Origin of the sequence: Longicatena sp. 210702-DFI.1.196 (genome assembly GCF_020563125.1) — a bacterium.
Classification (GTDB): Bacteria; Bacillota_I; Bacilli_A; order Erysipelotrichales; family Erysipelotrichaceae; genus Longicatena; species Longicatena caecimuris.
This window is the reverse complement of record NZ_JAJCPX010000016.1, coordinates 1-57,671: the sequence shown is the minus strand read 5'-3', so window position 1 is coordinate 57,671 and position 57,671 is coordinate 1. Positions and strand designations below refer to the sequence as shown.

Genomic DNA, 57,671 nt, shown 5'->3' with positions numbered 1-57,671 from the left:
CATGCGCATTGGCCATGGTTTCTACACTATCCGCAATCAATTCACGAGATGCTAAGGAGTACTTCATTCCAATATGCCCCATGGCAATACCATCACATACACCAATGCTAGGTACCATGATTGGCGTACCACCTGCCATGCGAATACCGGCTTTCACGGCCTCGCTAATCTTATCCAAATGCAAATGCCCCGGAACAATTTCACTATACGCACTGACAACACCGATCAAGGGACGATTTAATTCTTCTTCGGTTAATCCCAAAGCATAGAAGAGGGAGCGCTGCGGCGCGCAGGCATCTCCCTTTAAAACTCGATCACTTGCTCTACTCATCCTTCTTCACCTGCTCTTCTTATTTTTTTAACCAGCTCATCATCTTACGCAGCTGTGCACCAACCTTTTCTGATGGATGCTGGGCATGGACACGGCGCATTGCCAAGAAATGGGCACGGCCTGCGGATTTATTTTCGGTAATCCAATTACCAGCAAAGGTTCCATCCTGAATCTCAGCTAATACTTTCTTCATTTCTTTTCTTGTATCTTCGGTAATCAAACGTTTACCAGTTACATAATCACCATATTCCGCAGTATCAGAAATTGAATAACGCATCATTGCAAAACCTCCGCTATTAATCAAATCAACAATCAGTTTCATTTCATGGATACATTCAAAATATGCCATTTCCGGTTCATAACCGGCTTCAACCAACGTATCAAAACCAGCCTGCATCAATTCACAGACACCACCACATAAGACAGCTTGTTCACCGAATAAATCAGTTTCTGTTTCTTCTTTAAAGGTAGTTTCTATGATGCCGGCACGACCAGCACCGATTCCACTTGCATAAGCCAATGCATATTCACGTGCTTTACCGGTTGCATCCTGATGGATGGCAATCAAAGAAGGTACCCCTCTTCCTTCTAAATACTGACTGCGAACGGTATGTCCCGGACCTTTTGGGGCACACATGGTAACATCGACTCCTTCCGGTGCGACGATCTGATTAAAATGAATTGCAAAACCATGGGCAAACATCAACATATTGCCTTCTTCCAAGTTTGGTTTAATATCCTTTTCATAAATATCCGGCTGATTCTGATCCGGAGCCAAGATCATTACAACATCGCCTGCTTTTGCGGCATCTGCGGTATCCATAACCGTTAAGCCAGCTTCTTCTGCTTTGGCACGACTCTTAGAGCCTGGTCGCAAACCTACAACGACCTTGACACCACTATCCTTCAAGTTTTGCGCATGCGCATGTCCCTGACTGCCATATCCGATAATAGCAACCGTTTTTCCTTTCAATAAATCCAAATTACAATCTGCATCATAATACACCTTTACCATATCTTTTTCCTCCTGTTCTGGTAATTCCTATCTTATAGCATCAAAAGATGCTTGAAAAGACTAATCGTTTCTGGATAATTCCATCGCCACACCACCGGTGCGGCTGATTTCCACAATCTTATAATCCTGTAATTCTTCAATGAAATAATCAATGCTTGCCGGTGTATCTGTCAATTCCACGACACAACATCCCTTTTCGATCAACTGACAGCGTCCTCCAAAATCTTTTACTGCTTTTAAGAAGTTATCCTTTTGATCTTTATTTACCTCAACCTTGATCAATACAACTTCACGGATAAACAGTAGATCCTCTGGTATCTCTTCAACTTTTTTAACATCCTCTAATTTGGCCAGTTGCAATTTGATTTGATTGATGATTCCCTCATCTCCGCGTGTTGTAATCGTAATACGCGAAAACTTAGGATTTTCCGTTTCACCAACCGATAAAGTATCAATATTAAAGCCTCGTTGTCCAAATAGATTGGTCACTCTGGTCAGCACACCGAAGTGATTTTCCACAAGTAATGAGATTACTCTTCTCTCCATTCTGTCCACCTCCTAGTTTCCATATAAGATGATATCCTTACCACTTTTTCCCGGTGGAATGATCGGATATACACAATCATCTTTATCGATCCAACAATCGACGATGCATGGCACTTTACTGCTCAATGCTTCTTTCATAACCGGTTCAATATCCTGATGTGTTTTAATACGTAACCCTTTCCCGCCAAATGCTTCTGCAAGCTTGACATAATCTGTCTTACGTTCAATGCTTGTATTTGAATAGCGATGGTCATAAAATAAGGTTTGCCATTGTCGTACCATACCAAGTACGGTGTTATTAAAAATCAGAATAACAATTGGCAACTGTTCACTGACAGCTGTTGCCATCTCATTCATATTCATATGGAAACTGCCATCTCCACTTACCAATATAACCGGACGATGTGGATTTGCGACCTTTGCGCCAATAGCTGCGCCCATACCATAGCCCATGGTTCCTAAACCACAAGAGCTAATAAAACTACGCGGACGTGAAAATTGATAATATTGCGCCATGATCATTTGATGTTGACCAACATCTGTCGCTATGATGGCATCTTCTCCGACAATATTGTGTAAGGTCAAAGCTAAATCGCGTGGATCTACTTTATCATCACCTCTAGGTTTTGGTAAGTCTTTCTTATCTTTAAAAGCTTTTAAAGTATCTGTCCACTCTTTATGCTTTGTTTCCGGCATACGGGCAATCATTTTTTTCAATATATAGCGAGCATCGCCAACGATCGAAATATCGGTTGCGACATTCTTAGAAATTTCTGAAGCATCGATATCAAAATGAATAATTTTGGCATCCTTACCGAATTCTTTACGATTGCCTGCTACACGATCAGAAAAACGCGCACCGATGGCAATGATCAAATCGGTATTCAAAGTTGCATAATTAGAAACAGGGGTTCCATGCATACCAATCATGCCTAAGTATAAATCATAATCATAAGGTACGGAGGATAATCCCATCATGGAACAGCATACTGGTATATCCATGTGTTTAGAAAATTTCAATAGCTCTCTTGTTGCATTTGAGCTGATCACACCACCGCCGGCATAGATCATTGGCCGCTTAGCCTGCCGAATCGCTTCCAATGCTTCTTCAAATTTTGCATCATCAACCTTTGGCAGCTTACGAATCCGATATCTTGGCAGTTTTACATATTCAGTAAGCGCCGCTGTGACATCTTTTGGAATATCAATCAAGACCGGTCCTTTTCTTCCTGAATTGGCAATTACAAATGCTTTTCTTACGACATATGCCAGATCTTCAACATTTTGTACGATAAAATTATGCTTTGTGATTGGCATCGTGATTCCAGCAATATTCACTTCTTGAAAGGAATCTCTCCCTAATAAATCATTCGGCACATTACCTGTAATGGCAACAACAGGAATACTATCCATATAAGCTGTCGCAATTCCCGTAACTAAATTCGTAGCACCCGGGCCACTGGTTGCCAAGCACACACCGGTTTTCCCGGTACTTCTGGCATAACCATCGGCGGCATGCGCAGCACCTTGTTCATGTGATGTAACAATATGATGTATATCATCACTTCGCTCATATAAAGCATCATAAATATTTAAAACGGAACCTCCTGGATATCCAAATATGGTATCCACTCCTTGATCAATTAAGGCTTGTATCAGTATTTGCGAACCATTCATCTTCATGTGTGTAAACCTCCTCACAACTTTCCCTTACCATCTTTATCCTTAATAACACCTTAAAAACGGGTTATCATCAATTATTATTCCATTGTAATTTCATAACCTTTCTGTTTTAATGCTTTGATTAACGCATCCCCATGTTCTTTACTGGAAACCTCAACGGCCACATGGATAATTGTTTCATTCAAATTCAAATCCGCTTGAATGCGATCATATTGAACCTCAATGATATTGGCATTTGCCTCTTTGACGATGTGAGCAAAATGTTCCAGACTTCCCGGTACATCTAACATTAATGTTTTAAACTTTATATTACGACCTCGTGTTACAAGGCCTTTTTCTACGACCTTATGAATAAAGGAAACATCAATATTACCTCCGGACAACACACAAACGACACGTTTTGCGGTAACATCCATCTTATGATTCAGCACCGCTGCTAAAGAACTCGCTCCGGCCGGTTCTACTACCAACTTTTCGCGTTCTAACAAAAGCAGTATCGTTGCGGCAATCTCATCATCACTGACACTCACCATTTCATCGACATTTTCCTGTATGAGCTTCACTGTTTTTTCACCGGGGTTCATAACAGCAATTCCATCCGCAATCGTATTGACACGTTTTGTTGAGCAATGCTTCTTTTGCTGAAACGATTGAACGATTGCATCAGCGCCTTCCGCCTGTACCCCGACAATTTTGATGCGCGGATTGATTTGTTTTGCATAATAGCTAATACCGGCAAGTAATCCGCCTCCTCCCGCCGGAACAACGATCATATCGACATTAGGTAAATCATGACAGATTTCATAAGCAATTGTACCTTGTCCAGCGATCACATCCTCATCATCGAAAGGATGAATAAAGGTTGCCTTTTTTTCTTTTTGTAAACGCAAGGCCTCTTCATAACATTCATCATAATTATCACCAGCGAGCACGACATCAGCACCATACCCTTTGGTTGCCAACACCTTCGCAATCGGTGTGCTTTTGGGCATAACGATCGTTGCATGCATACCTAGCTTACTGGACGCATAACTGACCCCCTGTGCATGGTTTCCAGCTGAGCTCGCTATGACCTCGTTGGTTTTTCCCTCTTCTTTCAATTTCGCCAATTTATTAAATGCTCCGCGAACCTTAAAGGAGCCTGTCTTCTGACGATTTTCACATTTTAGAAATAAATCACAGCCGCTCATCGCCGAAAAAGTTTTCGAGCTTGTGACCTTAACGTTATGGATATTCCCCTGCAACCTCGCGGCTGCCATCTCGACTTCCTTGCTATTCATAAGACTTCCTCCTATTTAATCAAAAAAGCAGCACATTTTCTCATGGCTGCTTTTCTTTCGTTCTCTTACGCCCTTGTACATACGACAAAAGTGATCTGTTGGTGAGTGACTCATCATATGAGTCTTGAAAGAAAAACAGACTTACTTAGGACTATGAGAATAATAATAATGACGCTAATCGTTATAGTCACCATGAGTCCACTTCCTTTCTATTGCCTCACTCAAGTTACTGATTGCATATAGTTTAAATCTTTTTTGAAACGTTGTCAATGATTTTTGATAATATTTTCAATAAAACTGTAAATTATTTACAGTAATTCATGAAAATTATATTTTATTTATTCATTTTCTTTTCAAAACACTTTCTCTTCGGTATAATAAAGACAATTCAGGAAGTGAGGCGTGCCTATGTATAAAGAAAGTGCTAAGCTAGTTTTATATCGCAATTTTGGAAAAGACAGTATCTTTCAACAGTTATGTGAAATTTGTCGTGATTTTGATGAAGGACAGTATAAGGAAAGTGTCTTAATTGAACGTATCTATGTACAAATCAAAGCTCTTTTGGATCTTTCAACGAGTTATGGCTTTGATGATAATTTATGGCATAATTATCTGACATACCTATTACTGATGAATGAAAATTCTTTTTCTTTAGTCAGTGAAAAACGAGGTGCTCAACAAGGGAGTGTGAATCATTTCGCGAAAAATGATTTTAAAATCTTTAAAAACTTGTTTGATTATGATTTTTCAAAAATGGAAGAAACCCTGCAAATCGATTGTTTCACCATCATCACCCAGTATCATGCCATTGAAAAAAAAGAACGCATGTATAATAAAAATGTCTCTGAAATGGTCCGCAAGATCAGTAAACAAATTGAACAAGCCAAAGATGAAGAAGATATCTTTCACATCATTACCGACTTTTACGCCCAATACGGCGTCGGTATGTTTGGTCTGAATAAAGCCTTTCGTATACAACCCAATATTGATGGCAGTGTAAAGTTCTTACCAATCAATAATATGGAAAATGTATATCTAGATGATCTCATCGGCTATGAGCTTCAGAAACAGTTGCTTGTGGATAATACAAAAGCTTTTGTGGAAGGACGTAATGCGAATAATGTATTATTATATGGTGACAGCGGTACCGGTAAATCCACATCCATTAAGGCAATCGTCAATGAATTTTACAAAGATGGATTACGCATGATTGAGATTTATAAGCATCAGTTCCAAAATCTATCGGCCATTATCTCACAGATTAAGAATCATAATTACCGTTTTATCATTTATATGGATGATTTGTCTTTTGAAGAGTTCGAAATTGAATATAAGTTTTTAAAAGCCGTGATTGAAGGCGGTGTCGAAACTAAGCCAGATAATGTACTCATTTATGCCACTAGCAACCGACGTCATCTCATTCGGGAAACATGGGGCGATCGCAGTGATATGAGTCAAGATGAGCTGCATCACAGTGATACCATGCAGGAAAAACTATCCTTGGTTGCTCGCTTTGGTTTAAGTATCTGTTATGAGCGCCCAAATCAGAAAAATTATTTCCACATTGTAAAAGAATTGGCAAAACATTATCCCGAAATTACTTTGACAGAAGAAGAATTGCTTGCCGAAGCACGTAAATGGGAATTGAGTCATGGCGGTATGAGTGGTCGAGCGGCACAACAATTGATGAATGATCTGTGTGCAAGAAGCACGGTTGAAAAAACCTAAGCATTCTTTAAAATAAAATTGACTTTTGTTCAGCATATCGTTTCCAGTATAGCAAAATGTAAAAGGAAGTTACAAACGCATCCATGTACGTTTAAAACTTCCTTTTTTAACATCGTAGTTTCTATGTTGGCGATGAGCTTACAACTTAAAATCGCTGAATCAGCATGAAAAGGGATCCATCCATGGCAATGGCTTGTCCTATTGCTGTTTTCATACGCTTTAATGTTTCTTTAATATCACTTTCATACCCTGTTGTATAGCGATATCCAGGTTTTTTAACCAATTTCTGATAAAATGCACTTTTCCTCAACTTAGACAGACGTTCATACACGGATAAAAGCAACTCCTTATCCTCCACCACCATCCAATATCGTTCATTCTCATCCTGACGCAGGATAAAACGCACACTTTTCTCAATACTCTTTGTAGTTAACATTTCCCATATACGAAAGAAATCTTCAAAACGACATATGAGTATTTGTTTACTGATTGCTTTTCGATCAATTTCAAAGTGCCATATATCATAATACGAATCGTTTTGTTCAGCCTCAATACGCTCTAGGGCATGTACGACATCTTGTTCTACCACATATAGTTCTTTCATAAGGTTCTCCATTTTCTTAGCTTGTATAGACAGGATGATATCTTGCAATAAGCACTCTTTAGATTCATTTGCCATACAGCTATTTGATTATTCATAGGTGTAATAGTAATCATAGGATGATAAATTTTGTGTTTTTGTTAAAACAATTCCTAATATCTTTGACCGGCTGCGTTCTAATTGCCGTATCGAAGATAGTGCTATGTCTTTTTTTGTATCTTTCATGGATATGACAAAAATAGTTCCATCACTGACATTACTTACATAAAAAGTATCACTGATCATACTGATAGGAGGACAGTCCAAAATGATGAAATCATATTGTTTGGATAAAGCCTGCAGCAGCTTCTTGAATTTGGATGATCCTAACAATTCTTGAGGATTTGGCACTTTACTTCCAGATGTCAAAACGGAAATAGCATTCTCACAATCCGTTACTGTAACTTCTTGAATATAAGTGCTTAAATCCGGCTGTTTATCGATAAACACCAGCAAATCAGATAAGCCTACTTGATTACTGATTTGAAAATAACGATGCATTTTCGGTCTGCGTAAATCGCAATCGATGACCAATACCTTTTTATACTTTGCCGCATACACTTGCGCAAGATGAAAAGCCACTGTTGATTTTCCTTCATTCGCACAGGAAGAAGTAATATTAACAACTTTGATCGGTTTTTCTACTGCGGAAAACTCGATATTCGTTTTCAATTTACGGAATGCTTCCATGTTATCAAATTTATAGGTATTTTTATTTTTTGACATATGCTTTGACCCTCCTTTTGATGCTTTTTCTTGGATGATTCTCTTGGTTTAATTCATCGACAAAAGGAATACTTCCCAACACCGGATAACCAAAATATTCTTCCGCCTGATCACTGGATTTAATGCGATTATCAAGCAAAAATACCAAGATGAAATAAATATAGGATAAAGCAAAGCCAAAAATACCGCCTGCAATACTATTCAATTTAATGTTTGGCGAAATATAATGCGTTTGTAAGGTAGCTTTATCAATTACTGTGATGTTATCTATTTCACTGATTTTCATCATTTCTTGTGTAAAAACAGCAATGGTCTCTTTCACAATGTTTTGGGATAAATACGGGTCCTCACTATTTGCCCTTATGGTGATGATATTGGAATTATCTTCGACATTTGTTTGGATAGCTTTGCTACATGTACCATCCACCAAATGCAGCTTTTTATCTACCTGTGACAAGACGGTTGTCCCCTGCAAGATTTTTTCATAATCTTTTACCAAATTACGATTCGTAATGACGGTTTGATTATCAATAATTCCTTCCGAGGTTGTCTTTGGTTTTAAATATATATTGGAATCACTCGCATACTTCTTTGGCAATATACACAAAGAAACGACCATTAAAAACACCATACACAGCAAAGTACAAAAGAGAATGACTTTGTAATGCTTTTTAAATATCCCGATTAAATCATTTAAGCGAAGCTTTATTTCTTTTTCATCCATTTATTACACCTCTATATCTTTCTGATACGCGATTTGCGTTAAAACAACAAAACCAGTCAAATCTTCAACTTCATCCTTTGATTGAAATGTATTGTGCTGGCGCTTTCGTATGTAGAAAACAAGCAAGATGAGGAAAGAGGAACTTAGGACACATAAGAGATAACGAACTATGCTCTCTTGGGTGGTCTCTTGATGCTTTGCTACTTCTTCATTAATTTTATACAATCTTTTATTATGCTTTTTAAAATCCTGCAAGATGCGTTTTTCAATACACTTGTCTATTTTTAAGACATCCTGTTGCTTTCCAGCTTGAATCGATATATGTAAAACACTTCCGCTACTTTTTGCATGATATTTGACCGTTTTCACATGCATCTTTTCCGCTATCTCCATATGAGCGTCATCACTATTGATCATATAGCTATAATCTGTTAATAACCCCTGATTGACAAGAATCGTATTTGCATTCACTGAAGCATTGGGGCTGATTTCATTTTGCAAATAATATGCCACATCACCATAATAATCATCACTTATTTTATATTGACTTACAAAGATCATCACCGCTATAAGCATAATGGTTTGCAAATAGTATTGACGTTGCTGCAGGATATCTTTTATGTCTGCTAAAAATTTTTTAGGAAGCTTAATACGATGGTGCCCTGTTTCTATTTCTAAAGGCAATAATACGAAGATAATCAACCCATTTGCCACGCTTAATATTGGGTTCATTAATGAGAAAAAGCCAATGGCAAGCATGCATATGATACAGGCTCCCTTCTGCATGCTACGATATCGTATCTGCTTTAAAAAGCAACGGATGCTCAATATATAAAAGGTCACACCGATACCGCCATAGTATGCAAAATCGTCTAATATTTGACTATGTAAGCTAATGAGCCCTTGAACATTGCTGTGATGTCTTCCTATGCCAAAGAAGGGATGGGTAAGGAAAGTATGCAAGCTGTCTTGATACAGTGTAAGACGACCAGACATCGTGATTTCTGATTGAAATTGATTATCCAACATATGTAGGATTTCTAAACCACGTTTCTTGATCATCTCATCCGGTATTGAAGAAATTAAAGCATTGCAGCCATTCATGATCGCATCGGAATTTATCACAAAATAGAGAAGCAGTATGCCAAAGATAGCCAATATACATAGAAAAAGTTGTTCATTTCGCTGTCTCAAATAATATAACAGCATGCCTATCAAACTACATGTACATATGATGATTGATATCATGGAGGAAGACAGAATAATGGTAAAATAGGTACATAGAGCAAGAAGCAAATGTAAATAACGAATGCGTGTTTTGATCGTTAAGTAACGATGTAAGAATAACAGACATAAGACGATTTCCCCTAATAGCTCCGTAGTGGTAAAAATATTTAATTGTGTGACGTTACCTGCAAATTGACCACCTGTTACATATTTTGATAGATATGGATCTTGGATGAGTTGAATGAAATTACTGAACATATTGATAATCAGAATACCATAGAGCACTCTTTTGCATGTATTTTTTTCTGCCATTTGCATATGATTGCGATAATAATCATAAAAAATTATACATAGCCAAAAGGTCAGACAAGTATACAAATTTCCGATATTATTATCTGAGATGTGTAAGACTTGTAATAACATTAAATAAAAGATCCAAAAAAGCAGAAGCAGATGCATGAGACGAAAAGTCAAAAAATAAGTTGCATCGTGCAAGAAGGCTGTCACAAACCATAACAGCAGCAGACCAATCATGAACATATACGATGTGTTATGCAATAGAATAGGCGTAAAACTGATGCATGCAATACTAAGAAAGAGCAGTTTGTTTATAAAATGCATCAATTTCTGGAAACTGTTATTCATACACGTGCAAAGCCTTTGTTATTGCTTGCTTTGTATACATTCCCATAAGCAGCTTATCACGTAAACGTAAAAGATTATCTACATATAGCTGATAGGTTGATGAATGCATCGTTAGGATTCGACCTTCTATTTCCGTTAAACTATCTACGACAAAACCAATGTTGTGCTGTATTACAAATGGTGCGATTGCCGCTTTTGACCATGTTATAATTGGCAATAATGAAACGATATATAAGGATAATTTATGTGGATTATTATAACGCATATATTCTCCATTTAACCCACGGCAGCTATTTAAATCATCACCATCCCAAATGAGTCCAAAGCTTCCCTTTAAAGCAGCCGGTAATGTATTCGCCGGATATGCTCCTTCATATAAAATATGTCTGCTCTGATTTGCCTTTATATATCTTCCATATAAACGAAAAATAAGATTGTCCAAATGATGCAATTGCGATATAAAATGACTTTTTTCTAAATTGCCCGCATAGACAATTTCCTTTGTCAGCTTTCTTTGTTGCCAAGGTATGGGATTGCTTAGATAATCAAATACCATAAGTTCTATGATGTTCCCTTGAAATCCAGTTTGTCTGATCAGTTTTGCCATCACGCTATTATGAACAATCAGTGTATCCATTGACGTAAAGTTTTGCAGATCTTCTTGCAGCAAACGCCCACAACGTATGGATTGCAAATCATGGATCAAATAAATAATTCCTTGTCCTTTGCTGCGTCTTAAGATTTTCTGATTCCATCTGCTGATGGGATATTGGACAATCAAACGCTTGTCCTTTTTCTTAATAAAAGTCAGTTTAATGCTTTCTAATAATCGTTTCAACCGACTTTTTTCATAATGATGCAAAAGGGCTTCGATGCCTTGTTCATGCAGAATCTGACATACATCAATACGCGCTTTACTGCCCGCATCAACACCTTGCACATCATAATCCTCTAACTGATATATGTTCATTTTATCATCTCCTTCAGCCTACGTTCATAAGATACAGCCGCTGTCTCAATTGACAATTCACGAAACACCATTTTATCGTTGTTATGTCTGCACATACGAGGCAAGTTCATAATTTTTTCAGCCCATTCTTCCTTGCTTTGAATGGATGCTCGCAGGCAAGTATGTGTGATATCGGTTTCCTGAGGAATCGTATCTGATAAAATAACTTGCAATCCATTGATTTGTGCTTCAATTGCCGATATACAAAAACCCTCATAGAAGGAAGGCACCAATAGGATGTCAGACATATCGAGTAAGGCACAAACATCATTTCGTTGCCCAAGGAATGTAATTTGCTCTTGTAAACCTAATGACATAGTCAAAGATGTCAACGCTGCTTTTTGTTCCCCCTCACCGACAATGACCAAATGATATTGGTCATCTAACAACTTCATTAGACGAATAGTGAAGGCGATGTTTTTCTCTTTGGATAAACGTGAAATTACAAGCAATACCATTTTGTGCTGTAACTGATAATGACGGCGATATTGGATACGTGTGGCTTCATCAAATTGAAAATCAGAAAGAGACATGGCATTGTACATAAGAAACCCATGTTCTTTCCAACGTTTTTTGCCATACAACAACTCTCCACACGTTGGCCCTGTCGCATAATAATCATTTGCCATATGCACATTCAGAAATTTCATCAGGCGAATCATGAGATTTGGTCGTTGTGTTGTCAAAGCGTAGGTGGAGTGCGCATGGGTAATACGCAAAGGAACGTTATGGAAACGTGCAATCAGTAAAGGGAAACATGACAGATAGCCTTGATGAACATGAATGACATCATACGCACCGTGGGCAATAATGTTATTCATGGCAGCCAGATTTTTTCTTAACGAAGTATGTTTGGAGGGAATGCGATATATACGAATACCTAATTGTAAAAATCGTTGATAAAGCATACCTTGCTCATTCTCATCATGCGTCATAATTTCAAAAGTGATATCCCTGTCCTTCATATAGTGAAGATAGCGATAAAGCATGGTTTCAATGCCACCGCTTTGCAATACAGATACGACATGTAATACCCTCATATACGCATCACCTCAATCACTTGATCCTTTTGCGCAATTGCTTGGGCAAATGTTTGTAACTCTTCCTCAGATACACCTTCATATGCAGGTTGCGTCATTCCCAATACTTGATATTTCTTTGTCGCTAACTTATGTATTGAAAATAGTTCAATCTTTTCAAATTGGTAATTGGGTAAAAACCGTTTGATAGCTTCCAAATTGGCATTTGTGAACGTGTAAGGTTTTACTAACGGAATCCGTAGGATGATATGTTTTTGCTGAGCAGTTAAGTAATTTAGATTTGTTATATACTCATTTAAATTCCCTTTTAGCTTACTGATGCAGGCAGGTTCTAAACTCTTTAAATCCACATACCATGTATCCACATAGGGAAGCAGCAATTGCAACTGTTTTAGCGAAGCATATAATGAGGTTTCCACACAAATCGTTATTTGTTCTTTTTTTAAGGCTTGCATGACACCTACCAAAACATCTGCTTGTAACAATGGCTCACCACCACTAAAGGTGACACCTCCATCAGCTTGATAATACTTTCGATCTTGCAAGCAGGCCGCAAGACATTCTTGCACATCGATCCTTTTTCCAATTGAACGCATAGCTAGACAAACAGCATTTGACTTACGACTGGGGCAAATTGGATAGAAACAGTTATCCATATCGATGGCCATTTGTTCTTGCAGCGATTGTGTTTCCGGATTACAGCACCAAGGACATCGCAATTGACATCCCTTTAAAAATATCGTCGTACGTATACCAGGACCATCATGAAGGCAAAAGCGTTGTATGTCAGTGATACACAGTTTCATATTCTTCACACCTCCTTATGACAATATCCTGATAGCTTTTTGGTAAATCAATGAAATACGCACTGAATCCCCATACGCGAACAATCAAATCTGCATGCTTATTAGGATGTTGCTGTGCATCCAGTAAAACATCTTTTTGTAATACATTCATTTGCAATTGAAAGATTCCCTGATCCAAGGCACAAAACAACAGTGTCCGACATTTATCTTCGAAATTATTCAATAATTGAGGATTCATCATGATATCTACCACATTACCATTGCACCTGCCATGATCATAATGTAGTTTTGCCGCAAAATTTAATAATGACGTATAAGCTCTGCCTGCGATTCCGGAAATATGTGTCATGAAAGGCTCTCCATATGCGCGCCCATCCGCCGTTGCAGGAAAGGTAGCAGCACTACTTACATAGCCTGGAGAACTAAGACCAAAAACAAAATGACCGCCCCATTGATTTTTTTCTTCGGCAAATACTTGTGCTGCATAGGCCGTTATTTTATTGATGCGTGAAATCATCGTTTTCTGTTCATCATCACCAAAAACACCTTTTTGTTGCAGAAAATAGCGAAATTGTTCTCCATATTCTGCATCTTCTAAATACATTTGCAATTGAGCAAGCGTGAAAAGTTTTTTCTTATACACGAATTCTTCAATATTGAAAAGAGCATTTATCGCATTGCCCATAGCCACCGTGGTAATACCGGTGTTATGGTAACAGGCACCACCTTCTGCAACATCCTTTACAGACTGCCAACAACCATCAATACATAAAGATAAAAATGCATCTTTTTCATATACCAATGCTTTTGAAGCCTGACAAATTCTTAAAATATCTTCCTTTAAGTAACTAAAATATCGTTGATAGACTTCTTCTATCGTCAAAAGATCATCGTTCATAAGTTTTACGATAGGAACAAGGAAATTCAAGATCGATGTATTATTTTGCGAACTATCTTTTCCGATAAGCAAAGGTTCCCAACAAGCGGATGTTCCATAATGCAAAGCATCAACTTGTGCAATACCTGCTTGTTGCAAACAAGTTAGAATCACATCGTCATTACTTAGCAAAGGCGAACCATTCCCCTTTTTTAGAACCCTAAAAATTTGTTCCTTTATGACATTAGGGCAGGTTTGGGTATATCGATACAACAGCTTTGGCTCTGGTTTATCATATTTTTCAAAAACTTGTAAGATAAGCTTCGTAAAGGCCGTATTCGCTTGGAGATCTTTTCCACCAAGAATCAAAATTTGCCCCGTATCCCCTAATAACTCACTGCTTTTAAACCAATAATCTTGATGTAAAATATGACAAAACTCCAAAAGCATAGACTTTGCTTTTTCTTCTGTGATATACCCAGTCTGTAAATCCTGCTCATATAATTGAAACAACAATGCATCAAAGCGTCCCAATCCAACCAATTCATGACCGCTTTGCCAAAGCATCTGATTCAAAAACAATATTCTTTGCATCCCATCTTGTAGATGTCTAGCTTCACCCTGCACCATTTCGGCAAACAGCTGCTGTAAATCAAAACGTTGCATAGCATGAAGCTTTGTGCTGATTGTTTCAATTTGTGTCATGATAGCTAATAACACGCAGTTTTGCTGTTTTTTAAATGATGTATTGGGTAAGTTCTCGCCTTCTGCTAACAAGGCTTGAAAACTATTTTGAATGAATTTTTCATATGCAATCGTGATATTACTAAACACATGATGTCGCTGGCTTAAGGATAGATAGGGATTTATATAATAATAAAAATATTGATAACACCCTTGTTTGTGAAAGGATGCTTTTTGGCATAAATTTTGGAAGTCTTTTGCTGCATCATCACTTCTCATCACGATTCTTGTTTTTAAGAAAGCCTTGCATAAAAACAGCAAATCGTTTTCTCTTTCAAATAAACGCTGATGTTTCTGATACAACTTTTTGATATGCTTTAAATATTGGATAAACCGAAAATTACGCCAATTCATATCCATCAGACCTCCTTTTTACACCTACCCAGCTTTTGCGACAAGAAGTGTAACATATTGCCAAATAAGGTGTCCTTGCTTATATATAAAGCTATTCCATAAGAAACACTCGCCATAACCCCCACCAATACCATATAAAGGATGATGGGAATATCCAAAACGTTGATCCAAATGATGCAAAGAAACATAATACCGGCACATAAACCATAATGAACGCATTCTCTGAAAACTTTGCGAAATGCTATCTTCTTGCGAACGATATAAAATTGCACTGCGGTAATCAAAAACTCTGCACAGACACTTGAAAGAATTGCCCCTTTGGCAGCAAATTGCGGTATCAGTAAGGCATTCATGATAAAATTTAAAACAGCTCCTAACACTACCGTGCATGTAAATGCATTTTGTCTTCTTGTAGATATCAAGTATTGCATGCCGGTAACATTATTTAAGCCAATCAGCAACAGCAAAGGTGTACTCCATTTTAATAAGCTGATTGCCGCATCATAAGATGGTCCTAAAAACCATGGGATAAAACGATTGGCAATACACAGCAATAGAAAAATCGCAGGCATTGCTAATAACAATGCAAATTTATAGGATATATAAAGATAATGAAGAATCTTGTCGTCCTTATCTTCTGCCTGAATACTTGCAATGCGTGGCATCATGACCGTGCCAAGGGATGTGATAAAGATGAGAATCAGACGAATGATTTTCTGTGTCTGATCATAATATCCGGTTTGCGCATAGGTAGATAAATACCCTAACATGGTCCTATCGAATAAGGTGTAGATCTGCATGGCAATCTGAGGTAAAAATACCATGAAAATAGGAAAAAGATGACGTTTTAAATGAAGCTTTGTAATATTTGATAACTGCATCGTTTTATGTAAGGCTAACCATAAAGATAGATTAGCGATGAGTCCAACCATCCCCAAACATACGATATACAGCCACATATCAGCTTTCCTTCTGATAAATGTAAAGATACAAATTGCTCCGATGAGCTTTACGGCTATATTACGAAATGTGATATAGCGAAAATCTTCCATTCCTTGATAATACCAAGAAATATCAAACACATTCGCGATAATTTCAATCATCTGCAGTAAAAACAAAAACTGTAATTCCTGTACCTGTCGCAAATACAATACGTATACTATGATACTTACCATCAGCATCAGACAGCGAATAATCAGTATTTCTAAAAAGACTTGCGAACGCGCTTCTTGTTTATTTTGATAATAAGCGATTTCTCTTTGTCCATACAACCCGGTTCCTAATGTTCCAAATAAAATAAAATATGAGCTAATCGATTGTACATAGCTTAAACTTCCTATTCCTTCAGCACCAAAAACTCTTGCCAGATAAGGGGTCGTCAACAAAGGAAGGAAAATAATCAGAATTTGATAAAGGGTGTTATAAATATAATTGCTAATTAATCTTTTATGCATCGCTTTTCTCACACAGCTGAGCAAAACATTTGCATGCCTCAGCTACGATCTGATCTATGTTATAGTATTTAAAATTTGCTAATCGTCCTAAAAAAATAACATCCTTTTCCTGTTCTGCCAATCTCTGGTATTGTGCTAATATCGCATTTATTTTAGGTTGTAAGATCGGATAACATTGGATTCCCTCTTGCACGGGAAACTCTTTCAGTATGACCGTGTGCTTATGTTCTTGGCCCGTCAGCTTTTTAAATTCGGTGATACGTGTGTAATCATAATCATTGGGATAATTGATTACCGCTGCTTGTTGATACGATGGGGTATCATGTGTTTCAAAAGCAAAACGTAAACAACGATAAGGAAGGTGCCCATAACAATAATCATAATAGGCATCCAATGGTCCTGTATAGATTAGTTTTTCATAGGATATTTCATCTTTAATCTGTTGATAATCTGTATTCAGAAGAATATGCATTTTCGCATTTAACATTCGCTTCATCATGGCTGTAAAGCCGGCTTTGGGAATTCCCTGGTAACGATCAGAAAAATAACGTTGATCATTATTCAGACGAATCGGTATTCTTGAAAAGATGGAAGCATCCAATTCTTTGCATGGCATACCCCATTGCTTTTCCGTATAGTGTTTATAAAACATCTCATATAAATCAGCTCCCACACTGGCTATTGCTATATCCTCAAAAGTTTTGCAAGATTGAGGATCCTGTTGTACCTTTTGAAAATATTGTTGTGCTTTTTCTTTCGTAAACGGCTCATGAAATATTTGGCTAAGTGTACATAGATTTACAGGAAATGGAACATATTCGCCATTTACATAAGAAAGCACTTTATGTTGATATTCATGCCAAGTGGTAAATGTACTTAAGTAAGAAAATACAGATGCATCATTTGTATGAAAGATATGCGGTCCATAGGCTTGTATGAGAAGCCCATTCTCATCATAGCAATCATATAGATTGCCACCTATATGTGATCTTTTTTCAATAATCAAAACCTCTTTATGCAAAACATTTGTAATACGTTCTGCCATACACAAACCGGCAATCCCTGCACCTACGATTACATAATCAAATTTCATCTCTTTTTCCTTTCTGTGGCATATAAAATCCATTTTATTCTATTTCTTATGCATTGTTCAGCGAACATGAGTGTGACATGTCCCTGATAAAATCCTTTGCGATATTTTCGGGGAATACTGAATAGTTCCTCAAGATGAAATAAAGAAAGTTCCTCTTGTATATGATAGTCTTTAAAAACCTGCTTTAGATAGGCTCTACGTTTCCAAAAGGAGGCCTTTGCATCGACTTTACTTTGATTCACGATTTCCTCATAGTAATTCATGAGCCTGCGATAAGCAAAACTCTTTTTTAATTGCTTTGCCAAAGCAGGCTGATGCAACGTGATCTTCTCTAGCAATAGCTCATGACTATGCACCATATCTGTAAAATAATGAGGCATATAGCTTTGCGTCGTCGTCCGTCTGGTTTTTTGATAATGATAAAACGGCTGATTCATAAAAACGACAGTTCGGCATTGTAAAATGTAATCCACCAAAAATTGTAAATCTTCTGTAAACCGCACAGCGGTATCAAACGTGAGCTGTTTTTTCTGAATGAGCTCCTTACGAAATAAACACCGACACACACTTCCTATGATAATCTTCTGTCGTGTATTCGTTATTGAATATTCCGATACCATAGCAGGAACAATTTCCTGCATAACCTTTTCATGTGTGTATTCCTGCTGTTCTTGTGGAAACGGAAACAACATCGGTTGTTTAATATTACGAAAAGATAACTCATAGGAACACATGACTAAATCTACGTCCTTGTGAAATTGTTTCGACATTTCTTCATACATGTGTTTATCAATCGTATCATCTGAATCAATGAAAGAAATAAGCTTACCTTTTGCATGCTGCAGGCCGATGTTACGAGCAGCTGAAGGGCCTTGGTGTGGACAAGACAAATACTGTATGCATGGGTATAATGTCGCTAAGTGTTGACATAGTTGTGCCGTATTATCCGTAGAACCATCATCACAAAGTAAAATTTCCGCAACACCTTGTTGTTGTAAGATTGATTCTACACAAGCTTTTATCGTGCTTTCAGAATTGTACATTGGTACAATGACTGATATCTCCATTTTTTCATCCTCCTTCCCTATTAACGCAAAGTTTCACGCAAGTATTTATTTTTATATAAAACCTTACATACCACTACAAGCACAACAAATACGAAATTACTGAAAAGAAAATACCATATCGTGCTGAAAGGCCATTGCAATATGAACTGAAATAATGGAGATGTCATCGTTAATAATGGCAATTGCAGGATATAGATTCCTATAAAATAAGTTGCGATATGCAATGACCTATGCAATTGTAAAGCAGCTTGCTGCCGATACGTAAAGCAAAGGCAAAGACTGCATATGACCAGTATCGAACCATAAAACATTTCAGGCATACAAGTGTCTATTCGCTCACTTGCTATCAATAGCAGAAAAAGCGTAATAAACACACTTAGCAAGACCTTACTTTTCGTTACGATCATGCACCTTTCCATCCTTTGACAAACATCCGATAAGCAGCCACCAAGCATAAAATAAAATAGCCATATCCACATTCGCAATATTTGTGGTATTCGCATTATGCAAGCATATCCTTGTATTTCACATCCCAAATTAATACTATCAACTAAGATACACAGTACCCCCAACCACATAACTACTTGAAGATAACGTTTTTTGTGCGTGGTATATAAGCGATATAGTAATGGGGTGATACTGTATAAAAACATCAAGAGATATAAAAACCAAAATTGATAATAATAACTCCCCTGCCATACATCTTTTATCATCTGTAGCAATGTCATTTGTAAGATAGTAAGAATCCCTTGTTGCCAATAGACAACTATGGCATATAAGAAATTCCAAAACGCAATCAAAGCGATAAAATGCATGATTTTCTTAGATATTTCGCGATAGCTATACGCTCTTCGCAACATCAACTTTCCCGATATGATAATAAAAATCGGTATTGCATAGACAATCGCATTGAAAAGGGTATGTAAGAAAACAGAGTTCATCACAAAATCCAGATGTAGGATACAGACATGTGCAAAAAAGACCAGATAACAACCGATTCCTCTTATGAAATCAAAGTACTGATTTCGTTGCTCATATGCTTGCTGCATAAAACTCCTCTTCTAATCGATCTATCAAGGTATCACTGATTCCACTAACTGCTTTGCGAAAGAATAATGCCTCACTTGCTTTAAGATATGCGTAATCGTCATTACTATATGGCGAGACTTCACCATATGCATTGATTTTCATCACATGCAAAGCTGTCCACCGATGGATATCATCAACATAAGCCGCTTCAACACCTTTTTTAAACGTATGATCACGAAAAGGTGAATTAAAGAGGATCGTTTGAAACAACATTTCATCCGGTGCATATGAAGTCTGAAAATATGTTAATAACTTTGGCTGGGTATCAATCAAATCCATCATATAGCTTGCAAACGCATGCGTTAACGCATGCCATTGTCCTCCACCATACACCGTATAAGTTTGTCCTTGTAGAATTAAGTCCGTTTTTTTATAAAACAGACGATTCTTTGTAATACCATAACGTAACAGGTGATGAAGAAATCTATCCGCTTTTTTGTTATGGAAAAAAGGCTTCATAAAATGTCGTTGCTGAATCTTAAAATAATCTTGGTTCTTATCCGTGATTGCAAATCCTCTGATAAACTCTACATCGGCATGCTTTGCAAAAAAAGTCTGCAAATCTTTTTGTGCATACAATGGATAATCTTGTCCGGATAATAAAACATAGCGATCATATTTTTTCTGTAATGCGGCACGATACAGTAATAAGGTAGCTTCTACTAAGCTGATATCTCCCCAATAGCACCTTGTGCGTTGTGTAAGGATATATAAGGATGAATAGTCATTTATTTCATCGATGGAGAAATCAGCCTTTTGATCCACATGCAAATACACATCCTGCATTTCACATAACTGTTTTAACAATCGATTCAATTGTTTGACATCTGTATGTGCCAATATTAAATATGCAATTCTCATATGGTATCCTTCCCATCTTCATGTAACCGTCCTTCGTATAAGGTAATATACGCAAGAAACGCTCTATTCTTATCCAAATGAGCCTTTTCTTCTGGAAGCAATTGTATACGCTGCAATGGCTTTTCCTTTAAAAGCTTCAAGAATTCGTTTACGTTATGTACAACATAGCTTCCTTTACACAAGGTTTCTTTACATCCGCCCACATCATAACTAACAATTGGGCAGCCACATGCCTGCGCTTCAAGATTAACACTTGGGTAAGTATCCTCATATGTTGGATTGAAAAAGACATAGCTTTGCTGATACCAGGAAACAAGCTCTTTCACATCGTGTGTTTCTTTATATCCTTTGATATTGGATGGCAATTGATGCAGCTGTTGTTTCGTTAACCCAATCATAACGATTTGATATGCATCTGGAATGTGCTTTGCCAAAGCGATAAAATCATCAAACCCTTTTGCAGCAGTCCATTTCCCAGCAACCCCAAGAATCGTTTTCGTTTTTTTATCCATCGCGGTCTTCCTTGGAGAAAATACTTGTAAGTCAATTCCATTATGAATGGTATAGATTGGATATGCTTGTAGAAAGGAAGCTTGCACTTGCTGCAAAAGCCAATCGGAAGGAGTAATCAAGATGAGATTTTCTATGCCGGTAAAACATGCTTTCTTTTTCTGAAAGCTGCGTGTCATATCGCTCCTTATTGTCTTAGGATAGCCATCATGATGCTGACATTGACGACATTGTGATTGCCATTGCATACAGCCATGACCATTGTAGTGTGCACAATTCCCTGTAAAGCTCCAACAATCATGTAATGTCCAAATTTTTTTTATTTCCGGATGACGTTTTAAATATGCACAAAATAGTGGTAAATTCAGATAATAGCCATGCAGATTATGCAAATGAAGAATATCCGGCTGTAGCCGTTCGAGCTTTTTAATAAAGCGTTTGGTCGCAAAATAGCTGCCAAAACCATTTTTTCCTAAAAAGCGTGCCTTTCCCACATGCCATAAAACATCAAAGATCGTTCCTATTTTTATTGTTTTATAAGTTGCCTCTGCCTTGCCTCTGCCATAAGCCATGTAACAGCTATACCCTTTTTGCTGTGCCATTGTATACAATGTCTTGCATATCCTTCCTGTACTGCCATAGCATACGGTATTCACGAAAACTATTTTTTCCATACGGTTTTATTTATGATGGAAGTATAGGATTGAAGGATTCTTACGACTTTTCCACTGATTGGCTCAATATAATCATAAACAGGCAAGCTTTTTTCATGATGCTTTTCTAATTGTATTGCTAAGGCAACCGCCTGTAATACCTCTTCCTTTTGGATACCGGCAAGAATGAAATTTCCTTTTTCCATCGCCTCAGGGCGCTCGGTACTAGTACGTATGCAAACAGCCGGAAATCCTAAATCGATGGATGAGAAAAAGGCAGCTTCTTCAGGAAGTGTTCCAGAATCACTTACAACAGCCAATGCCTGTATCTGTAATTGATTGTAATCATGAAAACCTAATGGCTTATGAATACGGACACGTTCATCAAAAGAAAAATTCCTTTCCCTAATAAACTTTTCTGCTCTTGGATGACAAGAATATATAATAGGCACATTGTACATATCTGCTAAGGCATTGATTGCCGTAAATACATCATAAAAAGCTTCTTCATGATCGATATTCTCTTCCCGATGCGCGGATAACAAAATATATTGTTGCTTTACTAAACCAAGTTCTTTAAGAATCTTTGAATCACGGATTTGCGTTAGATTCTTCGTAAGAACTTCAGCCATTGGAGATCCTGTTACAAACACTCTGTCTTTTGCTACTCCTTCCGCCAAGAGATATCTTCTGGCATGTTCGCTATAACACAAATTTACATCTGCAATATGATCTACGATACGACGATTCGTTTCCTCTGGCAATCGTTCATCAAAACAGCGGTTTCCAGCTTCTAGATGAAAAATCGGGATATGCAAGCGTTTCGCCGCGATCACACTTAAGCAACTATTGGTATCTCCCAGCACCAGCACTGCATCAGGACGAACATTTGCCATTAGATGATAGCTTTTTGCAATAATGCTGCCGATTGTCTCACCAACTTCATCTTTTGCGGCATTTAAGTAAAAATCCGGTGCCCGCAGCTGCAAATCCTTGAAAAAAATCTGATTCAGTTGATAGTCATAATTCTGCCCGGTGTGTACAAGGATTTGTTCAAAGTATAAATCACATGTTTTGATGATTTCTGATAATCGTATGATTTCCGGTCTGGTACCAACGATTGTCATCAATTTTAATTTTTTCATAAGGGTGTTCACACCTCCTTATAATAGGTATCCGGATAAGTTTCATCAAATACTTCATTTGCCCAAATAATTACTACCATATCCTGCGTTCCCGTATTTTCAATACAATGTAAATACCCCGGTGGTATATCCACTACTTCCATTTTGTTCGCCGAAAGATGATAGGTAAGAAGCTTATGATCATCGTTATAAAGATTGCGCAATTTAACATTTCCTTCGCCGGCGACAACAACATATTTTTCATTTTTGCTCATATGCCAATGATTTCCTTTTACAATACCCGGATGCAAAACATTTACACTCACTTGTCCATAAGTATCCATATGAAACATCTCGGTAAAGCTGCCTCGCGCATCCTGATGCATTGTTAAAGAATACGATAAGTTTTCTTGCGGCAGATAAGACAAATAGGTGGCATATAGCTTTTTAACAAATGCCGTTTGATTAGGCAATGTAAGATTCTGCTGCTCATTTTTAAAGGAACATAAGATATTTCTTAATTCCGATAAACGACACCTCGTTGTTGGTTCTACCTTATAGAAATCAGATTCATCTGCAACCGTTGCCTTTCCTTGCAGACAATTCAGTATTTCCGTAATGACATCATCAATATAACAAAGCGTGATTTCCTTTTGTTCATCGTGAATCTGAATATCCTGATTTCTAGCAAGGTGGTAACACCAAGTTGCTACGACACTGTTGTAATCAGGGCGGCACCATTTCCCATATACATTCGGCAGACGATATAGATAAATTTTATTACCGTTTTTTTGCCATAGCGATCTTAAGCAATTTTCAGCTGCACGTTTGCTTCTTCCATAATCATTATCTAGCACTGCCTGAATCGATGAGGTCATTAAAATGGGACATGTATTCCTATGCTGGATTAATTCATCACAAATAAACTGTGTGAATCCTTTATTACCTTCTTCATATTCTTGTGCTTTCTGTGGTCGATTGACACCGGCTAAATGAATGATGAAATCACAATCCGTCAAGTATTCTTTTAAGTCTTCTATCGCATCACGGCGATCATAGGTATACAACTTCAGTGGTTGTAAAAACGACAGTTCTTTACTTTGTAATACATGTATTAAATTTCGGGCAATAAAACCATACGCTCCGGTTATTAAAATGTTCATGCGTATTGATGCTCCCAAGTACGCAACTCTTGTTGTACATAAGCCACTTCCAATAGCTTGGCTTTTACTTCCTCAGTATCCATAAGAACTGTCGTATCGGAATTAAAATGGGATATGCGAACATGTTCATTACTGCCCGTATAAAACTTGTCATAATTCAAATCCCGCTTATCTACCGGAACACGATAGAAATTACCCAAATCAATCGCACTTGTACATTCCTCATCCATTAATAGTGTTTCATACATCTTTTCCCCATGACGGATGCCAATGATTTTGATAGCATTATCGGCATGGAATAATTCTTTTAATGCCTCTGTTAATACTTTTATGGTACACGCAGGTGCCTTTTGCACAAAAATATCGCCACTTTCACCATGATTGAAAGCAAAAAGCACCAAATCAACCGCTTCTTCTAAAGTCATTAAAAACCTTGTCATATTGGGATTGGTTAACGTCAATGGCCGACCTTCTTTGATCTGCTTGATAAATAATGGTACTACCGATCCTCGAGAAGCTAATACATTCCCATATCGTGTACACATGATACTTGTTTTACGTGGATCCACGATGCGACTTTTCGCCGTAATCACTTTTTCCATCATCGCTTTACTTGTGCCCATGGCATTCACGGGATAGGCTGCTTTATCTGTGCTTAAGCAGACCACTCGTTTCACTTGATACTCAATTGCTGCACTTAACACATTATCTGTACCTATGATATTTGTTTTCACAGCCTCTAACGGAAAGAATTCACAGGAAGGCACTTGCTTAAGCGCTGCCGCATGAAAGACGAAATCAACACCATGCATGGCATTGCGAATAGAATCAATGTCACGAACATCACCGATATAAAACCGCAATTTATGAAAAAGCACAGGATACTTTGCTTGATATTCATGACGCATATCATCTTGTTTTAATTCATCTCTGCTAAATACACGTATTTCTTTGATATCCGTTTCAATAAATCTTTTTAAGACCGCATTGCCAAAGGAGCCTGTACCTCCCGTTATTAACAACACCTTATCTTTAAATATGCTCATCTTTTAACACCCTCATTTCTTTTATTAATTGCTCAATCAAGACTTGTTTATCAAAATGCGCCTTTCCATATGCTAGTGCATTCTTGCATAAACGATCATAACGTTCCTTGGGACATGTTAAGAATTGTTTGCATACACTTGCTAAACCAGCAGCACTGATTTCATCTGTCACGATTCCTGCTTCTGCTTCTAAAAGAATACGTTTACTTTCTCCTTTAACACAACCCACGATGGGGACTCCACATGCCATATACGTCTGCAATTTCGCCGGTAACGCCATCTTAAATACATCATCATCCTTTAAAATTAATAAAGCAGCATCTGCACTCGCTAAATATTGAGGTACTTGTGTTTCTGGTATCCAACCATGGAAAATTACACACTTTTCTAATTTCCGCTGCTTCACCATCGCTACTAATTTCGTCATATATCTTCCGGTACCGATGAAATGCCATTGCACATGGAAATCTTTGAGCATATCAGCTGTTTCTATAGCGATATCCAATCCTTGCGCTTCACCGATATTTCCGGTAAAAACAATATGAAACGCCATCTCATCAAACAATACCTTGCTTTTTGCAACCTTTTCCACCGTAGCGTATTGCGGCCAAAACATGATCTTATCACTGTTTGTCCCCAAATATCTTTGAATACTTTGCTCATAGCTTTTTGAGGAAATCAAGATCTTATCACAAGAACGATAAATATAACGCATTAGTTTATCTAATATGCAGACACAAAGCGGATTTTTTAAACCGGTAATAGCTGTTACATATTCCGGCCATAAATCTTGTACATTTAAGATAATCGGGATCTTCCATTTTTTCTTCAAATAAATAGCGGGCAATGCTGAGGTAAGTGGTGATACGCCAAATACATACAACAGATCAAAGTTTTGTTCTTCAAGTATTTTACTTTTCTTTATCGCTTGGTAAGCATAGCTTAGATAATTGCGCACAAGTTGTAGGCTGCCTTGTCCTCTTGGTCGCATATTGCAACGATATATGGAAATATTCTGCCACTTTTCATCATTGTTCTTTGTTTTACTATACCCTTGATAATAATGTCCTTTGGGATAATTAGGCAGTCCGGTTAAAACACTGACCTCATTGCCTAACTGTTGTAAAGTTATTGCCAGATCGTTAATGCGAAAATGCTCCGGCCAGAAATACTGACTTACAATTAAGATTTTCATGATTTCCTACCTTTGACAATATCCTCAATACTACCAGGTAAAGGGCATAAGGTATCTGCTTTCTGATTGCTGTAAATTGTCGAAGAAAATAACTTTTCAAAATTTCTAATGGATAGAAAGACATCCTTTTTTTTCATTACTTTATAAAAAACACCAAGAAACAAGATCATTGCTTCACATAACAAATAAGGCATTCGAATATGATATTTACACCAGCCTTGCGCTTTATAAAAGGTAATTAATTCTTTCGCACTCACTGCCTTTTTATCACTAAGATTATAAATTGTATTTCCATAGGTATCTTTTTCAATTAAAAACGTCACAAACGTTATAATGTTATTTACTGAACAAAAATGAAATTGATATTCCCCATTTTTAAAATAATAAGCCAATGGTATTGGTTTTAATAATATTCGTTTATCAATGTTCAAGGTAAACGCTTCGCCATAAACAGGAGCAAATCGTAAAATGGCATAAGTCAACTGATCGCTATGCGTACGTAAATATTCCTCTGCTTTATATTTTGCGATAGCATAATAACTCTTAGGAGAACACACTGTACTTTCCTTCACCAATGTCTGCTGACGATTTCCATAGACTTCAATCGTTGAGGAAAAAATTAATTTACAGTTTCTCTGTATGCATTCATCAAAAATATTACATGCACATTCATAATTGATAAAATCATAGTTCGCTTGTGAGGTATCCGCATGGTTTTTATGAACAAGTGCAGCTAAATGAATAACAATATCCGGTTGGATTCTATCAAATATCGTATGTATAGAAGTAAAATCACTAAGCTCACAAATAAAACCATGCTGTTCATCCAACTGCACACTTTGCGTTCTATTAATACCGAAAATTTCATATTCCTTAGCAAGTGCTGCGCATAGCTGTCGACCGATAAAACCATTACTTCCGGTGATTAAAATTTTTTTCATAAGGATTTCACATCTCCTGAGTATGTATCTTTTTGCTCAATTGTTACATGATCCTGCTGGATACAACCTTCGACAACACCTGTTCTTCTAAAAACACATGTTATTGTTTTAAGCAATATTTTAATATCAAAGAGAAGGGAACAATGATCAACGTAATATTTATCAAAAGCTACTTTCTCTATAATTGGTAGCTCGTCTCTTCCATTGACCTGTGCCCATCCACTTAACCCCGGACGATACTTATGAACTCCATATTTTTCTCTTTCCGCAATAAGATCATCTTGATTGTACAAAGCAGGACGAGGACCGATAAAAGACATATGACCCAGCAGTATATTGATCAATTGAGGCAATTCATCCAAACTTGTCTTTCGTAAAAAACGTCCTGACCTTGTGATATATTTTTGCGGATCCTTTAATAAATGTGTTGGGCAATCGCTTGGTGTTGTTTCTAACATGGAACGAAATTTATAGATGTCGAATAGATTTCTAGCTCTTCCAACCCTTTTTTGTTTAAAAAATACCGGTCCAGGACTATCACATTTGATCCATATACAGATCATAAGGGCTATGGGGCTTAGTAAAACGAGTGCAAGGAAAGATAAACAAAAATCGAAAAACCGTTTCATAAACTTCTCATACATTTTATTCACTCCCTTATCAAAATATTTTTATTATCGTCTTTACAATTAAAAACACCTTAATAACTCCTATAAATGAAAAAAGCGACTTTTTTTATGACCGAAATGATCGGTTTCCAATTCTTCATGATGTACAACATGCAAAGGATTTCGATAACATAAACAATCACATACATCCTCACCACAAATCTTCAAAGCTTCTTTATAAGCTGCCTGAAACATCATCTGTCTTCTTCCTGCATCGTGATGAGCATCTGATGCGATAAAGTGACAAAGATTTCTATGTAACAACTTCTTAGCATGTTTCTGACACGTCTTACCAAAACAGCCACAAATACTTGATGCGTTGATTTGCAAATAGCACCCTAATTCCACCCATCTTTGGATCCTTTCTATATCTAGCTTTTGGGGAAAATAACGTTCAATATGTGCGATGATCGGAACATATCCTGCAAGTATCAGTTCATATAGTCGTTCTTCCACCATAAACTCATCACCAAGTTCATTCCTGCATGAAAATTCACATAAGACATAATCTGAACCTGCTAATGTAAGCATTTGCTTTTTTGGCAAACTTTTCGCAAAATCAGTATTTAATAAAAATTCACATCCACAGTATCCTTGTATGCCATATTGTTTTGCTAGATCAATACACTCTTGAAGACGATGTTTCATGAATGTCATGGACATTACCGTGTCTTCTCTTTCACAATAATGTGGTGTAAAAATAACGCGTTCTATATGCTCTTTCACACAACTCTGAAGACACTTATTGGTTTCTTCCAGTGATTGCGAACCATCATCTAACCCCCAACACATATGATTATGTATATCAATAAATCTCATAGGGTGCTCCTTTAATATCTTTAAAATATCGTGGCGATATCTATTATGTTATACTTTTTTGAATGTATCGTTTTTATTGTGTATTCTATAGATTTATGCAAATAAAGTACAAAAAAAAGGCGATTTCCTAAGAAATCACCACTATGCAACAAGGTATAACTAATTGTATACAATCATTGATATAATACTCCTAAAACCTCATCTTGTAAATATTATTTTCAATTTTTGGAAATTATTGTTTATCTTTTACAAAAAAACCAGCATGCTTAGGATATGATGTCATATCCTATCAAACTGGTTTTGTTAATTTATTATGCGTGTTTTAAAACTACACTTTCTACTAAATGTCCAATTTTCTCACAAGAATCACAAGCTAATTCCATGCGATCATAAATAGATTTCCAACGAATCACTTCTACTGGATCAAGGACATCGCTAAACAATTCTCTAGTCGCTTTGGCGAACAAAGTATCGCCTTGCCCTTCTAGATGATTTACCCGCTTGATACAATCCATAATATTGTTGTTGTACTGAATTTTTTCAAATTCCTTCATCATTTCACGAACCGCATCACAGCACATCACAATAACCTTCCCATATGCCATTGCTGCTTCTTGCACTTCTTTTACATTATAGATATAAAGGCCGATAGAAACATCTTCCACCATATCCACCATATCATCCAACGCATTACTTAATGCCACAATATCTTCGCGATCCATAGGAGGGCGCGAATCTTTTGCTAATACGGTCATAATTTCATGACGACGTAAATCAGCCTCATGCTCAATGCGATGCATTTTCTGCAAATGTACATCAATGGCATTCGGTTGGTAGTCTTTCATCATCTTCATCAATTCAAAAGCCGCCTGATAAGCACATTCTGTCATCAGTTGATATGCCTGAAAATAGTTGTACTTTTTCTTTTTGATCATTCTCATATACCTCTTTATCTATCCCCATTTCCTAATGAAAGGAAATCTTAGAATATTCTATCATAAACGCATATACTATACAATCTGATTCCCTCAAAATTTGTACTATTTCAAAAGTTCTTTCACATATTTCAATACATCTTTTCCCTGAACCCAAATATCCGGAGCAATCCCCTGATATTCACTGGCATACGTTTCAGGAAAATCCCCATATAAATTTCCAAACATGATTTGCAAACCACTTTTATCTAAATAAAAGCTTGACATTGCACTGCCACTAATTGCCCCTGCACTCGGCATTCCAATAAAGATTACATTTTCCATTGTATGCAATTCATCCATCAGCATTTCACTGGCCGATGCGCTGGTTTCATCTTGCAAAACCAATAATATACTTTTATTCTTGATCAGCTTTTTTCCCATATAAGGCTTTTCAATATATAATAAATTATCATGTTTCTGATAATTGCCATCTTCTAATAAAGATGCTAAGGATTGATCGGTTTTCTCATCCATCAGCTGTTTGAACTTTTGTTCATGCAATGGCAGCCGCAGCATTCGTGCTCCATAACCACTTAAGCGCTGTTTGGCATAACTATGCGACCACGCATAACTCAACATTGCATTACCACCAGGATTGCCCCGTAAATCTAAAATGGCAAGCGGTTTTTGGGAGAATTGCGCTGCCCTTGCTAAAAAAGTTTCGGCATATTGTGCATACGTATCACTGGCTCTGGGATATATCATTTTTGTAATATGCAGATAAGGAATACCTTGCACGATTTTTTCTGTAAGAATATCCTCACTACGCTTCATCTGTTCCACTTTTTCCATAGCTACCTTACGCTCACTTCCATCTGCATAGCGCATGGATAAGTGCGTAATGTTTTTTCTGCTTCGATAAAACAGTTGATAAGAAATGCTGCCATCCTTATGCAAGACAGGCTTTAAATACGTCGCAAGATCTGCATCCTTATGGATTTGCACAATACGTTTTTGATTGGATTGATCATAATAACCATCCTTCTTTTTCACATAAGCCTTTTTTTGATAGTGTACCCCTTGTTCGCTATACGTGGTATAGCTTTCATGCAAAGGTTCAAAATCAATTTGAAAATGGACATCTTCAATAAAAGAAAGTTGTTTTCTTAATACTTCACCTAACTTCGTTTTCTTAATTTTTGCATATGTCTTTATCTGTTTATCTACCATTTGCTTTGCTTCTTGGAAGCGCGCATCTCCATATATAGGATATTTCCCATACAATGCCTTCAAAGTAAAGAAAACATCTTCTACATCCTGTAGGGCTTCTTGCTGTGTCACACTTTCTTCACCATTCGTTTTTGCCCCATGTGCAATGACATAATCCATTGCTCGATAATACGCTTCACTGCTATTGGCATATGGTGAAAAAGCATCGGTTTGTATCGGATTTGGGATAATTTGTGCATGCGCTGCATTGACATATTTCTTATACTCCTGCAACACCTGGGGTACTTTTTCATCTTTTACTTTCGCTGTGCAGGCACTCAAGCATAACACACAACATAAACAGACCCATAATTTTCTCATCGTTTTCCTACTCCTTTTTATTCCATATCTATAGCCTTTTTATACCTTGATCAACAAATTGTTCTTCCCTATGTTTGAACGTATGGTTTTATTTCTTTTAACACAGACGCAATATCCTTTTCAATTACGAGTGATTGTTTTGCCAACTGCATGGGACAATATGCTTCCAATTGGTTGATGATAACATAATATGCCTGTGGATTTTCATGAACGAATTGCCAAAAAGGATATTTAATGATGCCCGGAGTATTATTCCCTACTCCTAATTCTAAATATACAATGTGATCATCTTTATGCTGCTTGAGAAATTGCTGATATCGTTTTTGTGCGGCATGCCAACCTGCATCCTCACAAAAATTAGCATCATAGCGTAGATTTACTGTCATAGGAGCATGGCAATAGGGACAATAAGGAATCAATTCTTTGGGAATGCAACGCTTTTTTTGCTGCATAACCATCTGCCGTATCACTTTCTCATTATCATACGTCTTGGCATGACAATTGTGTGAACATTGCAACAAGCCATAATCGCCTTGGGTATAAAATAAACGTTCTTTCGCAAATCCATGCAATTGAAACTGATGATCCACATTCGTCGTAATGACAAAATAATTCTTATCTTTGACAAGGGATAACAGATCTGCATAGACCGTATTTACCTGAGCAGCATAGCGATTATGATAAATATGTCGGCTCCAATATCCCCAATATTCTTCCAATGTCGCGAAAGGATAAAACCCTGCTTCATACATATTAGTAAAATGATAAGCATCTATAAAGTCTTGAAAATAACGATAAAACCGTTCACCATCATAACGCAAACCGGCTGCGGTAGATAAGCCAGCTCCGGCACCTATTAAGATTGCATCTGCCTCTTGTAACAGCGCATGCAGCTTTTCAATGTTGGAGATAGGTTTGATAAATGCGTTCGTCTTCGTCTTTGAATACATTAAAGATCACCTTCATTTCATAATTGGTTTCTTGTAAATAGGTTTTCACCGTATGAATAGCAATAGCGGCAGCTTCTTCATTAGGAAAATGGAAAACCCCGGTAGATATGCAACAAAAGGCAACCGAAGTCAGATGATATTGTTGTGCTAAGCTAAGACAAGAGCGATAACAATCTGCCAGTTGTTGCTTCTGCGTATCTGTGACTTGCCCATATACGATAGGACCTACCGTATGCAATACATAGGTTGCCGGAAGATGATATCCTTTAGTTATCTTAGCTTTTCCTACTGGCTCTTCATGCCCTTGTTTTCGCATGATAACAGCACACTCCTGACGTAATTCTATACCTGCAAAAGTATGAATAGCATTATCAATACAACCATGACAAGGTTGAAAACATCCTAACAATTGTGCATTTGCAGCATTCACGATCGCATCTGCTTGTATTCTTGTGATATCACCTTTCCATAAGTGAAGATTCTTATCAAAAGCCTGCATTTGTGCTATGGTAACGATACCTTTTTGGTGTTTTATTGCTTCTAATACTGCCTTTTCATGGCATAAATAAGCATTAGACACCGGTTTCGGTTCTCTTACATTCACTAACGAGCGATATAGTTGGAAACATTCTTCTTCCTGTTGCGGTATGGAAATGTCCCTGTAAGCTTCATTTTCCTCTAATAAATATGTGATAAGCCATTGTAGATGTTCTTGCATATGACCACCTTGCCTTTCTTTATGTAATCATAACGCGTTTCATAGAATTTGCAAAGCAAGCAGTTTATAAGTTCGCCGTTCTAAACAAATCAATATAAGAATCAACATATATGTACAATACGTTTAATAATACAATCAATAGTACCTCTTTACGATCATCTATATGGTTCTTTTCTTGATTTGGGCAAAAACACATAATCTATCTTTTCTAGATTCATTTTACGCTTTATCACATAGCGATTTCTTGTATAAAGACAACATAATGTAACCACGCAAGATAAACTATTTCGCACTTCGCACCATTCGACGTTATTCTTGTATTGTAAAAAGGTATTTCTTTATCATGTCCATATTCTAATGCAACCTTCTTCGCATTACCATCCAAAGTTGCCTGTACGATTTCTTTGAATTGTCTTACGATTTCAGAAATTTCTTTCATGCTAACTCTTTTCAATTTAAAAGTAAAATACTTTCAATCTTCTTTTGTTTTAACTGCATGATGATGTACATTCCCTGCTATTCTTAATTTATCTTCATCACACATTTTCTCCTTTACCCTACTTAATACGGTAGTATCAAAGCTATGTTGTTGAACATAAGAGATTAGCGAATCCCTGTCTTTTAAGTATGCATATTTCAATATCCATCCGATTGCCATACGTATATACCTGTTTTCTTTATGTTCCACCTCATCAATTACTGCGTATACAAAAGCCAGTGGCAAATGAATCGCAAATTCATCTCCGGAGTAAAGCAAACATACAATAGCGGCACGATTTACCAAGACATTCGCATCATGACACCATGCGAAAACATGCTCTTTTACTTGCGTGTAATGCTGTTCCAACATGGGATTTAAAACGCGATAACAAAATTGATCACACCATGCCCAGCCATCCACATACGTCTTGAGCCATTGCTCATAAACAACAAAATAAGAAAAATCATATAGCTTGCGTCTTTTGATCCAAAGCGATATGTATTTTATATAAGTTGGTGTGACCTCTAATAATTTTTCACACAAGGCAAGAAATGCTTTATCATCCTTAGGAAGTTTCTGATAGGAAACGTTTGCTGCTTTTTGTATTTCTTTTGCGGAAACACTAGGATCTAATGCTAAAAAAACTGATTCTATGAAATCCTTCTTGCTCATCTTTCACCCTCCTATCGTTATCTTTTCTTTATTGTAAACATATCTTTTGCATAAGACAACTATCAGATAAAAAAAGAAGCATAGCTATTCACTACACTTCCTATGTTCCCTTATTTACATTTACCATCTGCATCAACATGCATCGGCTAATTCATTCATTGAAATCGTGGTAAAATTCATCGATTCTAACACCTTCAACATCGCATTGGCAGTATCGAAGCTAGTAAAACAGCTCACACTGTTTTCGGCTGCTACACGGCGTATCAAGAAGCCATCCATAGTCACTTCTTTCTTTTGTGACATGGTATTGATGACATAATTGACATGACCTTTACGAATGACATCTAACACATTCTCCATGGCTTCCTCATGCGCATCAATTTTCTGCACGGTTTTCACATATAAACCATGTGCTTGTAAGTAATCAGCTGTTCCTTTGGTTGCCAGTATGCCATATCCGATAGCAGAGAAGCGTTTGGCTATCAAAAGTCCTTCTTCTTTGTCCTCATCGGCGATGGTCAATAAGAGATTGCCATGTGTAGGAATCTTCACGCCGCTTGCCAACAATGCTTTATATAAGGCTTTTTCCAGTGTTACATCTCCTCCCAAGGCTTCACCGGTGGATTTCATTTCCGGACCTAATACGGTATCAACACTGCGCAGCTTAGCAAAAGAGAAGACCGGTGCTTTGACAAAGACGCGTTGACTTTGTGGTCGTATGCCTTCTGCATAGCCCTGTTCTTTTAAAGAATGACCAAGTGCACAGCGTGTTGCCACATGACTCATTGGAACCCCGGTAATCTTAGATAAGAATGGTACGGTACGAGAAGAGCGTGGATTCACTTCGAGGACATATACCTGTTCCGCTTTATCAATGATGAATTGAATATTATATAAACCAATAAAATGGAAACCTTTACCGATACGAATCGCATAATCCACGATCGTATCTTTCACCTTTTGCGAAACGGTTTGCGCTGGATATACCGAAATGGAATCCCCGGAGTGGATGCCGGCACGTTCGATATGCTCCATGATACCGGGAATATACACCTGCTCACCATCACAGATAGCATCAATTTCCATTTCTTTTCCCACAATATATTTATCTACCAAGATAGGCGCATCGTGGCTGATTTCTTTTACCGCCGTTGCCATATATATCTTTAAATCAGCATCGTTATGCACGATTTCCATAGCACGGCCGCCAAGCACATAACTTGGACGTACCAACACCGGATAACCGATCTTATTCGCAATGACTAAGGCTTCTTCAACCGTCACGGCGGTTTCCCCGGTTGGCTGTGGAATATTCAGCTTATGCAGCATTTTTTCAAATGCATGTCGATCTTCGGCACGATCGATGTTTTCTAAGGACGTACCTAAAATCTTTACCCCGCGTTTTACGAGCTGATCGGCTAAGTTGATAGCCGTCTGCCCACCAAATTGGACAATAACCCCTAAAGGCTGTTCTAAATCAACTACATGCATGACATCCTCAATGGTTAATGGTTCAAAATACAATTTATCAGAGATAGAGAAATCGGTGGATACTGTTTCCGGATTGTTGTTGATAACGATGGCTTCATAACCACATTCACGCAAGGTCATGACACAATGAACCGTCGCATAATCAAATTCAACACCCTGTCCGATACGAATCGGTCCACTGCCTAACACGATGATTTTTTGACGATCACTGCGTATAGATTCATTTTCTTCTTCATACGTGGAATAAAAATATGGTGTAGCACTCGCAAATTCCGCAGCGCATGTATCTACCATCTTATACACCGGACAAATGCCATGTTGTTTACGTAAGTTATAAACAGCTTTTTCTTCCATTCCCCAACTACGAGCTATAAAACTATCCGCAAAGCCACAGCGTTTAATTTCCCATAAGATTTGAGTGTCCTTTGGATGTTGTTTCATGCGTTCTTCTAAGGCGATGATGTGGGCAAATTTTTCTAAGAAGAAGGTATCGATCTTGGTAATATCATGAATGCGTGACAAGCTTTCTTTTCTTCGCAACAATTCGGCAATACCAAACATGCGCTGATCATCTTTTATCGCAATGCTATTCCACAACTCTTCCTTTGCTTTTTCTTTGCTTTCTTTATTTTCGATATGATCACATTTCATTTCCAGTGAGCGTATCGCCTTTAAGAAGCTTTCTTCAAAACATCTTCCAATTGCCATAACTTCCCCGGTTGCCTTCATCTGGGTACCTAAACGACGATCGGCATGAGGGAATTTATCAAAAGGAAAACGTGGCAGTTTCGTGACAACATAATCTAACGCCGGTTCAAAACAAGCATAGCTGGTATTGGTAATTGGATTGATGATTTCATCTAAGGTAAGACCTACCGCAATTTTCGCTGCGATTTTGGCAATCGGATAACCGGTTGCTTTTGAAGCCAGCGCACTGGAACGTGATACACGAGGATTTACTTCAATGATGTAATATTTAAAAGATGCAGGATCCAAAGCTAACTGCACATTACAGCCACCGCAGATCTTTAAAGCGCGAATAATCTTTAAACTGGCATTACGCAGCATCTGATGCTCACGATCACTCAATGTCTGTACCGGTGCTACGACCATTGAATCTCCTGTATGTATCCCCACCGGATCGATATTTTCCATATTGCAGACGACGATGGCATTATCATGCGCATCCCGCATGACCTCATATTCGATTTCCTTAAAGCCGGCAATACTACGTTCAATTAAGCATTGCTGTACCGGAGAAAGTTTTAAACCATTTTCGGTGATGATACGTAGTTCTTCTTCTGTATCCACAAAGCCACCACCGGTTCCTCCTAAGGTATAGGCAGGACGTACAACAAGCGGATAGCCAATCGTTTGGGCAAAGGCAAGTGCTTCTTCTACGGTATGAACAATGGCACTTTCCGGTACCGGTTCTTTGATTTCATACATCAATTCACGGAATAATTCACGATCTTCCGCCTGGTTGATAGCTGTTAAATCAGTACCTAAGATTTCTACACCATATGCATCCAGAATTCCTGAATTGGCTAGCTCTACCACCAGATTCAAACCAGTCTGTCCACCCAAGCTTCCTAAGATAGCATCAGGACGTTCCTTATAAATGATGCGGCTGGCAAATTCTACGGTCAAAGGTTCCATGTATACACGATCGGCAATCGCGGTATCTGTCATGATCGTTGCCGGATTAGAATTGATCAAAATGACTTCATAACCTTCTTCTTTTAAAGATTGGCATGCCTGAGAACCGGCATAATCAAATTCCGCCGCCTGGCCAATGACGATTGGACCAGAACCAATCACCATGATTTTTTTAATATCTGTACGCTTTGGCATATTACACACGCTCCTTTTCCATCAGTTCCATAAATTGGTCGAATAAATAATTGCTGTCTTCCGGTCCGGGAGCAGCTTCCGGATGATATTGTACACTGAAGATCGGATAGCGCTGATGACGCACACCTTCCACACTTTTATCATTTAAGGCTTGATGACTCATCACCAGTTCGCTATTTTCCAAACTTTCCGCTTCTACTGCATAGCCATGATTCTGTGATGTCATTTCAACTTTGCCGGTTGCTAAATTCATGACCGGATGATTACAACCACGATGTCCGAATTTCAACTTCACGGTATTGGCTCCACAGGCTAAGGCAATCAGCTGATGTCCTAAACAAATTCCAAAGATGACGACCTTTCCCATCAATTCTCGTATGGTCTGTATCGCAACTTGCATATCCTTAGGATCACCAGGACCATTGCTGAGCATTACCCCATCCGGATGCAAGGCTAAGATGGCTTCTGCACTTGTATCGTATGGCATAACGATCAAATCACAATGACGTTTTGATAATTCACGAATGATGCCATGCTTAGCACCAAAATCCAACAATACGACCTTTTTCCCTCGTGATGGAATCGGAAAAGGTTTTTGCGTGGATACACGCGCCACTTGATCATGCAGATACGGTGTTGCTTTTAACATCTTTACCGTTTCCTCAACATTCGCATCTGAATCTGCCAAAATGGCCCGCATCGTTCCACTGTTGCGCAGTTTGCGAGTGATTGCTCTGGTATCCACACCGGCAATGCCTGGAATATGTTTTTGTTTTAAAAAGGTATCTAAGCTCATATCCCCGCGAAAATTGCTAGGTGTTTCACAGTATTCTCTGACCACAAAGCCAAAGACAGCGGGATCCAAACTTTCAAAATCATCTCGATTGATGCCATAATTTCCAATGAGCGGATAGGTCATCAAAACGATTTGTCCGCAATAGGATAAGTCACTCAATACCTCCTGATAACCGCTCATTCCGGTATTAAACACAAGTTCACCGACCTGATAAGTATCATCACCAAAGGCGATCCCTTCATAGACACTGCCATCTTCTAAAATTAATTTTCGTTTTTGCATAACCGTATCCTCCTGTTTGCTTGCCTTACATGTAAGGACTTACATTTCTTTTTTCCACCAAAAAGGCATAGACGCTATCAAATAGTGCTATGCCCCTTTGCTTTACTTCTTCATCCAAGATTCATCTTTTGGATCTTTTTTCCATGCTTTTAATTTTTCAAGATCATTTTCCTTGATGTACGCATTTTCTAAAGCTACATCAATCAAGACATCGTAGTTACTTAATGTCTTAAAGCTGCATGCGATAGAATCAAACAATTCACTGCTTGCTGGTAACAGATAGGTAAAGATAGCCACAACGCCCAATACCTCAGCACCTGCTTCACGCAAAGATAAGATGACATCCTTTACGGAACCACCGGTAGAAATTAAATCTTCCACAACAACGACTTTCGCACCTTTTTCGATCTTTCCTTCGATCTTATTTCCTTTGCCATGTGTCTTATTGGAACTACGTACGTAGCCAAATGGTTTTTCCATCTTATCCGCAACCATTGCACCCCAAGGAATACCGGCAGTAGCTGTACCAACGATGACTTCTGCTTCACTGTATTCTTTCTGAATCAACTCGACAAAGCCCTGCACAACGACACTGCGTTTTTCAGGAAAGGATAATACCAAACGGTTGTCACAGTAGATGGGACTTTTAATACCGCTTGCCCAAGTGAATGGATCATTTGGCTGTAAGGATACTGCCTTAATATCTAACAGGTTTTTCGCAACTGTTTTTTCTATGCTCATCTTATTTTCCCTCCATGATTGCTTCTATTTCGTTATATGTCTTATATGGATCTTCACTCTTGGTGATACTGCGGCCTACGACGATATAGTCACAGCCTTCTTCTTTGGCAAACTGTGGAGTAGCCACACGTTTTTGATCATCCTTAGAATCAGAGCTTAAACGAATGCCTGGGGTTACCGTTAAAAAGTCAGCCCCGCATGCTTCATGAATGGCTCGTGCTTCATGCACGGAACAAACCACACCGTCTAAGCCGCTTTCCTTTGCCAATTTAGCATAGGAAATAACGACATCCTTCACATCTCCGGGAATCAACAATTCTTCATTCATAGCTTCCTGTGAAGTGCTGGTTAACTGTGTGACTGCGATACACAAAGGACGTTTGCCATTGACAGCTCCTTCGTTTAAGCCTTCCATGGCTGCCTTCATCATCGCACTGCCACCGGCCGCATGCAAGTTTACCACATCCACATCCAGCTTTGCCAGATTCTTCATTCCGTTTTTTACCGTGTTTGGAATATCGTGCAATTTCAAATCAAGAAAGATTTTATGCCCTCTTGCCTTGATTTCACGAATCATTTCAAAACCAAACGCATAGGTCAATTCCATTCCAACCTTTACATATATAGGTTTATCAAACTTATCAAGAAAATTCATCACATCTTCTTTTTTTGAAAAATCCAATGCTACCATCGTTCTGCTCATTACTTAAAACTCCTTCCTACAGCTTCTTGTAAACTGTTTACCCCATAGGTTTCAAGAACCTTTGGCAACTCTTCAATTATTTTAACACAACAGTAAGGATCAATAAAGTTCTGCATGCCAACTTCAACAGCACTTGCTCCTGCATATAAGAATTCTAAGACATCTTCTGCTCTGGTAATACCCCCAACTCCGATGATCGGGATGTTAACAGCCTGGGCTACCTGATACACCATACGAATGGCTACCGGTTTGATAGCAGGTCCACTTAAGCCTCCGGTAACATTCGCCAAGATTGGTTTTCCGGTATGCAAATCTAAGCGCATGCCCATCATCGTATTGATCATGACCAAGCCATCGGCTCCCGCTTCTTCTACCGCTTTCGCAATCTCGACAATGTTGGTAACATTCGGAGATAATTTCACGTAGACCGGCTTATTCGCTGCTGCTTTGGCCATTTTGGTTACTTTGGCAGCCAGTTCAGGTGTTGTGCCTAAACCGATACCGCCATGTTTAACATTCGGGCAACTGATATTTAATTCATAAGCTTTAACAACCTGTGAAGCATTCAGTTTCTCAATGACCTCAACGTATTCTTCTTCACTGGCACCTGCTACATTGGCAATGATTTCCGTATCAAACTGTGCTAACCATGGCAGTTCTTTTTCCATGATAACATCGACACCGGGATTTTGTAAACCAATGGCATTTAACATGCCACTTGGTGTTTCCGCAACACGTGGTGTCGGATTGCCAAAACGTTTCTGTGGGGTAGCACTCTTTATCGCAATGCCTCCCAGTATGCTTAAATCATATAATTCCGCAAATTCACGGCCAAAGCCAAAGCAGCCGCTCGCTGGAATAATCGGATTCTTCAGGTTTAATCCTGGCAGTTTTACATGTAGATCCATTAGAATTCCACCTTTCCGATTGGGAATACCGGTCCTTCCTTACAAATGCGATGATAAAGATCAGCTTCTTGTTTATCCTTTGCCACACAAGCCATGCATGCCCCAATACCACATGCCATACGACTTTCAAAAGACATATATCCTTTTTGATAAGCAGCTTCTATCGCCTTTAACATCGGACGCGGACCGCAGCTATAAGTAAAATCACAAGTAATGGCATGGGCCTGAATGGCATCCATGACCGTTCCTTTTACACCATAAGAGCCATCCATCGTAGCTACGACGACATGACAGCCTAAGGCTTTAAATTCCTGTTCATAGAAGACGCTGTCCTTATCATTAAATCCTAAGACAACATGTACTTCCTTGCGTAACACACGATATTGTTTCGCTAATTCATACAGCGGCGGCACACCAACGCCACCTCCAATCAATAAGACTTCATTGCGATTTTCATGAATCGGATAGCTGCTGCCTAAAGGTCCGAAGACATCAATGATATGATGCGCATGTTTCTTAGCTAAGGCTAAAGTGCCATCGCCAACGACCTTATAAACGATGACAAAGCCATCCGCCTCAATGCTAGAGATACTGATGGGACGACGCAGCATATAGCCATCAATCTTGATATTCACAAATTGTCCGGGTTTCATATCCTTTGCCATACCTGCCGCAATTTTCATGCGGTAGGTATCTTTGGCAATTTTTTCATTACTTTGGATAATTCCTTTTTCTTCCTGCATCTTAATCCTCCAATTCATTCATAGAAATGGTTGTAAAGGTCTGTGCCTCCAGTACACGCAGAATAGCATTTGCCGTATCCAGTGACGTGAAACAGCTGATGTTGTTTTCAGCAGCGGCACGACGAATTTCAAAGCCATCCTGATTAGCGGTCTTGGAAATGCTCATTGTGTTGATGACATAATTGATACGTCCTTTACGAATGACATCTACCACATTCTCGCCTTCTGCTTCATTTACTTTATTTACGGTACGTACATAAATACCGTTTTCTTTTAATAGATTTGCTGTACCCTTGGTCGCATAGATACCATAGCCGATGTTTGAGAAACGCTTCGCTATCTTTAAGCCTTCCTGCTTATCCGCATCCGCAACCGTCAATAAGACATTGCCATGCAAAGGAATCTTCACTCCACTTGCCAAAAGCGCTTTATATAAAGCTTTTTCTAATGTATCATCACCGCCTAAGGCTTCTCCGGTTGATTTCATTTCTGGACCTAAGGTTGTATCAACACTACGCAGTTTTGCGAAAGAGAAGACTGGTGCTTTGACAAAGACACGTTCACCTTCTGGATGTACGCCTTCTTCATAGCCCTGTTCTTTTAAGGAATGGCCAAGTACACAGCGGGTTGCCACATAACTCATTGGTACACCGGTAATCTTAGATAAGAATGGTACGGTACGAGAAGAACGTGGATTTACTTCCAGCACATACACTTTCTCATCTCTATCGACAATGAACTGAATATTGTATAAGCCGATGAAGTGGAAACCTTTTCCGATACGGATGGCATACTCAATGATCGTATCCTTCACCTGCTGAGAAGCTGTTGGTGCTGGATAAACGGAGATTGAGTCACCGGAATGGACACCGGCACGCTCGATATGTTCCATGATACCTGGAATATACACATGCTCACCATCACAGATAGCATCAATTTCCATCTCTTTACCAACGATATATTTATCTACTAAGATTGGGGCATCATGACTGATTTCTTTTACCGCAGTTGCCATGTATACCTTTAAGTCATCATCGTTATGCACGATTTCCATGGCACGGCCTCCTAGTACATAGCTTGGACGCACTAATACCGGATATCCGATTTTATTTGCGATCACCAAGGCTTCTTCTACCGTTACCGCCGTTTCTCCCATTGGTTGTGGAATTTCTAGCTTATGCAGCATTTCTTCAAATTCATGGCGATCTTCGGCACGGTCGATATTTTCTAAAGAAGTACCTAAGATCTTCACCCCGCGTTCTACCAGCTTATCGGCTAAGTTGATAGCGGTCTGTCCACCGAACTGCACAATGACACCTAATGGCTGTTCCAGATCGATGATGTGCATAACATCTTCAATCGTCAATGGTTCAAAATATAATTTATCGGAAATGGAGTAATCTGTCGATACTGTTTCCGGATTGTTGTTAATAACGATGGCTTCATAGCCACATTCACGCAAGGTCTTTACACAATGTACGGTCGCATAGTCAAATTCGACACCCTGTCCGATGCGGATAGGACCACTTCCTAGCACGATGATCTTCTTATTATTGCTGGAGATACTTTCGTTTTCATGCTCATACGTAGAATATAAGTATGGGGTATGGGATATATACTCTCCGGCACAGGTATCCACATTCTTATATACCGGAATGATCTGATGCTGTTTGCGCAGTTCATATACTTCACGCTCGCTCATCTCCCATTTTCTGGCGATATAGCTATCCGCAAAGCCCATTTTCTTCGCATGTCGTAAGACTTCTAAATCCCCTTTATGGGCAGCGATGACTTCTTCATAGGCAACGATATTTTTGAAACGATTTAAGAAATAGCGATCCATCTTCGTTACGTTAAAGATATCCTCTACACTGGCACCTCTTCTTAATAAAGCGGTAATCACATAGATACGTTCATCATCACTGCGTTCTAACTTCTTCCACAACTCTTCTTCACTTAAGGCATTGACATCCTTTTGTTCCAGATGATCGGTCTTCATTTCAAGAGAGCGAATGGCTTTTAAGATAGCTTCATCAAAGGTACGTCCAATGGACATGACCTCTCCGGTTGCCTTCATCTGCGTACCTAAGCTACGATCCCCTTTCGGGAATTTGTCAAAGGCAAAGCGTGGGAATTTCGCAACAACATAGTCGATGCATGGTTCTACACAGGCATAGCTTGTCTGCGTAACCGGATTGATGATTTCATCCAGCGTCAGACCAACCGCAACCTTCGCAGCTAGTTTGGCAATTGGATAACCGGTTGCCTTACTTGCTAAGGCACTGGAACGTGAAACACGCGGATTGACCTCGATCACATAGTATTTAAAGGAATTTGGATCTAAAGCCAACTGGACGTTACAACCACCGCAAATCTTTAAGGCACGAATGATCTTTAAAGCAGATGCACGCATGATGCCACATTCACGATCGGTTAAGGTCTGCGTCGGTGCTACAACGATAGAATCTCCGGTATGAATACCAACCGGATCCACATTTTCCATGTTGCAGACAACAATCGCATTATCTGCATTATCACGCATAACTTCGTATTCGATTTCTTTATAGCCCGCAATGCTTTGTTCAATCAGACACTGATGTACCGGAGAAATCTTTAAACCATTGTCACAAATCGTACGTAGTTCGGCTTCACTATGCGCAAAACCACCACCGGTACCACCTAAGGTAAAGGCTGGACGTACAACAACCGGATAACCGTTTATATTTGCGAAGTCAACGGCTTCTTCAATCGTATGCACAATGACACTTTCCGGTACCGGTTCACCGATTTCATACATCAGTTCACGGAATTTATCACGGTCTTCGGCTTTTTCAATAGCATCCAATGCCGTACCTAAAACTTCCACATGGTATTCATCTAAGATGCCGCTTTCTGCCAATTCAACGACCAGATTCAAGCCGGTCTGTCCACCTAAGCTGCCCAAAATAGCATCCGGACGTTCTTTATAGATGATACGGCTGGCAAATTCCAGTGTTAATGGTTCAATGTAAACACGATCCGCAATGACTGAATCGGTCATGATCGTTGCAGGGTTAGAGTTAATCAAAACGACTTCATAGCCTTCCTCACGCAAAGAGGTACAAGCCTGTGTGCCGGCATAATCAAATTCTGCCGCCTGTCCGATGACGATTGGTCCAGAACCAATCACCATGATTTTCTTAATATCTGTTCTCTTTGGCATTCTATTCAGCACTCCTTTCCTGCATCATCTTGCAGAAATCATCAAATATATAATTGCAGTCATCTGCTCCTGGAGCAGCCTCTGGTTCAAAGGAGAAAGACAGCAATGGATAAGTTTCATGTTCACAACCTTCAATCGAATTATCATTTAATGCCTTATAAGTCACAATCAAGCCGGTTCCGATAAGGGAATCTTCGGCAATCTCATAGCCATGGTTTTGCGCCGTAAACTCAATTTTATTTTTCTTTAAGTTACGTACCGGTGAACTATTGCCATGATGGCCAACCTTCATCTTAACGACTTTTGCGCCACATGCACAGGCGATCACTTCATGACCTAAACCAATGCCCAACATTGGCAGCTTGCCTAATAAAGCTTTGCAGGTTGCAATCGTTTCCGGAATATCTTCCGGTGCCCCAGGGCCACCGCTGAAGACTACACCATCCGGATGGATTGCTAAGATATCCTCAGCACTCATATTGTAAGGCACAACAACCAAGTCACAGCCACGCATGTTAAATTCACGGATGACCGCAAACTTCGTTCCGATATCCACCATGACAACCTTTGCGCCACGTGATGGAATCGGGAATGGTTTTTGCGTAGATACCTGCTGTACTCCATCATGAGGCAATTCGCTGTTTTTCAGCATGGCAACAACTTCTTCCACATTTGCATCTTCATCTGCCATGATTGCCTTTAAAGTACCATGATCTCTAATCTTACGCGTAATTTCACGAGTATCAATATCGGCAATGCCCGGGATACCTTTTAATTTCATGAAGGCATCTAGTGTCATATCACTGCGAAAGTTACTAGGTTGTTCACAGTATTCTTTTACAACAAAGCCAAATACCATAGGGGAAATACTTTCAAAATCATCGCGGTTGATGCCGCAGTTGCCCATTGCCGGATACGTCATCATAACGATTTGTCCATAATACGATAAATCAGAAATGATTTCCTGATAACCGCTCATACCGGTCTGAAAGATCAATTCTCCCATACGATAATTGTCAGCGCCAAAAGCAATTCCTTCATACACACTGCCATCTTCTAAAATCAAGCGTCTTTTTTTCATGCGAATTCCTCCTTCTTGTGTTCATACACACAGGTTCCATTGCAGAAGGTCTGGATGACCCAGCCTGCTGCCTCTACACCATCAAATGGTGTGTTCTTACCTTTCGAATAAAACTTGTCTTTGTCCACCTTGTGATAGCTTTCCAAATCTACAAGGATGAAATCAGCGTCATAGCCTACGGCTAATTTACCTTTGCGCTTTAAGCGGAAACGTTTTGCCACAGCTTCACTCATCCAATACACGAGCTGTCCTAAGGTAAAGCGTTTTTCTTCTTTCACAAATTTCGTATATAGTAAGGGGAAGGCGGTTTCTAAGGCAACAATGCCAAAGGGTGCCTCTTCCATACCTTTTTGTTTTTCTGCTTCTGCATGAGGGGCATGATCGTTCGCAATAAAATCAATCGTGCCATCCAGCAAGCCTTGGATCAGTGCTTGGCGATCTTCTTCGCTGCGCAGCGGTGGATTCATCTTATGGTTAGGACCTTCAACATCCATCTCATTTAGCAACAAGTGATGTGCGGTTACCTCACCACTGCAATCCACACCAAGCGCTTTATATTCTTTTAAATAGGCAACACTTTCCTTCGCACTCATATGACACACATGATAGCGACAACCAATAGCTTTCGCTAAGTCTAAATCACGTTTCATCTGCGCATACTCGCAAGCACTGGGAATACCTAATAGATGCAATTCTTGATTGCGAATGCCTTCATGCATACAAGCCTTTGGTCTGCGATAGCGCATATCTTCCGTATGTGCCACGATCATACCATCTACTTCCTTGCATGCCTGCATCGCTTGTTTCATCATTTCCGCTGTTGCCACACCAACACCATCATCAGAGAAAGCATGAATGCCCATGGCACTCAGTCCTTTCATATCTACGACTTCCTTGCTGGCTTCCCCTTTTGTGATACAAGCATATGGCAGTACATGAACAAGTGCATCCTGTTTGATTTTTGCTAAGTAGGCAGTCATCGTATCAACATTATCCGGATAAGGGATGACATTGGGCATCGCCATGATCGTTGTAAAACCACCATGGGCAGCTGCCTTGGTGCCGCTTTGAATCGTTTCCTTATGCGTATAACCCGGTTCTCGCAAATGCACATGTGCATCGATCAAACCTGGCAATACCGCATGTCCTGCGGCATCAATCACTTCCGCCTCAGTATCATCAATATGTTCTGCTATCTGTTTGATCCCGGTTTCATCAAAAAGCATTTCTGCTTTCTTTAACTCGTTATCCAACAGCAAATAGCCATTTTTTACCAGTTTCATATGCTTCCTCCTAGCGATCAAATGGTGCATAGCCTAACGCGCGTTTCACAACCGCTTTACGTACCAGCACACCATTGCTCATCTGCTGAAAGATGCGGCTGTTTTTAGCTTCTACCAAGTCACTGTCAATTTCCACACCGCGATTGACCGGTGCAGGATGCATGATAATCGCATTTGGCTTCATCATGGCCGCTCTTTCCTTTGTCAAACCATAGTTTTGCAAGTATTCTTCCTTGCACATCTTCATGGTTTCTTGATGGCGTTCATGCTGGATGCGCAGCATCATGACAACATCTGCCCATTGCACAGCTTCCTCGATATCTTTATAAGAAGCATCAGTTTCTACCCATTCTTTAGGTCCGCTGAAGCATACCTCTCCACCTAGCAGATCCATAGCTTCCTTGATACTGTTTGCGACACGAGAATGTTTTACATCACCAATCACGGCAACCTTAATGCCTTCAAAGGTGTGAAATTCTTGATAGATCGTTAATAGATCCAATAAGCATTGGGTTGGATGATTCCCACAGCCATCTCCTGCATTCAAGATTGGAATTTGAATATTTTCCAATTCTTTAAAGTATTCATCCTGACTATGGCGAATAACAAGCGCATCATAGCCAATGCTTTCAAATGTCTTTACGGTATCGTATAAGGATTCTCCTTTTTCAACGCTGCTTCCCTGTGCGGTGAAGTTTTCCACGCTTGCTCCTAATTGATGCTGTGCTGATGCAAATGAGAAGTGCGTTCGTGTGCTTGGTTCAAAAAAAAGATTAGCAATCAACGTACGACGAGGAAATTGCCAATCTGATTGGGAACACGAAAACGCTTCAGCATCATGGAGAATATCAAAAATCTCTTCTTTTGTTAAATCGCAGATTCTTAACAAACTGTTTTTGTTCATAACCTAACCTCCATGGCTTTAAAAAAAGCCCTTTTGCATACAAAAGGACCTTACATCACTATCTCCAGTTATCTTTCCTTCATAACCTCTCTGGATTATTTTAAAGGACCTTTTTCTATTGATAATTTTACCATATATCATCAAGATTACAAGAATTTTTTTATGAAATTCATACGCACATTAGCTCATCTTATTTCTACACTGCATTTTAAGCTTTCTGAATCACTTCCTTTTTTGATGCGTAACTTCTTAACGATACGGATATCGCATGCCCTACCATTTCTTTCTATTATTTTTGAATGTCTTTTTATAACACAGATAGATCCTTTCCTATATGGTCTATTAAGAAACGTTCTTCCATTCCTTTACTATCTTTTATTATATAGCATTTCTGTTTCATCATTTGCCAGTATCTTGTACTTTTTTTCTTGATTGGCAATAAATTGCTCACTATAGCGGAAAAATTCATAAAAACGTGATGTAAGCTCCACATCTCGCGTCAATAAGCGATGGGCATATTCTTGTCTTATTATATCATCATGAAATTGAAATAAAAAATCATACATGAAGAAATAAGCATGCAACTCTTTTTTAGCACAAAGGCCACTCGTACTTAACAATGCCGTATAAGATAATAAAGCATCTACACATTGTTCGACACTTTGGTTTAGTGCCTGTAAATGTTTTTTGGCCTGGTTACTGCGAATATATGGATTTCTATCCCAAAAAGGCGCATGCTGCAACTGCTCTAACTGCTTTTTTAAATCATTGACATAAAGCTTCAGCTTAGCTCCTTCTATATAAATCTTTCGCTGTATGGATGAATCCATCATGCTAACACCCGCTTTAAGATTGCTTCAACCATCGTAGCATTGCGATAATGCAGTGGATATTTTTTTACAACATCTTTTTGACGATGTAGAAAACGTAAAGATACGCTTGGCATTTCATCCTGCAAATCAATTTTCATCCATAATTGCAATTCGTCATATGGATAACACATTTCACCTTGAATAAACTTCTTCCGTTTCCAATGCATATGAGTTCTTGTTTCTCTGTCCTCCCAAAGTTGAAACTGCTCTATTACTTCTGGCAATAAAGGTATCTTCACGAATTCTTTTGGATATTTTTGAAATTGCTGAATCATCATGGTCCGCAATCGTTCATTTTGTTTCTGTCGCACTTCCTGTTGTTTAGCCTCTTTACGATTTACTATATCCAAGATACGCTGAGCATTTTGTGCATTACCATCTAAATAACGTTGATGAATATACATCAGATCTTTCGCATCATTTAATGCATTATGATCAACAGCCCCCTGAATATCATAGATCAGCTTCATATCATCCAAAGATAAGCTTGGAGAAATAATCTTATTTTGAAATTTTACGGTTGCGGATATTTCTTTTTGTAAATCTTGAATACGATCAAACAGTGCACCATCAATATGATGAATAGCACAATTTTTCATTAATGTTCTGGGATCATCCGGCCCACAGCTGTATAACTGAATATCGGCTAACTCACCAAAGCGTTGCAACCATGATAAAAAATGCTCTGTGACCACTTCCAAGGGCTCAGCAGCTAAAATTTCTTTATCTTTTAAATGCGTCATCTTTTTTACAACAGGTGTCAAATGGCGAAAATATCTTGGCCGTACTAATGTGTAAAACGTATCTAACATCTGTTTTTGTCGACAAGCCACAGCACCAAAACTGATGACCGCCTGTTCAAAGCGTTTCTGATAGCGCACTGCATCAAATTCTGCATCAATATATACTTGAATCATCTTGTTACCTCACTGTTCTTATTATAGTAAGATTTGAAATAGAAAGCAATAAAGGGCTCCCTTTTTCAGCAATTTGCCTGCGTATATGTGAAATATGCTGGCAATTCATGGTAAAATAGAAATAGTTTTAAGAAAAAGGAGCACTGGTTATGTTTACACATAAGAAAATAGACTTACATTTACACTTTGATGGTTCTTTACCCTTAGCATATGCGTATACTTTGGCAAAGCAACACCCATCCTTACAAAAACTAGATGAAAAAGCCTTTCAAAAACGGATGCAGGTAGATGCTGATTGTCATTCCCTGTACGATTATTTAGCACGTTTTGATACACCGCTAGCTTTATTACAGACACCGGAAGCGTTATACTTTGGCATGTGTGCGTGCATCGAAAACTTAGCTAATCAAGGTCTTATCTATGCTGAAATCCGCTTTGCTCCACAACAGCATACGCGAGGTGGTTTATCACAACAGCGTGTAGTTGAAATCTTATTGCAGGCACGAAAAGATTGTGCCTTGCGCTTTTCGCAACTTAAAGTAAATTTCATTTTATGTATGATGGTACTTGGTGAAGAATCGCTAACACATCAGGCGAATGTAGAAACTGTGCATTTATGTCACCGCTATCTTAAGGATGGCGTCGTTGCCCTTGATTTAGCCGGTGCAGAAGGGTTAGCCCCGATGATAGATTTCAAACAATTATTTGCTTTGGCACGCTCTTATCAAATTCCCTTGACCATTCATGCTGGTGAAAGTTATGGTCCAGAAAACATTGAAACCGCCATTGCCTTTGGAGCATCAAGGATTGGGCATGGGACAAGTGCCTTGCAAGATGAAGAAGTCATGGCTTTATTAAGAGATCAACAAATACCGCTAGAAGTCTGTATTACCAGTAATGTACAATGTGAAGTCACAGCATCGTATGAGGCACATCCTATTCATCAATATCTCTCCTATGGCATTCCTATCACAATCAATACCGATAATATGACCATTTCACATACCGACCTAGATAAAGAATATGCTTATCTGATAAAGTACCAAAATTTTCAGGAAGAAGATTTAGCTGCCTGTCTGTCAACTTCGCTGCAAGCTGCCTTTTTAAGTGAACATGAAAAGAATGAATTGCGTAACCTTTTGCAAAAGGAGTCTTTGTGATGCTAAAAGAATATATCTTTTTGGCATGGTTTACTTGCCTTTTCATTCTTATCCTTTTAAAAGCTGTTATGCTACTAGAAACAAAGCATTCGTAACGCACAACGATTAGTATACTCTTGAAAAGATAAAAGGTGGAGTTAGCGGCTATGCGAAAACGCTAAAATAAGAAGATCGTACCTATTGTATTCTGAAAAGAACCCTTTTCGTTTGGTTATCCAAACGTTAGGGTTCACTTCCTTACTTAAGATACTATCTTCATTTTTTCTTATCTTTTTGTTCACTGTTTATGAATATATGGATTTTCGGCACAGTACACAAAATGGCGCATATCCATATGGTAATACTGCTTAACGATAACGCCAGTTTTTATCATGCCGTTACGTTCTGCAACCTTGATAGATGCCGCATTATTATCGCGAATGATAGAAAAGACCCAAGGGGCATGAAATTTGGTAAACGCATATTCCTTCACTGCTTTCGCTGCTTCAATCGCATACCCTTGATGCCAATATGCTCGCTGTAGCAGATAGCCGATTTCAAGTAGCTTTCGACCATCGATTTCTTGTATTGTTAAACCACACTGTCCTATGAAATTACCATCATGTTTCCTAATCAACGCCCATAAACCGAAACCATCTTCATCATAACGAGCTAACTGGCGCTGTAGCCACGCTTCCACTTCTTCATCACTAAATGCATGCGCATAAGCATACATGGCGACTTCATCCTGCAATGTTTTCTTTAAATTATCCATATCATCGTAACACAACTTACGAAATACTAAGCGATTTGTTTCTAAGATGTTATCCATGAGACAATACGACCGTAATCAAATGCGGATGATTATGAATGCGCAAAGGGAACTTACTATTTCCCAATCCACGGCTGACAACTAACACACTGTCTTTTCCATGATACAATCCATCACAATAAGTAGGTTTCCATCCTTGATGAGGAGAAAATAATCCCTGTCGATGACCGATTCCTATTTGACCGCCATGGGCATGACCACTAAAAATCAAATGATAGCCACAAGCTTCATACCAAGGAAAATATTCCGGACGATGACTTAATAAAATCGTAAAATCATCTTTAACCGCTTTGCGCAGTTCAACCAAAGTTCGTGCAAATTGCGAAGAACTATCCTCATAAAAATATGGGTCTTTCACACCTACGATAGCCATTGTATCGTCATCCTTTGATAAATAAGCTATGCGATTATCCAAAATCTTAACGCCTTGTTTTCGCAAATATGCAACCAGTGTTAAATAAATAGGACTATTCGCCTCATGATTTCCCGGTACATAATACACAGGAGCCATACGTACAATTTCCTGAATGAGGGCTTTCATAGGTCTAAGGTTTGTTTCCTTGCTTCTTGCTCCATCAATTAAATCACCGGTAATTACAATGATATCTGCATGTGCAAACTGTATTTCTTTTAACAGTTTTTTCTGGTAATGTCCAAAGCTGGTATTATGCAAATCAGAGATATGCAATATGCGACAGCCATGAAACGCATTCGGTACCTTTTTATTCTGATACACAAAGGTTTCACAATCTAAGGTATGATTTTCATGATAGCTCCACCAAATGCCCCCTGTACACATTGCCCCTGCTAAAAAGGCCTTTGTTTTATTTTTCATATGTTTCACCTCACATAGGATTTCTATGTAAAATTATACCACCTTTTTCTGTCTTTTCCTATTCTTTTCCTTAATAGCTATGCTATAATACTTACACGAATAAGCATAGAAAAGTAAAGGGAGATTTTCATGAAAGAAACGCATATCGGAATCATTGGTTCCTGTGTCTGTGATGTCATCCTGACATTACCTAAACTTCCCACAACAGCACAAGATGTACATCTGTATACCCAAACGATGCGATTAGGTGGTTGTGCATACAACGCTGCGCAAGTGTTACAAGTACTCCAACAACCCTATGTATTGTTTTCGCCTGTGGGCAAAGGAATTTATGGAGATTATGTACGTACTCATCTGCATGATAACCATATGCATTCCATAATCGAAGATGTTGAAGACGAAAACGGCTGTTGTTATTGCTTAGTTGAGGATAGTGGTGAACGTACCTTTTTATCCTTACATGGCTGTGAATATCGCTTTCAGAAAGCTTGGTTCACAAGACTGAATGCCTATACCTTTGACAGTGTATATATTTGCGGTTTAGAAATAGAGGAAGATAGTGGTCGTTATATTTTAGAATGGCTCCAACAACACCCTGAAGTGACTATCTATTTTGCCCCTGGGCCACGAATTTGTAAAATACCGTCAGAGCGCATGCAGGCATTGTTACGCATGCATGCCATACTTCATATCAATGAAGAAGAAGCACTATCCTATACCCATTCAACGAGCATTCAACAAGCTGCCACAATGCTTTATGCCCAAAGTCATGCACCAATCATCATTACATTAGGAGCGAATGGTGTTTATTTCTATGATGGCATGCAAGCATTCACCATTCCTTCCCCAAGTGTACAAGTAACAGATACGATTGGAGCCGGTGATACCCATATAGGAGCTTTGCTTGCCCTAAGACACATGAAAAAGGATTGGCCAACTGCCCTTTTCTATGCCAATCAGCTAGCTGCAAAAGTTGTTTCACATGTAGGTGCTGACTTACGTAAAGAAGATGTAATAGACTTATTCCCTCACATAAAATCTTTACGTAATTGTTGGAAACCATGATAATGTAAATACCACCAGATACTGCCACATGCAATAAAACATAAACCCAAAAATAAATAAAGCGCGTCATGTGAGGATGAAACATTACCGCTTTTTTTCTGCAAATGGAAATAAATATTCTGAATCTGCTTATGATTTTTCGAAGTCATCGTGAAACGCAGACCTTCCTCATTCTCCTTATATAAATGCTCATCTAAAACGGCTAAACGATAATTACCTAAAAAAAGATGTTCCGCCATAAACATCCCCTCTTGATTCGTTTCCCCCTGACAGCAACGCTGGTTCTGTTCATCTAACACTTGTAAAGACATTTTTGCAATGGCTTTTCCCTTTTCATCCTGTAACCATATCCGCACACTCCCTTCCATATGCGCATTACGTATTGTATCTACAACAAGTGTCTTATCCTGCTGCAACGAAATCGCTAGTGGTTTTTCCATCATCTCATAGCCATAAGGGCTGCTTTCTTGACTCAGCACATAATCTCCTGCCGGCAATTCTGTAATTTTCCATTCTCCTTTGGCATTGGTGATAACAGCATCTTTCATAACGGCACCATATTGATATAAAGTGAAACTTGCCCCCTGTACAGGGTGTCCCTTTTCATCTAACACTTTACCTTCAACACAATATCCTTCCTCTTTTGCGGTAACCGCTGTTACCATCAAGAAGACACTCACCAATACTGACCCAATCCACTTGAATAATCTCATATGCTCACCTCATGACAGTGTATGAATCAAAGCAATGAAAAAAAACCTTTTTCATCTAAAAACATCCTTTGTTTCCTCTCTTCATGTCGATGCTTCTAGGCAATCATTGAGATGAATATGCACATGTTACATATAGTATAAGGAAAGGAGATGAAAGAATGGCTACACAATATGTAATTAAACGAGGTGACCTCGGTATCGGTGTGAACAAACTGCAGGCATATCTGAATATGATGCAACAACGGAATCTAATTTCTACCGTGAATAAACAAGATGGTGTCTTTGGCCCATTAACAGAAACAGCCGTACGGGAATGGCAACGTTATGCCGGCTTACCAATTGATGGTGTTATTAATTATAATACCTGGAATTCTCTTGTCGATAAGCTTCGTGAATTAGGTGTCGTCACCAATATTCCGGTTGCCAATCGTGGTTTTTATTTATCCAGCGGTCAACAAGGACTTTCCGTATTTAAAATGCAAGAATACCTCAATGAAATTGCAGCCACCAATAAATGTCTGCGTCCGATTCCGGTAGATGGCATCTATGGACCAAGAACCGTCGCTGCTGTACAGCAATATCAGTATTTATATGATTTAAATGTCGATGGTGTCATCGGTAGCATGACCTGGGATAGCATCATCAATGAGCGTAATAAGCTCTAACCTTTACAAACGTATAAAAAAAGAAGACATCCCCTTGCAAAGATATCTTCCATAAGTTTATGAATATCGCACAGGACGATCAAACTCAAGTACATCGTCCTCTACATAATGCTCAATTGCTGCAGTTTGATTCTTCTGAAACATATCCGGTAAGCGACGCTTTTGTAGGATATAGTTCAATAAACCAATCAAAGCAGCATTTATAAGTGACATTAAAAAATTCAATTTTAAAACAAGGATAAAGATTAAAAGGATAATAACAACTAAACCAGCAGTAATTAACAACAAACGTTTACTGATGAAGTTATATGTATCTTCCAAAAAATCCGTGTAACGCTCAATAAACTCAAGCATTTCTTCCGGTATCGTATAAGGAATCATATCCAAAAAACGCGGACGTTTTTTCTTAGGATTTTCATAGCATTCCTTAATTTTCAGCATGCGCATGGCACAAAAGCGTGCAGCATTTTTATTTTCCTGCTGTTCATACTTCAATCCTTCCATATACATAAGCTTCATATATTCTTCACTTGTTAACTCATTTTCGGTATGCGTCAACAATTCTTTTAATCGTGCATCTAATCCGGCATCTACATGCTCATCCATAATTTTAAAATCCTGATAGATTTCATTCAACACCGTTTCAAATTGAAAATCTACAGATTCCGCCGTTACTTCCTTTGTTTCTACGGCTTCTAAGGTTTCTTTTTGTTCCATGATATTCCTACTTTCTATTCTGTTAGTAATTATAGCATACCCTTTTCTGTTTGCGAAAGGATTTCATGAATTCTTTTCCTTCTGTTTTCATCTATGTTATACTAAGGATGCAACATGAAAGAAGATGATCTCATGAATACCGTAGGATTAATGATTCCGACAAAAGAACATGAACATCGCCGCGTTTTACGTCCATGCGACATCGCATCTATGAAACACAAGGAACAACTGTATCTCTGCCATGGCTATGGAGAGATATGCGGATTTTCAGATGAGGATTATCGAGCTAGTGGCGCTCATATAGATGATCCTAAAGAAGTGATGAGAAAGCAAATCATCTGCGACCCAAAAATCGGAGATGCCAGCTATCTACAGGATCTGGCAGATGGCACGATTTTGTTTGGCTGGGTACATCCTGCCGAAACCAAAGAACGCGCAGAATTGCTGATGCGTAAAAAAATGAATGCCTTTGCCTGGGAAAACATGTATGAGGAAGGTCGTGCTGTTTTCTATAAAAACAGTGAATTGGCTGGCAAGGCTGCTGTTTTACATGCTTTTCAATTATACGGAACACTTCCTCAAGGGAAGAAAGTAGCAATCTTAGGAAATGGCAACACAGCAAAAGGAGCTATGCAAATATTGTATCAGCTAGGTGCTTATGTGGATGTTTATCCACGTAAGGCTGAACAAGCATTTCTTCATCATTTTCAGGAATATGATGTTATCATAAATTGTATTTTATGGGATGTTGAACGAAGTGATCACATTTTGTATCTCAGTGATCTAAAAAAGATGAAACCACATGCGATGATCATTGATGTTAGCTGCGATGCACATTGTGCCATTGAATCTTCTCAACCAACAACCTTTACCCATCCGGTGTATGAGATTGATGGGATATTGCATTATGCTGTTGATCATACACCTAGCTTGTTTCATCGAAGCTTCTTAGAGGATTGCGGACCGATCTGTGCACATTATCTGGATATCCTGATTGCAGATGGCAATGACCCTGTTTTACAAGAAGCAAACATTCTGAAAGATGGTGTCTTTACCAATAACGACATCTTTGTTTATCTGCAGATGCTCGAAAATAACAACATCTTGTTTAAAAACAAGATGGCTGAAAACGATTGATTGCCAGCTAGTTTTGACATCATCCTTTGCTTAATAGCGGTAACATATACCAAATTGAATAAGATGATTAAGAAACCAGTGATAACTGATGATATACCAGCTTAAGAAAAAAGCTGTAATACTAGTGGAAAATGAAAAGGGTATCCAAAATCTTTAGGGGTCTGAAATTTAGGGGCAACTTTAGGGGTCTAGACTTTAGGGGGTTATTTCAAATGAGAAATAGGTGAATCTGCCTGTTTCTTTATTTATAATATTTCATGGTTATGCTCTCTGTTAAAAGGAGGTAACTCATGGATTATTCTTATATTTTTAAATTGCTGAGCCTACCTGATGATGGCTCTATCAGTATTGATAATGTTGAAGTTGCTGGCGATACGAAATATGTCTATATTTCAAGACCGCCTA

General features: G+C 38.6%; 53 protein-coding genes (1 of these 53 running past the window's edge). 5 read left to right on the top strand and 48 right to left on the bottom strand.

The features are described from left to right. The 5 genes from ilvD to ilvA all read right to left on the bottom strand — a co-directional run. Positions 1-331: the 5' end (the start) of a dihydroxy-acid dehydratase gene (gene ilvD, locus LI241_RS08465; protein WP_008687863.1), read on the bottom strand. It extends 1,334 nt beyond the left edge of the window; only the first 331 of its 1,665 coding nucleotides appear in the window; it begins with the start codon at positions 329-331; its stop codon lies beyond the left edge, outside the window. A gap of 19 nt (positions 332-350) precedes the next feature. Beyond that, positions 351-1,346, bottom strand: coding sequence for a ketol-acid reductoisomerase (gene ilvC, locus LI241_RS08460; RefSeq protein ID WP_008687856.1), 996 nt, complete (start codon positions 1,344-1,346; stop codon positions 351-353). A 60-nt stretch (positions 1,347-1,406) separates the two neighbouring features. Then, positions 1,407-1,892 (bottom strand): acetolactate synthase small subunit, encoded by a 486-nt coding sequence (gene ilvN / locus LI241_RS08455; protein WP_008687854.1) that lies wholly within the window; start codon positions 1,890-1,892, stop codon positions 1,407-1,409. 12 nt (positions 1,893-1,904) lie between these two features. Next, positions 1,905-3,575 (bottom strand): biosynthetic-type acetolactate synthase large subunit, encoded by a 1,671-nt coding sequence (gene ilvB, locus LI241_RS08450; protein ID WP_008687852.1) that lies wholly within the window; start codon positions 3,573-3,575, stop codon positions 1,905-1,907. 77 nt (positions 3,576-3,652) lie between these two features. Then, positions 3,653-4,855, bottom strand: a complete 1,203-nt coding sequence (gene ilvA, locus LI241_RS08445) for a threonine ammonia-lyase (RefSeq protein ID WP_008687851.1) — start codon at positions 4,853-4,855, stop codon at positions 3,653-3,655. Positions 4,856-5,263: 408 nt separating this feature from the next. Between ilvA and LI241_RS08440 the strand changes: the two genes are divergently transcribed. Next, positions 5,264-6,583, top strand: a complete 1,320-nt coding sequence (locus LI241_RS08440; RefSeq protein WP_008687850.1) for an ATP-binding protein — start codon at positions 5,264-5,266, stop codon at positions 6,581-6,583. Positions 6,584-6,728: 145 nt separating this feature from the next. Here the strand turns inward: LI241_RS08440 and LI241_RS08435 are convergent, their stop codons facing one another. The 39 genes from LI241_RS08435 to LI241_RS08245 form a co-directional block, all read right to left on the bottom strand. Next, positions 6,729-7,187, bottom strand: coding sequence for a hypothetical protein (locus LI241_RS08435; protein ID WP_008687849.1), 459 nt, complete (start codon positions 7,185-7,187; stop codon positions 6,729-6,731). An 87-nt stretch (positions 7,188-7,274) separates the two neighbouring features. After that, positions 7,275-7,949, bottom strand: a complete 675-nt coding sequence (locus tag LI241_RS08430) for a CpsD/CapB family tyrosine-protein kinase (protein ID WP_008687848.1) — start codon at positions 7,947-7,949, stop codon at positions 7,275-7,277. Continuing rightward, positions 7,936-8,673: a YveK family protein gene (locus tag LI241_RS08425; RefSeq protein ID WP_008687847.1), complete on the bottom strand. Its 738-nt coding sequence runs from the start codon at positions 8,671-8,673 to the stop codon at positions 7,936-7,938. Before LI241_RS08425 ends, LI241_RS08430 begins: the two co-directional genes overlap by 14 nt. 3 nt (positions 8,674-8,676) lie before the next feature. Then, positions 8,677-10,323, bottom strand: coding sequence for an O-antigen ligase (locus LI241_RS08420; protein ID WP_226896976.1), 1,647 nt, complete (start codon positions 10,321-10,323; stop codon positions 8,677-8,679). A gap of 214 nt (positions 10,324-10,537) precedes the next feature. Continuing rightward, on the bottom strand, positions 10,538-11,515 hold the full coding sequence (locus LI241_RS08415) for a galactofuranosyltransferase (RefSeq protein ID WP_008687845.1): 978 nt from the start codon (positions 11,513-11,515) through the stop codon (positions 10,538-10,540). Further along, complete coding sequence (locus LI241_RS08410; RefSeq protein WP_008687844.1) at positions 11,512-12,594, bottom strand: glycosyltransferase; 1,083 nt, start codon at positions 12,592-12,594, stop codon at positions 11,512-11,514. Before LI241_RS08410 ends, LI241_RS08415 begins: the two co-directional genes overlap by 4 nt. After that, positions 12,591-13,400, bottom strand: coding sequence for a 4Fe-4S cluster-binding domain-containing protein (locus LI241_RS08405; RefSeq protein ID WP_008687843.1), 810 nt, complete (start codon positions 13,398-13,400; stop codon positions 12,591-12,593). The genes LI241_RS08410 and LI241_RS08405 overlap by 4 nt, the downstream gene beginning before the upstream one ends. Beyond that, complete coding sequence (locus LI241_RS08400) at positions 13,381-15,375, bottom strand: pyruvate formate lyase family protein (protein ID WP_008687842.1); 1,995 nt, start codon at positions 15,373-15,375, stop codon at positions 13,381-13,383. Before LI241_RS08400 ends, LI241_RS08405 begins: the two co-directional genes overlap by 20 nt. A 5-nt stretch (positions 15,376-15,380) precedes the next feature. After that, positions 15,381-16,829: a flippase gene (locus LI241_RS08395; protein WP_017144671.1), complete on the bottom strand. Its 1,449-nt coding sequence runs from the start codon at positions 16,827-16,829 to the stop codon at positions 15,381-15,383. Then, positions 16,822-17,922, bottom strand: a complete 1,101-nt coding sequence (glf, locus tag LI241_RS08390) for a UDP-galactopyranose mutase (RefSeq protein ID WP_008687840.1) — start codon at positions 17,920-17,922, stop codon at positions 16,822-16,824. The genes LI241_RS08395 and glf overlap by 8 nt, the downstream gene beginning before the upstream one ends. Next, positions 17,919-18,989, bottom strand: coding sequence for a glycosyltransferase family 2 protein (locus tag LI241_RS08385; RefSeq protein ID WP_008687839.1), 1,071 nt, complete (start codon positions 18,987-18,989; stop codon positions 17,919-17,921). Before LI241_RS08385 ends, glf begins: the two co-directional genes overlap by 4 nt. A gap of 20 nt (positions 18,990-19,009) precedes the next feature. Continuing rightward, a complete protein-coding gene (locus LI241_RS08380) occupies positions 19,010-20,038 on the bottom strand; it encodes an acyltransferase family protein (RefSeq protein WP_008687838.1) in 1,029 nt (342 codons plus the stop codon). Beyond that, on the bottom strand, positions 20,022-20,939 hold the full coding sequence (locus LI241_RS08375; RefSeq protein WP_008687836.1) for a beta-1,6-N-acetylglucosaminyltransferase: 918 nt from the start codon (positions 20,937-20,939) through the stop codon (positions 20,022-20,024). The genes LI241_RS08380 and LI241_RS08375 overlap by 17 nt, the downstream gene beginning before the upstream one ends. Beyond that, positions 20,936-22,123, bottom strand: a complete 1,188-nt coding sequence (locus tag LI241_RS08370) for a glycosyltransferase (RefSeq protein ID WP_081484682.1) — start codon at positions 22,121-22,123, stop codon at positions 20,936-20,938. Before LI241_RS08370 ends, LI241_RS08375 begins: the two co-directional genes overlap by 4 nt. Further along, positions 22,111-23,247 carry a non-hydrolyzing UDP-N-acetylglucosamine 2-epimerase gene (gene wecB, locus LI241_RS08365; RefSeq protein WP_008687832.1) on the bottom strand — a complete coding sequence of 379 codons (1,137 nt, stop codon included), beginning with the start codon at positions 23,245-23,247 and terminating at the stop codon, positions 22,111-22,113. The genes LI241_RS08370 and wecB overlap by 13 nt, the downstream gene beginning before the upstream one ends. Before the next feature lie 8 nt (positions 23,248-23,255). Continuing rightward, entirely contained in the window at positions 23,256-24,389 is a 1,134-nt protein-coding gene (locus tag LI241_RS08360) for an NAD-dependent epimerase/dehydratase family protein (protein ID WP_008687831.1), read from the bottom strand. Then, a complete protein-coding gene (locus tag LI241_RS08355; protein WP_227151137.1) occupies positions 24,386-25,435 on the bottom strand; it encodes a polysaccharide biosynthesis protein in 1,050 nt (349 codons plus the stop codon). Before LI241_RS08355 ends, LI241_RS08360 begins: the two co-directional genes overlap by 4 nt. Beyond that, complete coding sequence (locus LI241_RS08350) at positions 25,422-26,630, bottom strand: glycosyltransferase family 4 protein (RefSeq protein WP_008687829.1); 1,209 nt, start codon at positions 26,628-26,630, stop codon at positions 25,422-25,424. The genes LI241_RS08355 and LI241_RS08350 overlap by 14 nt, the downstream gene beginning before the upstream one ends. Further along, on the bottom strand, positions 26,627-27,571 hold the full coding sequence (locus LI241_RS08345) for an NAD(P)-dependent oxidoreductase (protein WP_008687828.1): 945 nt from the start codon (positions 27,569-27,571) through the stop codon (positions 26,627-26,629). Before LI241_RS08345 ends, LI241_RS08350 begins: the two co-directional genes overlap by 4 nt. Further along, positions 27,568-28,215 (bottom strand): sugar transferase, encoded by a 648-nt coding sequence (locus LI241_RS08340; protein ID WP_008687827.1) that lies wholly within the window; start codon positions 28,213-28,215, stop codon positions 27,568-27,570. The genes LI241_RS08345 and LI241_RS08340 overlap by 4 nt, the downstream gene beginning before the upstream one ends. Before the next feature lie 66 nt (positions 28,216-28,281). Continuing rightward, positions 28,282-29,058, bottom strand: coding sequence for a CpsB/CapC family capsule biosynthesis tyrosine phosphatase (locus tag LI241_RS08335; RefSeq protein ID WP_008687826.1), 777 nt, complete (start codon positions 29,056-29,058; stop codon positions 28,282-28,284). Between the two features lie 311 nt (positions 29,059-29,369). Next, the gene (locus tag LI241_RS08330; RefSeq protein ID WP_008687824.1) at positions 29,370-29,993 is read right to left on the bottom strand and encodes a DUF47 domain-containing protein; all 624 of its coding nucleotides are present in this window, start codon (positions 29,991-29,993) and stop codon (positions 29,370-29,372) included. Positions 29,994-30,098: 105 nt separating this feature from the next. Next, on the bottom strand, positions 30,099-31,565 hold the full coding sequence (locus LI241_RS08325) for a S41 family peptidase (protein WP_008687822.1): 1,467 nt from the start codon (positions 31,563-31,565) through the stop codon (positions 30,099-30,101). 68 nt (positions 31,566-31,633) lie between these two features. Beyond that, positions 31,634-32,515: a hypothetical protein gene (locus LI241_RS08320; protein WP_008687816.1), complete on the bottom strand. Its 882-nt coding sequence runs from the start codon at positions 32,513-32,515 to the stop codon at positions 31,634-31,636. Continuing rightward, the gene (locus tag LI241_RS08315; RefSeq protein WP_008687812.1) at positions 32,463-33,233 is read right to left on the bottom strand and encodes a protein-ADP-ribose hydrolase; all 771 of its coding nucleotides are present in this window, start codon (positions 33,231-33,233) and stop codon (positions 32,463-32,465) included. Before LI241_RS08315 ends, LI241_RS08320 begins: the two co-directional genes overlap by 53 nt. Before the next feature lie 229 nt (positions 33,234-33,462). Beyond that, a complete protein-coding gene (locus tag LI241_RS08310) occupies positions 33,463-33,672 on the bottom strand; it encodes a hypothetical protein (protein WP_008687811.1) in 210 nt (69 codons plus the stop codon). 33 nt (positions 33,673-33,705) lie between these two features. Then, the gene (locus tag LI241_RS08305) at positions 33,706-34,386 is read right to left on the bottom strand and encodes a DNA alkylation repair protein (protein WP_008687809.1); all 681 of its coding nucleotides are present in this window, start codon (positions 34,384-34,386) and stop codon (positions 33,706-33,708) included. Between the two features lie 132 nt (positions 34,387-34,518). Continuing rightward, complete coding sequence (gene carB, locus LI241_RS08300) at positions 34,519-37,731, bottom strand: carbamoyl-phosphate synthase large subunit (protein ID WP_008687808.1); 3,213 nt, start codon at positions 37,729-37,731, stop codon at positions 34,519-34,521. Between the two features lies 1 nt (position 37,732). After that, the gene (locus tag LI241_RS08295) at positions 37,733-38,809 is read right to left on the bottom strand and encodes a carbamoyl phosphate synthase small subunit (protein WP_008687806.1); all 1,077 of its coding nucleotides are present in this window, start codon (positions 38,807-38,809) and stop codon (positions 37,733-37,735) included. A gap of 102 nt (positions 38,810-38,911) precedes the next feature. Beyond that, positions 38,912-39,550 (bottom strand): orotate phosphoribosyltransferase, encoded by a 639-nt coding sequence (gene pyrE / locus LI241_RS08290; RefSeq protein ID WP_008687805.1) that lies wholly within the window; start codon positions 39,548-39,550, stop codon positions 38,912-38,914. 1 nt (position 39,551) lies between these two features. Further along, positions 39,552-40,253: an orotidine-5'-phosphate decarboxylase gene (pyrF, locus tag LI241_RS08285; RefSeq protein WP_008687803.1), complete on the bottom strand. Its 702-nt coding sequence runs from the start codon at positions 40,251-40,253 to the stop codon at positions 39,552-39,554. Then, complete coding sequence (locus LI241_RS08280; protein ID WP_008687797.1) at positions 40,253-41,161, bottom strand: dihydroorotate dehydrogenase; 909 nt, start codon at positions 41,159-41,161, stop codon at positions 40,253-40,255. Before LI241_RS08280 ends, pyrF begins: the two co-directional genes overlap by 1 nt. Next, a complete protein-coding gene (locus LI241_RS08275) occupies positions 41,161-41,904 on the bottom strand; it encodes a dihydroorotate dehydrogenase electron transfer subunit (RefSeq protein WP_008687796.1) in 744 nt (247 codons plus the stop codon). The genes LI241_RS08280 and LI241_RS08275 overlap by 1 nt, the downstream gene beginning before the upstream one ends. A 1-nt stretch (position 41,905) precedes the next feature. After that, positions 41,906-45,106, bottom strand: coding sequence for a carbamoyl-phosphate synthase large subunit (gene carB, locus LI241_RS08270; RefSeq protein ID WP_008687795.1), 3,201 nt, complete (start codon positions 45,104-45,106; stop codon positions 41,906-41,908). Between the two features lies 1 nt (position 45,107). Beyond that, positions 45,108-46,187 (bottom strand): glutamine-hydrolyzing carbamoyl-phosphate synthase small subunit, encoded by a 1,080-nt coding sequence (carA, locus tag LI241_RS08265; RefSeq protein WP_008687794.1) that lies wholly within the window; start codon positions 46,185-46,187, stop codon positions 45,108-45,110. Further along, the gene (locus LI241_RS08260; protein WP_008687793.1) at positions 46,184-47,470 is read right to left on the bottom strand and encodes a dihydroorotase family protein; all 1,287 of its coding nucleotides are present in this window, start codon (positions 47,468-47,470) and stop codon (positions 46,184-46,186) included. The genes carA and LI241_RS08260 overlap by 4 nt, the downstream gene beginning before the upstream one ends. 10 nt (positions 47,471-47,480) lie before the next feature. Next, complete coding sequence (locus tag LI241_RS08255; protein WP_008687792.1) at positions 47,481-48,374, bottom strand: aspartate carbamoyltransferase catalytic subunit; 894 nt, start codon at positions 48,372-48,374, stop codon at positions 47,481-47,483. Positions 48,375-48,742: 368 nt separating this feature from the next. Beyond that, positions 48,743-49,207 carry a hypothetical protein gene (locus LI241_RS08250; RefSeq protein ID WP_017144673.1) on the bottom strand — a complete coding sequence of 155 codons (465 nt, stop codon included), beginning with the start codon at positions 49,205-49,207 and terminating at the stop codon, positions 48,743-48,745. After that, positions 49,204-50,163 carry an exonuclease domain-containing protein gene (locus tag LI241_RS08245; RefSeq protein WP_008687785.1) on the bottom strand — a complete coding sequence of 320 codons (960 nt, stop codon included), beginning with the start codon at positions 50,161-50,163 and terminating at the stop codon, positions 49,204-49,206. Before LI241_RS08245 ends, LI241_RS08250 begins: the two co-directional genes overlap by 4 nt. Positions 50,164-50,312: 149 nt before the next feature. On the opposite strand from LI241_RS08245, the gene add reads away from it, so the two are divergent. Then, entirely contained in the window at positions 50,313-51,323 is a 1,011-nt protein-coding gene (gene add, locus LI241_RS08240) for an adenosine deaminase (protein WP_008687784.1), read from the top strand. A gap of 277 nt (positions 51,324-51,600) precedes the next feature. Here add and LI241_RS08235 read toward each other — a convergent pair whose 3' ends face one another. Continuing rightward, positions 51,601-52,134, bottom strand: coding sequence for a GNAT family N-acetyltransferase (locus LI241_RS08235; protein ID WP_008687783.1), 534 nt, complete (start codon positions 52,132-52,134; stop codon positions 51,601-51,603). Next, positions 52,127-52,969: a metallophosphoesterase gene (locus LI241_RS08230; protein ID WP_008687782.1), complete on the bottom strand. Its 843-nt coding sequence runs from the start codon at positions 52,967-52,969 to the stop codon at positions 52,127-52,129. Before LI241_RS08230 ends, LI241_RS08235 begins: the two co-directional genes overlap by 8 nt. Positions 52,970-53,098: 129 nt before the next feature. Here LI241_RS08230 and LI241_RS08225 point away from each other — a divergent pair, with 129 nt between their 5' ends. Beyond that, positions 53,099-54,034, top strand: a complete 936-nt coding sequence (locus tag LI241_RS08225; RefSeq protein WP_008687781.1) for a PfkB family carbohydrate kinase — start codon at positions 53,099-53,101, stop codon at positions 54,032-54,034. Here the strand turns inward: LI241_RS08225 and LI241_RS08220 are convergent. Next, positions 53,998-54,747 carry a collagen binding domain-containing protein gene (locus LI241_RS08220; protein ID WP_008687780.1) on the bottom strand — a complete coding sequence of 250 codons (750 nt, stop codon included), beginning with the start codon at positions 54,745-54,747 and terminating at the stop codon, positions 53,998-54,000. The genes LI241_RS08225 and LI241_RS08220 overlap by 37 nt on opposite strands. A gap of 158 nt (positions 54,748-54,905) precedes the next feature. Here LI241_RS08220 and LI241_RS08215 point away from each other — a divergent pair, with 158 nt between their 5' ends. Then, entirely contained in the window at positions 54,906-55,412 is a 507-nt protein-coding gene (locus LI241_RS08215; RefSeq protein WP_008687779.1) for a peptidoglycan-binding protein, read from the top strand. A 57-nt stretch (positions 55,413-55,469) separates the two neighbouring features. Here LI241_RS08215 and LI241_RS08210 read toward each other — a convergent pair whose 3' ends face one another. Continuing rightward, the gene (locus LI241_RS08210) at positions 55,470-56,129 is read right to left on the bottom strand and encodes a hypothetical protein (protein WP_008687778.1); all 660 of its coding nucleotides are present in this window, start codon (positions 56,127-56,129) and stop codon (positions 55,470-55,472) included. Positions 56,130-56,243: 114 nt separating this feature from the next. On the opposite strand from LI241_RS08210, the gene LI241_RS08205 reads away from it, so the two are divergent. Continuing rightward, positions 56,244-57,266 carry a N(5)-(carboxyethyl)ornithine synthase gene (locus LI241_RS08205; RefSeq protein ID WP_008687777.1) on the top strand — a complete coding sequence of 341 codons (1,023 nt, stop codon included), beginning with the start codon at positions 56,244-56,246 and terminating at the stop codon, positions 57,264-57,266. Positions 57,267-57,671: the final 405 nt, after the last annotated feature.

What these genes read in the sequence shown, in the direction of transcription:
- pyrE (WP_008687805.1), bottom strand. Translation starts at nt 39,550, where the DNA reads ATGAGCATAGAAAAAACAGTTGCGAAAAACCTGTTAGATATTAAGGCA.
- ilvC (WP_008687856.1), bottom strand. Translation starts at nt 1,346, where the DNA reads ATGGTAAAGGTGTATTATGATGCAGATTGTAATTTGGATTTATTGAAA.
- LI241_RS08405 (WP_008687843.1), bottom strand. Translation starts at nt 13,400, where the DNA reads ATGAAACTGTGTATCACTGACATACAACGCTTTTGCCTTCATGATGGT.
- wecB (WP_008687832.1), bottom strand. Translation starts at nt 23,247, where the DNA reads ATGAAAAAATTAAAATTGATGACAATCGTTGGTACCAGACCGGAAATC.
- LI241_RS08350 (WP_008687829.1), bottom strand. Translation starts at nt 26,630, where the DNA reads ATGAAAATCTTAATTGTAAGTCAGTATTTCTGGCCGGAGCATTTTCGC.
- LI241_RS08410 (WP_008687844.1), bottom strand. Translation starts at nt 12,594, where the DNA reads ATGAGGGTATTACATGTCGTATCTGTATTGCAAAGCGGTGGCATTGAA.
- LI241_RS08210 (WP_008687778.1), bottom strand. Translation starts at nt 56,129, where the DNA reads ATGGAACAAAAAGAAACCTTAGAAGCCGTAGAAACAAAGGAAGTAACG.
- LI241_RS08260 (WP_008687793.1), bottom strand. Translation starts at nt 47,470, where the DNA reads ATGAAACTGGTAAAAAATGGCTATTTGCTGTTGGATAACGAGTTAAAG.
- LI241_RS08375 (WP_008687836.1), bottom strand. Translation starts at nt 20,939, where the DNA reads ATGAGAATTGCATATTTAATATTGGCACATACAGATGTCAAACAATTG.
- LI241_RS08345 (WP_008687828.1), bottom strand. Translation starts at nt 27,571, where the DNA reads ATGAAAAAAATTTTAATCACCGGAAGTAATGGTTTTATCGGTCGACAG.
- LI241_RS08335 (WP_008687826.1), bottom strand. Translation starts at nt 29,058, where the DNA reads ATGAGATTTATTGATATACATAATCATATGTGTTGGGGGTTAGATGAT.
- LI241_RS08340 (WP_008687827.1), bottom strand. Translation starts at nt 28,215, where the DNA reads ATGTATGAGAAGTTTATGAAACGGTTTTTCGATTTTTGTTTATCTTTC.
- LI241_RS08440 (WP_008687850.1), top strand. Translation starts at nt 5,264, where the DNA reads ATGTATAAAGAAAGTGCTAAGCTAGTTTTATATCGCAATTTTGGAAAA.
- LI241_RS08430 (WP_008687848.1), bottom strand. Translation starts at nt 7,949, where the DNA reads ATGTCAAAAAATAAAAATACCTATAAATTTGATAACATGGAAGCATTC.
- LI241_RS08280 (WP_008687797.1), bottom strand. Translation starts at nt 41,161, where the DNA reads ATGGATCTACATGTAAAACTGCCAGGATTAAACCTGAAGAATCCGATT.
- LI241_RS08315 (WP_008687812.1), bottom strand. Translation starts at nt 33,233, where the DNA reads ATGCAAGAACATCTACAATGGCTTATCACATATTTATTAGAGGAAAAT.
- carB (WP_008687795.1), bottom strand. Translation starts at nt 45,106, where the DNA reads ATGCCAAAGAGAACAGATATTAAGAAAATCATGGTGATTGGTTCTGGA.
- LI241_RS08295 (WP_008687806.1), bottom strand. Translation starts at nt 38,809, where the DNA reads ATGCAAAAACGAAAATTAATTTTAGAAGATGGCAGTGTCTATGAAGGG.
- LI241_RS08325 (WP_008687822.1), bottom strand. Translation starts at nt 31,565, where the DNA reads ATGAGAAAATTATGGGTCTGTTTATGTTGTGTGTTATGCTTGAGTGCC.
- LI241_RS08435 (WP_008687849.1), bottom strand. Translation starts at nt 7,187, where the DNA reads ATGAAAGAACTATATGTGGTAGAACAAGATGTCGTACATGCCCTAGAG.
- LI241_RS08355 (WP_227151137.1), bottom strand. Translation starts at nt 25,435, where the DNA reads ATGAGCATATTTAAAGATAAGGTGTTGTTAATAACGGGAGGTACAGGC.
- LI241_RS08215 (WP_008687779.1), top strand. Translation starts at nt 54,906, where the DNA reads ATGGCTACACAATATGTAATTAAACGAGGTGACCTCGGTATCGGTGTG.
- LI241_RS08305 (WP_008687809.1), bottom strand. Translation starts at nt 34,386, where the DNA reads ATGAGCAAGAAGGATTTCATAGAATCAGTTTTTTTAGCATTAGATCCT.
- LI241_RS08320 (WP_008687816.1), bottom strand. Translation starts at nt 32,515, where the DNA reads ATGTATTCAAAGACGAAGACGAACGCATTTATCAAACCTATCTCCAAC.
- add (WP_008687784.1), top strand. Translation starts at nt 50,313, where the DNA reads ATGTTTACACATAAGAAAATAGACTTACATTTACACTTTGATGGTTCT.
- LI241_RS08225 (WP_008687781.1), top strand. Translation starts at nt 53,099, where the DNA reads ATGAAAGAAACGCATATCGGAATCATTGGTTCCTGTGTCTGTGATGTC.
- ilvA (WP_008687851.1), bottom strand. Translation starts at nt 4,855, where the DNA reads ATGAATAGCAAGGAAGTCGAGATGGCAGCCGCGAGGTTGCAGGGGAAT.
- LI241_RS08420 (WP_226896976.1), bottom strand. Translation starts at nt 10,323, where the DNA reads ATGTTATTACAAGTCTTACACATCTCAGATAATAATATCGGAAATTTG.
- carB (WP_008687808.1), bottom strand. Translation starts at nt 37,731, where the DNA reads ATGCCAAAGCGTACAGATATTAAAAAAATCATGGTGATTGGTTCTGGT.
- LI241_RS08255 (WP_008687792.1), bottom strand. Translation starts at nt 48,374, where the DNA reads ATGAACAAAAACAGTTTGTTAAGAATCTGCGATTTAACAAAAGAAGAG.
- LI241_RS08250 (WP_017144673.1), bottom strand. Translation starts at nt 49,207, where the DNA reads ATGATGGATTCATCCATACAGCGAAAGATTTATATAGAAGGAGCTAAG.
- LI241_RS08360 (WP_008687831.1), bottom strand. Translation starts at nt 24,389, where the DNA reads ATGAACATTTTAATAACCGGAGCGTATGGTTTTATTGCCCGAAATTTA.
- LI241_RS08235 (WP_008687783.1), bottom strand. Translation starts at nt 52,134, where the DNA reads ATGGATAACATCTTAGAAACAAATCGCTTAGTATTTCGTAAGTTGTGT.
- LI241_RS08380 (WP_008687838.1), bottom strand. Translation starts at nt 20,038, where the DNA reads ATGCAGCAAGCATATGAGCAACGAAATCAGTACTTTGATTTCATAAGA.
- pyrF (WP_008687803.1), bottom strand. Translation starts at nt 40,253, where the DNA reads ATGAGCAGAACGATGGTAGCATTGGATTTTTCAAAAAAAGAAGATGTG.
- LI241_RS08220 (WP_008687780.1), bottom strand. Translation starts at nt 54,747, where the DNA reads ATGAGATTATTCAAGTGGATTGGGTCAGTATTGGTGAGTGTCTTCTTG.
- ilvB (WP_008687852.1), bottom strand. Translation starts at nt 3,575, where the DNA reads ATGAAGATGAATGGTTCGCAAATACTGATACAAGCCTTAATTGATCAA.
- LI241_RS08425 (WP_008687847.1), bottom strand. Translation starts at nt 8,673, where the DNA reads ATGGATGAAAAAGAAATAAAGCTTCGCTTAAATGATTTAATCGGGATA.
- carA (WP_008687794.1), bottom strand. Translation starts at nt 46,187, where the DNA reads ATGAAAAAAAGACGCTTGATTTTAGAAGATGGCAGTGTGTATGAAGGA.
- LI241_RS08415 (WP_008687845.1), bottom strand. Translation starts at nt 11,515, where the DNA reads ATGAACATATATCAGTTAGAGGATTATGATGTGCAAGGTGTTGATGCG.
- LI241_RS08400 (WP_008687842.1), bottom strand. Translation starts at nt 15,375, where the DNA reads ATGAATTGGCGTAATTTTCGGTTTATCCAATATTTAAAGCATATCAAA.
- LI241_RS08330 (WP_008687824.1), bottom strand. Translation starts at nt 29,993, where the DNA reads ATGATCAAAAAGAAAAAGTACAACTATTTTCAGGCATATCAACTGATG.
- LI241_RS08385 (WP_008687839.1), bottom strand. Translation starts at nt 18,989, where the DNA reads ATGGAGATATCAGTCATTGTACCAATGTACAATTCTGAAAGCACGATA.
- LI241_RS08275 (WP_008687796.1), bottom strand. Translation starts at nt 41,904, where the DNA reads ATGCAGGAAGAAAAAGGAATTATCCAAAGTAATGAAAAAATTGCCAAA.
- LI241_RS08230 (WP_008687782.1), bottom strand. Translation starts at nt 52,969, where the DNA reads ATGAAAAATAAAACAAAGGCCTTTTTAGCAGGGGCAATGTGTACAGGG.
- LI241_RS08245 (WP_008687785.1), bottom strand. Translation starts at nt 50,163, where the DNA reads ATGATTCAAGTATATATTGATGCAGAATTTGATGCAGTGCGCTATCAG.
- LI241_RS08395 (WP_017144671.1), bottom strand. Translation starts at nt 16,829, where the DNA reads ATGCATAAAAGATTAATTAGCAATTATATTTATAACACCCTTTATCAA.
- LI241_RS08205 (WP_008687777.1), top strand. Translation starts at nt 56,244, where the DNA reads ATGAAAGAAGATGATCTCATGAATACCGTAGGATTAATGATTCCGACA.
- LI241_RS08370 (WP_081484682.1), bottom strand. Translation starts at nt 22,123, where the DNA reads ATGGAAAAAATAGTTTTCGTGAATACCGTATGCTATGGCAGTACAGGA.
- glf (WP_008687840.1), bottom strand. Translation starts at nt 17,922, where the DNA reads ATGAAATTTGATTATGTAATCGTAGGTGCAGGGATTGCCGGTTTGTGT.
- LI241_RS08310 (WP_008687811.1), bottom strand. Translation starts at nt 33,672, where the DNA reads ATGAAAGAAATTTCTGAAATCGTAAGACAATTCAAAGAAATCGTACAG.
- ilvN (WP_008687854.1), bottom strand. Translation starts at nt 1,892, where the DNA reads ATGGAGAGAAGAGTAATCTCATTACTTGTGGAAAATCACTTCGGTGTG.